Below are 57,671 nucleotides of genomic sequence, written 5' to 3' on the forward strand. Positions count from 1 at the left end.
ACTTCAAGCTTGAACTTGAATTGTATATTGAATATTACAATCACAAACGTATTAAAGGAAAATTAAAAGGATTGAGTCCGGTACAATACCGAATTCAATCCTCCGAAGCTGCTTAACTTAATAATGTCTAACTTTTTGGGGTCACTTCAATTCAAGAAAAGCGCCCGATTGTTGAACATTAATTTAACCCTGGTTCATTAAATTAATAACTTCTACATGCAAATAAGCAATTTTAAAAAAAAAAGAAGGTTCCACACATTGGAATACCTTCTGAGTATAAGTTTTATATTAAATTCTGTAACATTTTTCTTATTAAAGGAATTAATCCGAGCTCCTTCTTTAATCTAGAATTTATTATCTATTTTTAGACAATATCAATTAATGCTTTAGTATGACTTAATCCTTCACTTACCATATTTAAGAAATACTCTTTATTATCTGGATGGCAAGCAATTAGATAAGGTTCATTGCTCATACCTGTAAATTCATTTCCTTGGAAGTCAATTACAATTCCTCCAGCTTCTTTTACCATAAGTACGCCAGAATACAAGTCATCGCCTTCAGAATTATAAAGGATAATTCCGTCTATATCACCTTTAGCAAGCATACACCATTGCAGCGTTGGAGCCCAGAGCCTCATCATCCTTTTACAATTTACATCGATATATTGCCGTAATTTCACAGCTTTTTCTTCATTCTGAACTCTGTGACCCTGTATCCAAGCAATAGTAAATTTTTTAGGATTATCTCTCTTTTTAATTTTTAATTCTACATTATTACAGAATGCACCATCGTTCAAACTAGATATAAATAACCTATTTACCAAAGGTTCGTATATAACTCCAAGAACTGGCTCGTGTTTATACAAAAGCGTTATAGAAGAAGAAAAAACCGGTAATCCAATAGCAAAATTATTAGTACCGTCTAATGGGTCTACTTGCCATAACCAATCACTTTCTATGCCATTATCTCCTGCTTCTTCACTATGTATTTTATGTTGAGGGAAAACACTGGTTAATTCGTTCAATATTAACTCTTCTGCTAAAAGGTCAACTTCAGTAATTAAATCCCCATAATCATCTTTCTCTTCCAAATTAGTAAATTTATCAAAACGTTCTTTTGCTATATTCCCTGCATCAACTACTACCTTACTCGCAACTATCCTAGCTTTCTTTAATATTTCTTCCATATGGACCCCCATTAATCAATATATAAATCCCCTATATTTTTCTTTTAGGCTTCCCACCCATTTATTTTATTCTATAAAAGTAAATAATTTCCTTTAAAATTAAAAACTTGAATACAACTAATTTGTGTTAGACCTTACTCCACAATATGGCCCTGAAGAATCGCGCCCGATTGTTGCATAAGGGTGGCATCAGATTTAACCATTTACAATGTTCAGCAAAAAGATGTTACCAAACTCGGTTTGGAGACGTTCTTACTTAATATTAAATTTGGTATTATTGAAAAATAGAGGAGGGTTATCTATGAGCTCAGAAGATAAAAAAATTCAAAAAGAACTTACAACGGAAGAAAAAAGTATGATTCTTACTGAAATAAACAAAGTATTGAACAGTGGCTTCCGAATATTAGGTTTTGATGGTGGAATGGCATTTCCACATTATCCATATTACTCATATTTCAGTGATTCTGATAAAGAATTGAGACGGTATTCTATTGGTGCATTTACTATTTGGCTTGGCTATTGGAATACAGGATGCAGTTTCCCTTTTACTAAACAAAGTGAGTTATATAAGTATATTAAAGCTTTAGTTGAATACCAGGAAGAATTTGAAAAAGATTTCCCCGTATTATTTAATTATATTGTTTCCTTTCTAATAGAGCTTACCGAAAATTATGGTTATGGGGAGGAAACACGTATGAAACCATATATTATTAATATTGTTAAGGAAGATTTTCTCAGTAAAAAATCATATTATGAAGAAAAATATAGAAATAGAATAAATTTTATTGAATTCCTTAAAGAGCTTAAAGTTGAGGATTATGATAAACCATATGAATAAAATACACATCGGTTTAAATGTAAATAAATACACCTTGTAAATCCTTACTTTAAGATTAAAGGATTTATCCATTAAATTTTGCAGCATTCTGTTCCCTTATTCAACTTTACTGTTCGTAAATGAAATTACAAACCTTATCAAACCTTCTATTGGTAACATTTATAAAGAATGTTATTTATGGCCCTATAACGGAAAAACGCGATCTTCTTATTGAAGAATCGCGCCCGATAGTTGAATAGTGAAAAACTTATAAACCTAAATTCCCACTTAGCATCAAAAATCCTAATTAATCACTTTTCCATTCATTTTCACTTTAAATTTATAAGTGTCAATATTAGATACCGAATTCAATTTCTCTGAATGTAAGATTTCATTCGCCTTCTCTTCAATTTCTAGTGCAACTTTACGTGCATTTTTATCCAAATCTTTTATCGAAGTATGAACGATAATAATTTGCTGAGTATCAATACTTATATGATCCACTACTTGATAATTCCTAAGGCCTTTCATTAACATCTTAAGTATTAACTGGTGTTCTTTATTGATAATTTCATCTGTATCACCAATCCAATCCCATCTTTCAAAAACTATAATATAATCTTCTAATTCAGTATTTTTAATGACACCTTTTGCAATGAATTCAATGTCTATTTGTACTGACTTTAAATATTTTTCGTCTCCTACTACTTGTATGACCAATTCTTTGTTTGGAGTCGTTTTGACGTCAACCCCTACATATTTCTTATGGAGCTTTACCATTAACTTTTTCAATATAGAATCTTCTATAGTATTTAAAGGTTCTAGTTCTTCTATTTTTTCTTTGGAAGAATCAAATAGGAAAGGGATATTTAACAAGTTAAACGATGTTATTCCTACTATAAATATTCCAGCAGTTATCAATATCCTTTTTGACATATAACACCTCCTCTAAAGAAGGTATGTCCCTTGCTCCAAGAAAAAAACTTGGAAAATGATCAATTCATTAAGAAAAGCGCATTTCTTGTTGCAGAAAAGCGCACGATTGTTGAAGATTGTTATTTAACTAAAGCACCCGTTAGTTCAACAGGACGAAATATTCAAAGCATAATAAACGAAACTTAACCTCTGACCATTCATTTCAAATTCTTCACTACTAATACCTATTCTCTCAAATCCATTTTTCTCTAAAACTCTTTGAGATGCTATGTTATTAGTTGTTGTTTTGGCTTTAATCTGTTTTACGTCTTCGTCAGTTACTGTTTCTACCAATATTTTTAATGCTTTACTAACAATTCCTTTACCAGTATGTGCTTGCCCCACCCTGTAACCGAGGTGACCAATTTTATCATATTCATCAATGTCCACTAAATTTATTCTTCCTAGAATTGAGCTATCTTTATCTTTAATTAAATAGAAACATGAACCTCCAATAGCTTGTAATTCAAGTAAAGCTTCAAGTCTTTTTTTAAAAGTCTCAGGCTTATAGTATTCATCTCCACGCGTCGGTACCATTTCCTCGAAAAAAGTTCTGTTTTCAACTTCAAAATTAAACAAATCTTCTGCGTCTGTAACATGTAATTTTTCAATGAATACCTCCATTTGTACAAACCTCCATTCAATAGATTTATTCTTCTATCTCCCACTTGTGTTCTACCAACCCAAGTAACCTAACCATTTAAACTAACCTGCCTCGTTAGTCTAAGTACAATCCTTCACAAACTTATCTATATTATAACAAAAATATCCAATTTCTCATTAAAGGTTATTCCACAATATGGCCCTATAATTAAATAATGCACTTTTCTTATTCAAGAAAAGCGCACGATTGTTGAATAAAACTTTAAAATAATACAATAAAATGAGAAGTACATAATACAAACTAGTTTTATTGGTTGTTTAAACTTAAATTCGTTTAGATGCTTCTTCTAATTTTTGAAGTTCTTCTTCTATTTTTTTTACATCAATCCTTTCATATAGGGGTTCTACATTATTTAGTTCAGTTGGTAAGTCAGCAACTTCATCCCATCCGTTTAAAGAGGTACCTAACATTTGACGAATCTTTTTACAACCGAAAGGTAAGAAGGGATGTAATAATTGAGCTAAATTTTGAATAATGTAAACACAAGTTGCAAGCGTTTCTTCACATTTTTCAATTTGATTATTAACAGTCGTCCATGGTTGTTCTTCATCAAAGTAGCGATTTGACGTACGAATAAAGTTAAAAATAGCTTCAATTGCCTGTTTCATTTCACCTGATTCGATATGTTCCCCAACTTTTGCATATAAGTTTTCCACATCTAATTTAATACTGTTGTTTACTTTTGCTTGAGGGACTTTGTGATTAAAGGATTTTGCAATGAATTTCAATGTTCTATTCACAAAATTGGCAAATGCACCTAATAGTTCACTGTTGTGACTGTAGATAAATTCTCGCCAAGAAAAATCGGCGTCACGATTTTCTGGAGCATTGATTGTTAAAAAATAGCGAATCGAATCTGGATCATAATCTTTTAATATTTCTGGTACCCAAACTGCCCAATTTTGACTTGTTGAAAGCTTTCTTTTCTCTAATGTTAAATATTCATTTGAAACAATATGTGTTGGTAATCCCTCTTGACCAAGACCCATTAAGATTGCTGGCCAAATTACTGTATGAAATGGGATATTATCTTTGCCATGAATATAATAGGAAACGGCTTCTTCATTCCACCATTCGGAAACATCTTTCCCATTTTGTTTTGCCCATTCTAAACTTGCTGTATAATATCCTGCTACTGCTTCGATCCAAACATAGATTTTCTTTCCTTCAAAACCATCTACAGGTACTGAAATACCATTAGGTAAATCCCTTGTGACAGCCCTATCTGGTAATCCTTCAGTTAAATAACGTTTAGTTAACTGTACGGCATTCTCTCGCCATCTTCCTTCTATAGATGCTTCATTAACAAAGTTCTCTAATTGCTGTTGAAAATGACTAAACTCATAATAATAATGTTCAGTTTCTCGGATTTCTGGCTCATTTCCGCAAATTTTGCATGTTTTATCTTTCAAGTCAAGTGGATCTAGAATGGTTGAACAATTGTCACATTGATCTCCACGTGCTTTTGCCCTACAATTTGGACATGTTCCTTCCACAAATCTGTCTGGTAAGAATTGATTATCTACTGTACAGTATGCTTGCTCAATCCTTTTTTTAAATAAAAAGCCATTCTCTAAAAGCTTTAAAAATATATTTTGTACAGCTTTATGATGATGTGATGCATCAGTTCTTGTATATAGATCATAAGTAAATCCTAATTCATTGAAGCATTGTAAAAATTCAGTGTGATAACGATCCGCAATTGCTGTTACTGTAGTATTTTCTTGATTTGCCCGTATTGAAATTGGCGTACCATTACAGTCACTACCTGATACATAAAGCACCCTTTCACCTTTTAAGCGATAATATCTTGCCAAAATATCTCCTGGCAAAAGTGCTGCTACATGACCTAAATGCAAAGAACCATTTGCATAAGGCCAAGCGCCTCCGATTAATACATTCATTCTATGTTTCCCCCTTATAATAAAAAAAGCCCTAATCGCAAATTGCGATTAGGACGAATTATCTCGTGGTACCACCTAATTTTACAAATAGCTTACACTATTTGCCTCTGCAAGTACGAAGTCATACTGCCGCTGTTGTAACGAGTGCTCATCTCGTCGTAGCCTACATATCGGTACGAAGCTCAAAGGCCATGTTCAGTAAATTCGTTTTGCTTCATTTCCACCATCAGAAGCTCTCTATAAAAACTCCAATACTTACTCTTCCTTATCAACGCTAAATATTACAACTATAATTTACCACAATGGTCAAAAAAGTCAAAATATTTTATTTGAGTTTGCTCCACAATATGGCACTATAACGGAAAAACGCGATCTTCTTATTGAAGAATCGCGCCCGATAGTTGAAAAACAAATCGATTTCTAAAAAGATACATTCTACAAGAAATTGTCTAAACCTCATTAACACTATCTAGGTGTGAAATATCACCTTCAGATTTTACACGATACACTTCATTTTCTATTTCTACTATTGAAAGACTTGTGTCATGTATAAATGGGGGCGTCCATAAATCCTTAACAGACTTTCCATTTACATGCATAAGTAACGATTTTAGAATAACGGAATGAGTAATAACCAAAATATTCCCATTATTATGTTTTGAAGTTATGTAGTTTAATACCTTGATAGCCCTGTTTATAAGTTGCTCAAAGGTCTCTCCACCAACAGGCTCATAAAGTGCTGGATTTTCCCAAAAATATTTAAACTGTTCAGGATAAAAATCCTTTATCTCATCAAGAGTTTTCCCCTCCCATTCACCTAAATTTATTTCCCTAAGGTCTTCATTAGTATTAATAGCTAAATTTCTTTTCTCTATAATTAATCTTGCTGTCTCGATGGTTCTTTCACTTGTACTTGTGTAAGCAGCAGCAAATTCTACACCTTCTAACTTTTTTCTCAATGCAATTGCGTTATTTACACCTTTTTCAGTTAAAGCTGAGTCTTCCCAGCCCTGCATTTTTTTTTGTACATTCCATTCCGTTTGACCATGTCTAACCAAATATAATCTAAGCATCATATATTCCACCTTTCCTCAACTTTTCTAAATATATTGTACACCAAATTACCATCCAATTAATGTAAAATCCGAGAGGCGTTTTATTCAACAATATGGCCCTTTAACAGAAAAACGCGATCTTCTTATTGAAGAATCGCGCCCGATTGTGGAATAAGTATCAGCTTAAGTTAGCTAGTTTAATGAAATTTGAACATTTTACCAATCTGGTTCATCATCAGAATCACTCACTTTAAGAGTAAAAGCTTTGGGATTTAGATTGTTTTTTTAACTAATTCATAGAAGATTGATTTTATCTCTTCTTGCTCTAATTCTGTAGCTTCTTTGTTTAATAAGATAATTTTCATCTGAATATCTTCTTTAGATGAAGCAGCAATTAAAAGACGATATATATAACCTTTTTCCGATAATTCATTATGCACATGATTCACGATTGCATTATCTCCATATAGGAAATTCTCCATTTCCACAGAACTTACTTTAGGTGGAACTTCAGATGCTGTTCCTTTTGACGAAGAGTTATTGATAAATAAGAAGGTTCCTACAATTAAAATTACTACGGCTCCGACTAAAGCAATTCTATCCCTTTTCAGTTTATACACTTCCTTTTTTAATCTAAGGATATGACTGAATAAAAGGAAATAAACTTACTTGATCTTTACAAATGAAAATAGACGCACTCCTTGTTAAAGAAGGTACTGCACCCGTTTGTTGAATAAGGGGGATTTTATACATTTACAAAGTTAAACAAAGATGGTTTCAAATGATGGTTAGGTAACGTTATACTTTAATTAAAACCGCTTTAAGTACATTTAAAGGAATGCAAGAAATTCTCCAAGAAGTATTATGTTAGCGACAAAAACACTGTTCACTCAGTGTAAGATAGTAATTAAAGGAGGACAAATTATTGAGCAAAAATAAACAAAATAAAATTCAAATGCAAAGAAAAGTGCAAGGTTTATATAGGGAAATAAAACAACAGCGTAAGGAAGAAAAAAATAATAGCAAAATTCGTATAGTCGTTGTTGATATTTGTGTTGTATTAGGAATTTTAATTCTTTTACTGAACGCATTTATTAAAGAGTTCTAGTGTACTTAAACTAGAGCGCTTTGAAAAAGCCTTTTGGATTTGGTGCTTCCTCAAAAAATTTGTTCAATAATCTGGTCCTATAACGGAAAAACGCGATTTTCTTATTGAAGAATCGCGCGATTGTTGAAGTTCGTTATTCGGCTAAAATGGAGTTTAATGCTCTCCATTTAATTGTAATTTAAAAACAATACAGACAGTATCAATTAGGGACTGAGTCCATGTTGTTACTGCTTTTTGTCCTTTTTAAGCAATTAAGGCTATTTGTTCCCTTCTTGTAAAAAAAGACTATTGTTAGAAATTTGATTTACTCTACTATAATAGTTGAGATAATAGGGACTCCCATGGAACCTAGTCCCTCATATGTACCATAAACTGTTATCTCAGCACCATATTTTGTGTCAGCTAAAGCGTAATTATCAATTCCAAACATACCCGGTTCTTCACCTTCTACTGTAAGTACAAATTCAAATTCAAGACTTTCTTCTGTAACTATTCTAGATACAATACCTTTTGAGAAAACTTTAGTACCAACTTCAACTTTATTTTCGTTAACGTCTACAATATCTAATTCAATTGCTTCATTTTTTAATTCTGCCTGTGGTGATTCAACTTCAATTGGTTCTGTGACTGTTTTTGCTTCTTCGCAAGCTGTAAGTAGTATTACTGATAATGCCCCTAAATATAATAATTTTTTCATATGTAAACCCTACCTCTCTTGTTCTATTTTAGGATAATATTTTTAGATGTATACAAATAAACCATTTTTGTAACAAATTTACTATCTCCGACTTCACTTGCTCCTACTAAACAAGTCAATAGATATTCTCATACTTATAAACTCCTCAATAAGTAATTTCCCCAAATTTATTATTAATGTTATACAATTAAATGGCTGGCTCTGTAACGGAAAAAAACGCGATTTTCTTATTGAAGAATCGCGCCCGATTGTGGGAGTTTGTGTCCCCCAAGTAAGATTTTTTTAGTGTGAATTAACTTGACCTGCCATTAATTCTACAATATTCTTTAAATATGCAGATATAAAGAAACTATTTATAGCTAAAATGACCAATGCGATTGCAATAATGTATTTTGTTAGTTTGTCCAATTTTATATTCAACCTCTCGTACTTTTAACTTAAACATCATTATCAAGTTAGATTTTGTAGATTGTTCTAATATACGGTTATTCTTCTATAACCCCGTAAATAAATTTTCTACACCTTTGTTATTGTAGCAAAATTCTAGGTTATTGATTGTTAATAATTCTAATACTCACGTTATTCAACTATATGGCCCTTTAACAGAAAAACGCGATTTTCTTATTGAAGAATTGCGCCCGATTGTGGAATAACAGTAGTCATAAATAATTTATTCTTTTTGATTTTCTATATGCTCAATTTGTTCTAAAACCCAGGATTTATCTCCTTCTTTTGAATACAAAGAAAAATACTCTTTATCTTCCTCAATTAAGTTCCATACCATTTCTTCTTGAACTTCAATCTTAAATGCTTCTTCTTTAGTTTGATTATTCGGATCGTATGCTTTAACCCAATACTCTTTATAGTCACTTGAACGCCCCTTTTCAATAACAATCAACATCGACGTAGTTGATATGAAAGGTCCTCCACAAGATGCGAGAACTAATAAAGCGACTGTAATCATCAAAATTGTAGCTTTTTTCATGTACTCCCCCAATATTTAAATTTTCATCTTAATTCCAATATCTCTACCAGTCAATTTAAGAATACTTTTTAACAATATCTTCTAAATTGTAACCTAGATAACTAGGTTGTGTTCAATTATATGGCCCTATAACGGAAAAAACGCGATCTTCTTAGTGAAGAATCGCGCCTGATTATCAAAGAATAGTCATCAACTAAAATAATTTATAACAGCCATTCAAATATTTTAGCAATTAAAAATAAGGGTAAAGCGACTAAAGTAAAACCAGCAATGAAGTAAGAAATGTAGTATAAAGTTGACTTTAATATATCAAAGACTGCGCCTGCAAAGTCATCAACAAATTTTAACATTCAATCACTCCACCTTTAGGTATCAGGTATTTAAAATTATTATAAAGCAAACTGTATAATTTATCTATAAATAGAAAAACACACATTATTTGATGTTTGGTACATTTTACTAAAGAAGGTTATTCAACAATTTGGCCCTTTAATTGAATTAAGCACTTTTCTTACTCAAGAAAAGCGCACGATTGTGAAATATGAATCGTCCTACTCAAAAAATTCCATATGTGTTTTGTAGTGTTTATAATAATCCAATCTATCCTGTAATGTACCTGTATGAAATTCAAATTTATGCCCATCTAGGTCTGTAAAATAAATAGACTTTTTATCTCTTTCATCTCTCTGACGACCTGATAAGATATTTACATTTAATTTCTTTAGATTGTCGTAAATATTATCAAAATCTTCTTCTCTAATCGAAAAGGCAATATGTGTGTAGGATTGGTGTATCTCATTACGGGGTATGTCTTTTTCAATATTAAGAGCAAACCACATTCCATTAACATCGAAGTAAGCAGTTGTCCTACCCTTTACTAATAATTTAGCATCGAATACATTTTCATAAAACTCAATTGAACGTTCTAAATCAGAAACTGAAAATAAAAAATGATTAACTCCTTGTATCAATATTTTTTCACCTCAATAAAACTTTGCTTTTCTTTCATTATAAAAGAATACATTCTTCAAATAAATGGCCCTTTAACAGAAAAAGAGCCACTCTTTATTCAAGGAAAGCGCCCGATTGTTGAAGAATGCTAGCCTGTTCCTTGTTTCAAAATCGCACCCGATCGTTGTATATGATAAAGAAAAAAGAGTTTTAAAACATTGTTAGTTTTTTATTTTAATAAACGATTCATCTCCATTCTTTAATAGGAATTGAATGGTATATTTATCATCTTGAATTGCTTCTTTCGTTTCCGGTAAAGATAAATAATCTTGAACAGCTACTTTTATTTCTTTTACAATTTCTTCTGAAGGTGGTTTTTCAAAATCTGTTTTTATTGAAACATAGGAGTGTCCTTTCCTCACCTTATAGGATAACCCAGACACTTGGTAAGTCGACTTCCCAGCCATTGCATTATATATATCAGATGAAATACCACCCCAACGACTATCTTGAAGACGGTGATCTAAGTTAAAAGTATTTACTTCAATGTCCTTAACATCTAAATCCTGTGATTCTATTTCCTTTTTTATATCCACTACAATTTCTTTGGACTCTTTAATATGGTCAGGCATGTCCAGTGTAACAATATTGGAGAACCAAGTTTGATTCAGTCCTGCTAATTCAAAATCCGCTTCTTTGGCATACCCATATGATGCGAATACTTCCTTCACAATCTCCTGTACCTTTTCGTACGTGTTATCAGTTTTCGGACGTGGTGGTGCTTCAGTTCCTTCTGAAATCTTTAATTTATATTGGTCATAGCCATTTTCATATAGATAATTTGTTAACTTCGGCGCAAGATCATCCTTTGCCTGTTTTAAGGTAGAACCTTTCAAAATGAGTGATATTTCAATTGTATAGGGAGAAGGTGTGATTCCTACAAAACTGTAAATGTATCCTTCCTGTTCGACTAATTCTGCAAGTTGAGATGTTAAACCTGGATTATTCTGACCCTCTGAATAGCTTGGAGTAATAGAAATAGGTAATATCCTCTCCGCTATAGTTGCCATTGTCGGGGAATAGAACGGTAGAGCTACGATAAATAGTATACAGACCGCAATAGCAATCCAAACGAACTGTTTAATATTACGTTTTTTACTTTGATGTGCATTCTGTAAAATCTTACGTTTAAGTTGATATTTGGAATTCTCGGTTACCTTTAGATCTTCTCTCAGTTCACTAAATTGTTCATCTGAAAATTTCACTGGAAAACCCTCCTTTAATCAATTCATTTTTCAATTCAACTAACGCTCTTTTTAACGTCATTTTTACTTTACTTTCTGACCAGTTCAAAATTAGAGCGGTTTCTACTGTTGAAAATTCTTTTAACTTCCTTAAAATAATCACATGTCTATATGTAGGTTTTAGTTGTTGAATGGCTCTGTATAATTGTTCTGTTTGAAAATTCATTGCTACGATTTGCTCTGGTATTGGTTTATAATCTTTCTCTTCTATTGTTAAACCTAAAAAATGTTGTATCGGATGTTTTTTACGGAAATAGTCCCTTGTCACATTATGTGCGATTGTAAATAGCCATGTTTTCACAGAAGATTTATGTTCAAATTGCTGTTGATTGCTATAAGCTTTTATAAATGTTTCCTGTGTTAAATCCTCAGCTTGTTGATAGTCCCTAACCATTAAAAGTATATAAGTTAAAACAGTTTCACCGTATTCTTCAATCCATTCGGTTAATTCATCTTGTTCCAAAGCTGCTCCCTCCTTTTTCTATCTACTTAGACGTAAATAAAAATGAACTCGTCACGTTATAAATGAAAAATAATGAAAAAATTATTTTACTATCTTAAAACAATAAAAAAGCACTTCCCTTTTATTCAAGGATAGCGCCCGATTTTCGAAGATTAAAGATTTAAAGCTGAAACATATTTAAAGCTAGCGTTAAGATAGTATTCTAATGCCCTATTGCCTTTAACCAATACCCAATATTCGTAAGCTGTATAGCTATTATTACACTAGAGAACGCGATTACAATTAAACAAATTGCTTTGATTAAGTTATAAAGTTTATCACTCAATTAATAACCCTCCCTTCATATATGAGATAGACGGAATTAACTTTTAAAAGCTCCATATTTTACCCCGTTATTCAACAATATGGCCCTATAACGGAAAAACGCGATCTTCTTATTGAAGAATCGCGCCCTTTTCTAGAATAAATCAAACTTATTTTCTATGTCTTAACCTTCCTAATTTTAATGTCTGAGCAATGTATCAGTATTTTCGTTTGTGAATGTAAGATAATTTCATGTTGTAATTTTCTTTTACTTAACGGTAAAATTTCATCGTAGCCCCATTCATCAATGCCTTTTCTGCCGCCGAAAACAATTTCATTAGGTTTATTACCATAAACATTTCTTGTGATATCAAAATCCATTAAAAACTTGCGAACGTTTAACCATTGTATTTCAAACATCCCAGCACCTTCTTCATATTGCTCAATTATCATTTTAATTGTCGTAGGGTCCTTTGTTATACCGTTTTCCTGGTTTAAAACTGTAAGAGACACAACCTTTCCATCATGGAATGAATGTCTCTTTAAAAAGTTCAATGTCTCTTTATTAAACCTCGGTAGTATTTTCTTTAATTCCTCTACATAACCCAATACATCCCAGTGGTCATCATCTACAAAGTATTTCATTCAAAACTCCTCAAATTATTCAATTTACTAACCGAACAAACTTTATTATAAATTAATTTAACTTATTATAAATTATCAATCTTTATTAAAAGAAAACATCTTATTGAAGAATCGCGCCCGATCGTATTATTAGGTCAGCCAGAAAATATTTCTGGTTGACCATTTTTTATATCGATATATGATAACGGTAGCCGGGGTAGAACGTTCGCGCCCGTGGGGCTAAGACCTCGTCCGCAAAACAGTTCACCCCCTACTTGTAGAAACATGTTTGAGGCTGGTTGGGACAGTGATCTCGTATAACAAGCGAAGCTATGACACTACAAAGAGGATTTAGGGGTTACCGGCAATTATCACTTTGAAGGAGGAATTATAATGAATCCAGTCATTGGCCTGGATGTAGCTAAAGGTGAAAGTCAGGTTCAAGCTTATTTGGAAAGAAAGAAGCCCTACAAGAAAAGCTTTAAAGTAAAACATGATCTTGATGGGTTAGCTAGTTTATTAGATTTTATTAAAGAAGTAGAAGAAATTTCAGGAGAGCGCCCTCCCCTAGTTATGGAGTCTACAGGCCATTATCACACACCAGTTGTTCAATATTTTGAGGACAAAGGTTATTTAATCATTATCGTAAATCCACTCATCTCTTATAAGACGAAAAGTTCTAGTTTACGAAAGGTAAAAACAGATATCGTTGATGCCAATCATCTCTGCGAGCTGTATTATAAAGAGGATTTAGAGCCTTATAAAAAGCGTGGCATCCAACTTGCGAACTTACGTCATCTTACGAGACAACACGATAATATTACAGGCATGTTTGTACAAACTAAACTACAATTCCAGGCAGTCTTAGATCAAGTATTCCCTGAATATAGTAATGTTTTTGGCGACTTATATTCGAATGTTTCTTTAAAAATACTACAGACTTATCCTACTTCAGAAGATATATTGAGCGCCAATAACGAAGTATTAACAACTAAAATAAAAGAATTCTGTAATTCCCGTTCTCTACAATGGGCAAATCAACAGGCTGAAAAGCTAATGACTGCAGCAGCTCAAAATCCATTTCAACAGGCTTTATATTCTAGCCTTGCCCTAAGTTTAGATATGTATATTAACATGATCTTCGAATACAAAAAACACCTATCCCTACTTGAAAATGAGATAGATGCTTTGGCCAAAAGTATTGAAGAATCGAAGATTATCCAATCAATTCCTGGTATCGGAGAAAAAATCGCTACCACGATTATATCTGAAATTGGGGAAATTGAAAGGTTTAATCACCCTAAGAAACTAGTCGCATTTGCCGGTCTTGATCCTAGTATCTTTGAATCAGGTACATTCAAAGGCACTTACAACCGAATAACCAAAAGAGGCTCTAGCAGACTACGGCAAGCTTTGTATATGGCTGTTAAATGTGCAATTCGTGATTGTCGAAAACAGAAAACTACAGATGAAATCCTTCCTCGTAATAAGAAACTACGGGCGTTTTATGATAAAAAACGTGAAGAAGGAAAACCATTTAGAGTAGCTGTAATAGCTTGTGCAAACAAACTCTTACATTGGATTTATGCACTATTAAAAAACAAAACTTCTTTCCAAGACATAGCTTGATTTAACAATTTAACCAAGCAAACCTAAACTTTCCAAATCAAGAATTTGGACGGTTATTTGGCATGCACAAATTTAGTATAACATGATATTTTTATTATTTTTAATGAAAATTATTGACAACTATTAGCTGGTTTTGTTGAATATCAAAAACTCCAAACCTGCAAAGTAGTTCCTAAGTTATTTTGCTAAAGCTATCCGTTAGTTGACTTATTCTATTAGCGTATGACCGATAACTACTTTGGTGTTTGGGTCAATGAGGATTAAAGGTGTACAATTACAACATTCTCTTTGTCTTCAGGCCCTTTAATGGAAAATCACTTTCTTTTTTTAGGAAAGTGCACTTACAGAAGATTCTTAGAAGGCCATATAAAGTCACCTAAGCAACCTATTTATTATTTAAACCAGCCTTTTCTCTTAAACCAGATAAACATGGATACTCCCAGTATCCCCATAATTCCAAGCGTAAGAAAATAACCGTAACTCCACGTTAGTTCAGGCATATTTTCAAAATTCATCCCATATATCCCTGCAATAAATGTTAAAGGAGCAAAAATAGAAGTTATAATTGTCAGAACTTTCATTACATTATTTGTTTGATGTGAATTCAATGAGAGATAGCTGTCTCTTATATCAGCTGTTAATTCTCTATCAGTCATAATTGTATCTGATAGTTTTAGAAGGTGATCATAAATATCAGAAAAGTATTCCCTTCTTTGATTTACCCTGTCTAAATGATGAGAATTTAGCATACGGTAAAGTAAATCACGCATTGGATTAACTGTATGCATTAAATTTAATAACTTGTGTCTAGTATCGAATAGTTCAGCCAGTAGGAGGTTCATTGATTTATGATTTATGTTACCTTCAATTATGTCTAAATCCTCTTCAATCTTATATATTATTGGGAAATAATTATCTACTATCTTGTCCAAAGTTCGATAAAACACATAAAAAGGGTCCCATTTTTCAATATTTTTTTGCAACACCCTTTTCCAAACCTCATCTACTTCTATTGATGGTGTCAGATGAAATGTAACAATGTATTTTTCTCCAACAAAAAAATTTAATTCTTCTTTTATAATTTCTTTTCCTTCTTCCCGAACTATATGTGTAACAAAAAAATTATGATCATTGAAATAATCTAATTTAGGCCGTTGGAGTCTGTGTATACAGTCCTCAATAGCAAGGGGATGAAAATTAAAAGTATGATCTAAATGCTTAATTTCTTCTTCAGTAGGTTGATTAAAATCCACCCAAAACCATTTATAAATAGAAAAATCTATATTTCCTATAGAATTTTCTGTTTCCAAATTATTCTCACTCGTAATTCCGATGAAATTTATCATTGTATGAACACCTTCTTAATAGTTATTTTGATATTCATCATACGTTTCTTTAAAACTAACATGGATATCTAATAGCATAAATTCAATAAAATAAAGCGTTATTCCTATGTGGAGTAACGCTTTTAATAAATGGCTAGAGTTAATCCTTTATTACTCCTCCGAAATTTCAATAATAATTCCCTCCCTAACAATCCTTTTATTATTATAAGGAACATAACTTAATTCTTTATATTTTTCATTCCAAATAATATTTATGAAATGAGATGATTCTTTAAGAAAATAATCTGGAGACACATTCTCGAAACAATAACATTCGTTAGGGTAAGTTTCTCCACACTCAAATAATTCAAGAACATCTTTTTCGATTGCACATCCACCAATTATGAAATCATAAACAGAATACAATTCTATCAGGAAATTTGTAAAATCATTAATTTCATCATTTTTTATCCCAATTTGTTCCCATTCTGAAGCCTCAAAAATAGAACCATCAAACAAAAAATTAACCTTTATGGAATTTGAAGAGACCTTTTCTATTTGTAATGTTGCTTTTCGTTTCCTTCTTAAATAGACATATAACCTTAAATTTAAAGAATGTATGTAATCTGTTTGTGGGTCTTCTTCGTCATAAGGATAGCCTCTATCAAAAAAATCAATAATTTCTTCAATGTTCTTGTCAACAGTTTCAATTGTGTATCTGATCTTTGAAAGCAACTCTATAATATTCTGGATTGTTTTCCTTTTATTTTCTTTAATGTCCAATAAGAAACTAACTTCAAGGAAAGGGCCGCCTTGCAGCCATTGTGGAAATTCCATCCTAGTCCCTCCAAATACTTTTAATGCATACTTCAATAATACTATTTTTTTTTCAATATTCTCCTGTTAATTTAATTGCCTTGCTAACAATCTCTAACAATCTTACCTATATTTCATCGAAATTTTAAATACATTACTCCACAATATGGCCCTATAACGGAAAACGCGATCTTCTTATTGAAGAAGGTAGTGACCCCTTAAAGATAATTAAGTCTAGTCTTACGGAGTCATTTCTCACTATTTACAATGAATTGATGGACTTTGTCTAGGTCCACATTTCCGCCAGAGATAACAGTTGCGATGTTTTTACCTTGAATGTTTAGTTTATTGAACATAGCTGCTGCGATCGTTACGGCTGCCGATGTTTCTATTAGTTGTTTCGTACGTTCCATGACGTAACTAAAGGACTGACGAATTTCATCTTCACTTACAAGCACAATATCGTCTAGATATTTCATAAGTACAGGGAAGGTTAGGTCACCCGGCTGGTTAGTTCTTAATCCGTCCGCAATGGTCTGACTAACAGGAATTGTGGTGATTTTTTTACTTTGTAATGATAGGTATGTATCATTAGCAAGCTCAGGTTCTACCCCAATTACTTTTATTTTCGGGTTAGTTTCTTTAATGGCTGTTAGGATTCCCGATATAAGTCCACCACCACCAATCGGGACAATGATTACATCAACATTATCCACCTGTTCCAAAATTTCCAATCCAATAGTTCCTTGCCCTGCCATAATCAATGGGTCGTCATAAGGTGGAATGTATACGCCGTTTTCTTGATTTGCAATCGCCTGTGCTCTTGGTATACGTTCTCCGGAAGTAGTCCCGCACATTTCCACCTTACCACCATAAGTTTGGATTGCGTTAACCTTACACTTACTAACGTTTTCAGGCACTACAATGGTTGCCGGGACTCCGTATTTTTTTGCAACATAAGCAACGGCTTGACCGTGATTACCTGATGATGCTGCTGTTACAAACTTCGCACCATTTTCAATCGCATGAATAATTTTATTACTTGCTCCTCGTATTTTAAATGAACCTGTTTTTTGTAAATGCTCTGATTTTAAAAACATTTGATTCCCGCATATTTCAGAAAGTTGCCTTGATTGTAAAATTGGTGTTACATACGCTATATCACTAATTCGTTCTCTGCCATCTTTCACATCTTTTAAAGAAATCATGTTGTTAATCCCTCCTATTTAACTGCAATAACAAAATCAATCTCAATCGGCCTTTAATTTGGGAACGATTATTTATATTTTATTGTATGTATAAACATTTTAAGCTTTTGATATTTTAATTAATTTTATTAAGCCTACACTAAATATCAAAGTCCCTATTAGCATAAACGAATGGATGAAACCATTTAAAATTGGTACATACTCTCCTGTTAAGTTTCTCTCTGCATAAATAATTCCAACAGCACTATATGCTAACGGCGTGCTTACCAAAACTAAAATTAAACCAAAAATAAAATACCATATGGATTTTTGCATTGCTCGTACCTCCCTTCTCCATTCATAAAATAATATTTCAACAGTTTATAATGTTAACCCTTCAAAATGCCCCAAAGCTTCGTTTGGTAATTTTTCATATTAGAGTACAACAGCCTACCGTTAGTTCAATACCTTCTTTAAATCTATTCTCTGGTAAGTTTTATCATAAGAAGATCCATCACTATCATAAAAAATTGCTTTCTTTATATATGGTTCTGATATAGTTTCATAACTGTGCTTTTTAATTAACTTAACCATCTTAGGATTCTCTATCGGATCAACACTCACGTATATCTCCGTATAACCTAAATTCCTTGCGATATTTTCCCTGTATCTTATTAAATCTGAACCGATACCATTTCCCCGATAATCCTCTTTTACATAAAGGTCGCTTAATTTGGGATGTAATGTACCTTTAATCTTAAGCAATCCAAAACCTAATATAAGTGAATTTTGTTCAGCAATTAGCAAATAAATTTCTTTATTCATAAATTTCTTTAAATAATGAATAAATAAAGCTCGATTATTTCTAATACTACATAAACCAGACAAGTCGTTTTCATTTGCAAACCTTATAATGTATCGCATTATAACTCTCCTTTTTTACTGACTTGTTATATAATCCTGCGCGATAGTTTAAGTACATTACTTCACAAACCTAATTAAATTTTAACATAAATATCCAATTTATTCTTATTAAAAGTTATTCAAGAAAATGGCCCTATATCGAAAAAACGCGATCTTCTTATTGAAGAATCTCGCCCGATTGTGGAATAACACGAATAATTTCTGATGACTTGCAAATGTGATAAAATAATTGTTCACTACGAACATCCATTCCTGTATATTAAAGATAAATCAATAAATGGAGGGTGAATTATGAAATCAGTTGAACTTATTCTTTTAAATTTCAATGAAGTACGAAGAAGAAGTATTAAGCTTTGGAATTCTATTCCTCAAGAGAAATTACATTGGAAACCCGACGATGAAGCAATGACTTGTATAGAGATGATTAGGCATGTTCTAGAAAGTGAATATTATTACCACCTAGCTATTCAAAATCGTGGAAGTCTTGAAGTATTCGATTCTCCTTTCGAACAACAACCTTTTACTACTGTAAACGCTGAATTAAATTTTGCTGAACCATATAGAAATCAATTCTTAGAAACTATCAAGTCATTTTCAGAAGTAGACCTTATAAACATTAAAATTGATCGTTCCGAATCAGGTTACATAAGAAGTTTAGGCGACATGTTGTTAAGAATAGCCTATCATGAATCAGTTCATACTGGACAATTGCTGGATTACTTAAGAAAGGCAAATGTTCCAAGAATTCGAGTTTGGGATTGAGTTTATCAAAAGGTGTTATCACTTATGTGATACACCTTTTTTAGTTACAACGTTTATATGTTTCAAATACAGGAAAAGCGCCCGATTGTGATTTATAGCGTATACAAAACAAAAGTAAATAATGTTCGTGACTTTTTGTGAAGACTATTGTTCAAACAGTTTTTAATTTAAAAAGCTTGTATAGAAAAGCTCTTATCATTATTAATTAGGATATTTTCTTACTCACAATCTGGCCCTATAACGGAAAAACGCGATCTTCTTATTGAAGAATCGCGCCCTTTAATGGAATAACTAACAAAAGCATCATTTTTCTTGAATTAGCCCAACAGTTTAGTTTGCCTACCTTTCCTCAAAGTCCCATTGCTATCGATACACTATTTACTAATAACAATCGATAATTTATAGTTAGCATGCTTATTTAGTTCCTCTAGAAATTGATTCATTAACTCGTTGGAAGGAAATCTACATTCAAGAATATAACAACCATCTCCACTGATTTTATAATTATTTATTAAATATTCATCTTGCGTTTTAATGAATGACAAATAAGGTTGATGAAAAATACTTTCTGTAATAATGGTAATAAAAGCATGTATATAACAACCTAATTTAACTCGGTTTACTTTAATCGTATACCCTTCAATAACTCCGCTATCCTCTAATTTTGCCACTCTTGCCGAAGTGGCCGGTCCGGTCAAATGGACTTTTTCTCCCAATTCTTTCATTGTTATTCGACTGTTTCTTGATAATTCATCTAAGATCTTCTTGTCCGTATAATCCAACATTTATTTAATTCCTTTCATTAATAAAGTAAAAAGGTCAAAATACTTTATTTAATCTATGTATCCGCCAACGGGGCATAGTATAGACTATACATTGTTCCAAGAAATTTTCAAAAAAAAGGAGCTAATATCATGAATATACATCAAATTCGTAATGCAACAATCGTTGTTGAATACGCAGGAAAAAAATTTTTAGTCGATCCAATGTTTGCAGAAAAAGGAACTCTTCCAGCCTTTGGTTCGGATGTAGGTTTACCACCTGCACCAAGACAAGATCAAAAAAATCCTTTAGTAAGCTTGCCAACGTCCATTGAGAATATTATCTCTAATGTTAATGCTGTTATTGTTACTCACATGCATTTAGACCACTGGGATGAGGCTGCAATAGAAGCATTGCCCAAAGATATTAAAGTTTTTGCTCAAAATGCTGAAGATGCAACAGAAATTAAAAACGCCGGTTTCCGAAATGTAGAGATTTTGCAAGAGGATACTGTTTTTGAAGGAATCCACTTAATTAAAACAAAAGGAGAACACGGTAGAGGTGAAATCTTACAGCATGCGGGTCATACATGTGGTGTTATTTTTAAACATGCAGATGAGAAAACATTATATGTTGCTGGAGATACAGTTTGGTATGAAGCTGTGCAAGAAGTAATCGATATGCATAATCCAGATATTATTGTACTCAATGCAGGGGACAACCAATTCCTTGTAGGTGGTTCTCTGGTAATGGGCAAAGATGACGTCTATGAGGTAGTAAAGGCTGCTCCAAACGCAAAAATTGTTGCTGTTCATATGGAAGCTGTAAACCATTGGGGGTTATCAAGAGAAGAATTAAAAAGCTTTATTAATGAAAAAGGAATTTCTAATGTATTAGTACCAGATGATGGAGAATCTTATTCATTTTAAGATAATTGACGCATCTTAAAATTTAATTGAAAGTTCGTTTGGAAGCATGTCAGTAGAAGCTAATAAAGAATTAGTTCGCAGTTTTTTTGATACAATAGAACTAGAAAACTATGAAGCACTTAAAGATTTGCCATAAAGACTATGTATTTTACTCACAAATTGACACACCATACCCGGGTGTAGAAGGCCTTTGTCTGGCATGTATATCTACTTAAAGGCTCCAACTTAACAATACTAAATGCGTGCTTCATTAAAGTGCCCAATTGTTGAAGATCGTTATTTAACTAAAGAACTGAGCGAAAAATAACGCTCAGTTCTTTTGCAAACATCCCGTTTCATAAATATGCGATTATAATATTTTCGTACAGCCTCAAATGAAATAGCTGGTTATCTTTTAATGGTTGCTTTTTGAAAGTATAATCGGCAGAACATGTAATATCAGAAAAACCAACGCTTTCTAATATAAGTTTGAATTCTTCGATTACGTACCATCTCATTGCAAACTTCTGTAATTCTGTGTCTACCAGCTTACCTTTCTCCATTTCTCGTATTTTAAATAAGATAAGGTATATTGGTCGACCCAGTTGATTTCAATTAATTTGCTTTCTAATGAAATGCCTTCTTCGTTAGAAAGAGGAAAGGTTGCAGTAGTAATTTGTCCTGTCCGCCAATTACTTGGTAATTCCAAATCAACTATTACACGTCCTCCTGGTATTAGATTTTCGAATCCAATTTTGTGATTATTTATGCTAACCTATGCTAACCCTCTTAAATTGGTTTTTATTTATTTCTTTAAATTTTCAAGTATAAGGAAAATCTGTCCCCTATGATGAGATTCGTGTTCAATGAGATGGTAGATAACCCACTCAGGTGTTACATCGTAGTGATTAAGTAACCTTGGTTTACGCCAGTCCTTTAAGTCCATAGAACGAAAATGGAAAAGCAATTCATCACGCACAGATTTTAGTCGATGTAAGTGTTCATCTAAGTCTTGTCCCACAATATATGTCAAAGTTTTATCATCATTACGGTCTTCTTGAGGAAATAAAGAACGGATCATTGGGTTCCATTCACCGTCAAGAACTTCTTCATATAACCAGTCCGCCTCAATTAATGCGATGTGATATAACAATGATCCTATTGAATGCCCTTCATTAAGTTTTGTATCAAGAAAAGGCTGACTTTCCCCTGATATTCTTTCTAAAATAGTTCGCCGAATGTCTTCTAAACACCATATCCATCGACCAATCTCTGGTTCGAAATCTGGTAAGGGGGATATCAATAAATTTTTTCTCTTCATCTTTTTTTCTCCTCTCTTTCAGTTCATATAATTCTCTGAGAAAATTAATGTTCCTTCATTAACTAACCTGCCCGTTAGTTTAAGTACATTGCTTCACATCTAACCCAAATTTTAACATAGGCCTCCCGATTTTTTTAAAGAAGTTATTCAATTAAATGGCCCTATAACGGAAAAACGCGACCTTCTTATTGAAGAATCGCGCCAGATTGTTGAAGATAGTTATTCAGTGTCCCCGTACTTTCAAATGGGAATTATAATGACTTATATATACTATATACAATAAAAATTACAAGTATGATTATAATTAATACTCCGATTTCTTTGATACTCATTCCAGAAGTATTAGGTATACCTGCTTGTGTGCGATTTAGATTAGCTTTGAAATTTCCAGCTGGATTCCTCTTTTGTTCTTCTCGATATAAACGCACTCTTTCCTGTTCTGGTGTTTCTTTTCTAGACATTTTTAAATTTAGATAAACTTAAACCAAGGCATATTTAGGAGGATATTCATCTACGAATAAAACATATATAATAATTAAACATCATATAAAATTTAAAAAAGGGTAGATCCAAATTTTCCGTTGCTAATTTTATGCCCATTTCTATTCCCTCCTTAATCATATAAGTAAATTATAACAAGGGATCTGCGTATTCTTCATCACAATCTGGCCTGATTGTGGAATAAGAAAAATGCATTCCATACAGGTTTTTCATCAATTTTTATTAAAATACCACAATAAAAAATACATCCATTATCTCTTTAATGGATGTATTTTTATATACAAATAAATGTTTGATTATATATAATCAAACTCAAATCCTCTAAATATAAGGTCTGGTTTAATTTTATTATACTATTTAGCCTATAGTAGTATCATTACAGGCTTTGTTATTACTTTTCGAAATCCCCCAACTCTTGATAAACATCCGCCAAAATTTCTCCTGCCGATCCTTCCAAGACTAAATCAAACGAATAGTGTACACTGGTCGACGCTTGCTCCCGGTTGATGTAGACGAGCTTTCCTTTCGACATGCTCGGCAACTGGTTGACAGGGTAGACTTCCAAACTTGTGCCGATTACAATGACAAGATCTGCCAGGTGTATTTCATGTAACGTACGGTCCCATGCCTCGGATGGCAATGCTTCTCCAAAAAGCACCACATTCGGCCGTAATTTTCCCGTACAATAAGTACAAATGGTGTTATTCAGAAATTGCTCTTTTGCATGTGGCTTGCCGCATTTTTGGCAGCGGATTGTTACAATATTTCCATGCAGTTCCGCTACATTTTTACTTCCGGCCTGCTGATGAAGCTGGTCGACATTTTGGGTCGCAATAAGCGAAATAAGTCCGCGCTTTTCAAAGTCAGTTAAAATAAGATGTCCTTCATGGGGTTTGCAGTTGTCCAATGCATTCATTCGTGTCTGGTAAAACTCGCGGAACTGTTCATAGTTCTTTTGCAGACTTTCTGTCGAAGCAACAATACGCGGATTGATATTTCGCCATAAGCCTGTTGACGAGCGAAAATCCGGTATGCCCGATTCGGTCGACATTCCCGCACCAGTCAGCACTACTGTACGGTTCGATTGTTTCATCAAGTGAGCCAGTGTTTCAGCCGTCATCCCGATTTCCCTCCATCTCAATCTCATTCACAACTTCCAGCAATGTATTCGTCAAAAGCGCGAAACGTTCAATGATATGCTCTTTTACAATATGCTCATGTTCTGCGTGAATACCGTCCCCTACAAGTCCAAGGCCATCCAATGTCGGCGTGTATAACGACGTGAAATTGCCGTCACTTGCACCGCCGACTGATGCTTCTTCCACATCAAAACCAAGCTCCTCCGCTTCTTCCTGCGCAATTTCGAACAGTTCTTCACTGTCTTCATCACGTTCCATCGGCGGCCTGTTAATCCCGCCATCAATTTCAATTTTCGTACGTTGATCATATGGCTTAAGCTCTTCGAAATAATCGTCGATCCGTTCCTGCTCTGTGCGAGTAACCGATCGGACATCGACTCCTACGTGTGCTTCATCAGGTACGACATTCAGTTTACCGCCGCCCTGGATCATACCGACATTCAGCGTTGTCCCTTTTTCGTAATCGTTCAGTGCATCAATATTCAGGATTTGCCTTGCTGCTTCCGTAATTGCACTGACACCATCCCGCGGATTATTGCCAGCATGCGATGCTAGTCCTCGAATATTCAGCAAATACCTGGATGTCCCTTTCCGCGCAATTTTCAGTTCACCCGAAACAGTAACAGCAGGCTCCAATATAAAAGCCGCCACCGACTTTTTTGCTTCTTCTTCGATTAGCGCTCTGGATGTAGGGCTTCCAATTTCTTCATCGCTGTTCAGGAAAAAAACAACCCGCCGCTTCAAAGGCAGATTCATTTTTTGAACATATTTAAAAAACCAAATAGCACTGACGAGACCTGATTTCATATCCAGAATACCAGGACCAAAAATTTTATCTTCTTCTTCCCGGTATGGCAAAGCTCCCCGATCCCAAACGGTATCATAATGACCAATCATTAATATCTGTTCGGTCCCTTCGCCCATTTCAAAACGGAGATGATTGCCGTTATGCTCCATCGCGTATTCCGTAGCTTTCACATGAAAATAGTCATAAAACATCGATTGGATCACATCTTTGCACAGATCAAGCAACTCTTTATTCTGTGATGGGGAATCAGCTAATACTAAGCGTTTAATATCGTCTTTAATATCCTTTTCATGCAATGTAAAAAAATCGAATGCTTCCATAACAACGCCTCCTTCGTTTTCTATACCCAAAAATGCCTAAGTGACATTCACTTAGACATTCGAAGTTTTGCTTTTTTGCTCCCGGCAATTGATAAATAGACAACAAAAACGAGCATTAATAAAATACCGACATATTGCCAGCTATACAAAGTTGCACCGAGCCAGACAACGGAAATTACCATTGCCGTCAATGGTTCGAAACTTGATAAAATACTCGTTTCAACTGGAGATATGTATTTCAGGCTTGTTAAAAATAAAATATAGGCGAAGGATCCAAAAATACCCGTAGCAATAATTAGAAATACATTTACCGGATCCAGCAGCAACAGCCATTGCTCTGTTTTCCAAAGCTGACCCGCTACAGAGAACATAAGCCCGCCTATGATCATACCCCAGCCAATAATGATGATGACCCCTACTTCAGCCATTAGCCGAGCAGGATACAATGTATAAAATGCATACGTAAATCCTAACAGCAGTCCCCAAACAAGCGCTTCATTGCTCACAAGCAACCCTGAAACAGAGCCATTTGTCAGCAATAGAAACAACCCGAAGAGCGTACCGAAAATACCGATCAGTTGACTGCGTGGTGGAAGAACCTTCCCAATGACCGATGTATAGATGACGATGAAGATTGGCGCCAAAAACTGCAACAGTGTTGCAATAATCGCATTGCTCACTTCAATCGATTTTACAAACGTAAATTGTAAACCTACCATTCCGATCACACTGAAAATAAGCAATTGTACCGAATAGTTCCGGTTTTTCCAAATCGAGAATATCGATTTCTTCTGCATAGCTGCAATGCCAAGTATTAAGATGCCTGCAATCATTAACCTTACAGCAAGCATAAACTCAGCGGTCATGGCTGTTTTTTGCAGGAGCCATTCCATCATCGGACCGGTAGCCCCCCAAAACATCGAGCCTACTATAATCATCGCTATGCCTTTCAGACGTTCCACAAATACTACCTTCTTCCAACGTTCTATTCATAATAAAATTTTATCATGACTCCATTGTTGGGAAAATAGTACTTATTATTTGATTAGCTCAATCCAGCCACTTTCTTTAATCGTTACACGGGGTGATGCGTACTTTGGAGGTTCGTAGGAAAATACGGTTTTATCAAAATCATCCTTTACAACAAACACATTTAAAAACTGGATTTCATTAATTAATTTTCGAATATGCGCTTTATCATACAAATCGCTTTTTTCATTCATTAAAATAAGCAATTCATTCTTTATACTCAATACGTCCCGTTCATTTGCTCTGCGTATAACACTTTTCGGCATTTTAAGAAATTCGTCGATTTTCATTAAGTTCTTTTCCATCGTTGTCTTCCTTTCCCTCTTGGCAATACTTGTGTAAATCTTCTTTTATTGTTATTTACCCAATTTCACCAAATTCACCCCTAATTAATCATCAGAAAGAAATTTTAGACGGCTTATATGCTTAATATAACAAGCTTTTAAATTGTATGTTAATCCGTATTATTGAATATATATTTATCGAATAATAGGTGTATACCACATTAGATGGCTGCCCCCAGCCCTCCTATTATTGAATATAATAAAAGATTGACATCTTCAAAAAACAAGTCAGTGTTCCAAAAGATGATAAAAGGCATCGAGCAAAGGATACTCGATGCCTACATTATTTTATTACATACTTTTTAATTTCTCATACTCAAGCTGCAATTGTTCGATACGCTTACGTCCTTCTTCACGATTGCGCACTGTTTCTGCCTGAATTTGTTTTGTTTCTTCAATACCGGAAATTATCGTTTTCCACGTTGTTTCGATCGTTTCGACTTTGATGCTCGGACTGCCTGCCTGACGCGCAATGTTCACCGAATTTTGTCGCACATTTTCCGCGTTTCGTACAAGCATTTCATTTGTTCGACGGTCCAGTTCAGCCATTGAATCGGAAACAAGCTTTTGTCGCTGCATTGTTACGGCATGGATCAGACCTTGTTTGAAAATCGGAATTGTCGTCACGAATGCGGAGTTAATTTTCCCGATTAAATGGTTGTTGCCTTGCTGCATTAAACGAATTTGCGGTGCCGACTGGAATGATACTTGCTGAGCCATTTCAAGATCGTAGCCTCGTTGCTCCAGTAACTCGATTCCGCGTGTAACCGTTTCAAGCTCCATGATCGCTTCATGGTCACCGGAATCCGCTTTTGCCGATAATGCTGGCAATTGCTGACGCAAATCGTTTACTTTAATATCGATTGCCGCAATGTGTTCGCTTAACGTATGAAAATAGTTTAAGTTCTCATCATACATTTGTTCCAGCTGTACGGTATTTCGTTTCATCTCCACTTCGTACTTCTGAATTTCGTTATAAACGACATCGACTTCTTTATTCATCGTATCGTATTTGGATAAAATGCGCTCCAACTGCTCTTTGCTTTTTGAAAACAGTTTTTTCAGGAAGCCTTTTTTCTGCTCTTCCTGGAAATCTTGAGGATCAAAACGGTCCATAATTTTATTTAGATTGTTGAGTAATGTTGTCGACTTTTCCAGGTTGCTCTGTTTAATTGTTGCGAGCATACGGTCTGAAAATGTTGAAATACCCTGAGCGGTTTCTTTACCGAATTCGAGAACGGCGATTTGATTTTTTACGTCAATTTTTTCTGCAAGCTGCTGAACTTGCGGCTGTTGTTTTAACTGTTCCTGACGTTGGCGGATTTGAGAAAGCTCCTGGTGCGAAACGAGTTGTTTTTGTGGTTGTTCGATCATATCAGTTGTTGGTGCCGGCTCTTGCTCAGCACGTTTATTTAAATCTTCAAATAATGGATTTTCAGCCATGTACGATTCCCCCATTCTATGTATTACTAGTATTTACGTAAATTTTCATGAAAAGTTTCATGCTGTTGCTGCTAATTATAACGCAAAACATTATGATTATTCTAATTTGAGCCTACCGGAAAATAAATGCACCGCTTTTAGACAACAAAAAATGCCCTTTTATGCGCAAAAGGACACTTTTTGTAAGTCTACTATTGGGGGAGAGACTTCACACCCACACAAGCTTTGCATGAGTCTAATGATAAATTACCCCAAATCGTTCAACCTAAAACACTTTTTTATATTTCCAATGATTTTTTTCGAATCGGTTTTAAAATCAGTCCTACTGCAAAAATACAAATGGCAATTATGACTGCCGAGTAAAACAGTCCGCCATAGCCGTTTTGCGCTGCCATGACCGTTACTTCATTAACAGAATTCAAAATGACTTCTTTTAACGTCGGATCCTGGATATTTTGAACGACCATCATCATTTGTTCCTCGGAAAACTGACCGCCCGCAGCAAACTGACTACCCACTTGAGCAAGTTCTGCAGTTGCCTGTTCCGATAAATTTGCCTGTTGTACATTTTGCTGTAAAATTCCTTGGAAATCGTTTTTAAACAGTGATGGGATTTCGCTGAAACCGCGCGCAATAAATCCTCCATAAATCGTCGGCGCAATCGTCATCCCGATTGTACGAATTAATGAGAGTGACGCTAATGCCGTCCCTTTATTTGCTTCGAGTTTTTCGGTTGCCAAAATGTTCAGTGGTGCACCTAGAAGAACGCCCATGCCGACACCGCCAATTACGGAAGCAATGACAAACTGCCATTTTGCATCAATCCATGTCGGGAACAGGAAAAAGCCTATTGCGGCAACGAGACCGGAAAATAGAACAGCTAATACCGGGCCACGTTTATCGACTAGAATACCGCCAACCGCTGCCCCAATACCTGCAGCTAGTGCAAGTGGTGTCATCCAGTAACCCGCATGTTCGGATTTAATGCCCAATACTTGTTCTGAAAAGGCCGGAATGAAAATCATCGCAGCAAGCATTGCACCAGATAGAAGACCTAGGAGCAATGTCAGTAAATAGGTCGGCTGACGCATTAACGCTACCGGTAAAATCGGGTCTCCTCCACGACGCTCAAGACGAGTTTCATAGAAATAAAGGATAAAGAGAACGATAATTCCAGCTAGTAAATAAGGATATACAGTCGGTTCGATTAACGAGCTGAAAAAGTTGATGCCCTCAATATTAGTCAGTCCGTACATAATTCCTAAAATTGCGATGGAAAGCAGTACTGTACCAGTCATATCGAGCTTACCAGGTACTGCGTCTTTCGTTTCTTCCAGTTTGAGAAAACCCATGATCACAAGAAAAATTGCGATCGGCACATTGATTAAAAACAGCCAATGCCAGCTGCCTGTGAGATCCAAAATGACACTTCCGATATTCGGACCTAACACTGCGGCAACCCCGTTCATCCCACCAAGCAATCCTAGTGCTTTCCCTTGTTTTTCTGCTGGCAGTGTACTCACGACATATGAAGTACCGATAATAAAAATACCGCCGCCACCCATTGCCTGGATAAAGCGGGCAATCAAGTAAAACGTAAAGTTCGGGCTAAGTGCAACGAGCAGTGATCCAAGACCAAACAACGCAATTTCAACAATAAACAGTTTTTTACGTCCGTAGCGGTCCGAAAGTTTCCCGACAATCGGGACACTGATTGCCAAGCCAAGAGTGTACAACGTGACACCCCAAGCTCCCCAGTTTGCTTCAACATTGAATGAGCTGTTGATCGTAGTGAGAGCTGCACTGATAATCCCATTGTCGAGTGCCGCCATAAATACGCCCAGTGCAAATAAAGTAAGCACCCATGTTTGTGAAGTCTTTGTATTCGTCATAAAAAGACACCTTTCTTTTTAAGTTACCTATTATTATACTGCTAATGTTGAGATTGACTAAGAAAAAGTACCAAAAAAAGGAACAAAAATGTCCTGTAAAAATTTTTACAGGACATCCAATGTTAAACTAATAGCTGTTTCGCATTTTGAATTTGAAGTGCTACTTGCTCAAAACCTGTACCGCCCAATGAATTACGTCGGCTGACAGCAGCTTCCGGTGCAAGTACTGCATAAATATCTTCTTCAATTAACACAGATTCTTTCTGCATTTCTTCCAATGGCAGATCCAGTAGGTAGATTCCTTGCTGGATGCATGTAAATACAAGCTTCCCAGTTACTTCATGTGCTTCACGGAACGGCATTCCTTTTGTCGCCAAATAATCCGCAAGTTCTGTCGCATTTGAAAAGTCTGAATGTACAGCACTGTGTAGACGCGCTTTGTTGACCGACATCGTACGAACCATACCTTCGAAGATTTTCAGTGAGCCTAATACGGTTTCCATCGTATCGAACATGCCCTCTTTGTCTTCCTGCATATCTTTGTTATATGTTAATGGCGTACCTTTTAAAACCGTTAGCAGCCCCATTAAGTTCCCGTATGCACGGCCTGTTTTCCCGCGGATCAGCTCTGCCATATCCGGGTTTTTCTTTTGTGGCATAATGGATGAACCCGTTGAGAACGCATCATCCAGCTCGATAAATTTAAATTCATCTGTCGACCAAATAATGATTTCTTCCGCAAAACGTGATAAATGTGTCATTAATAGTGCTGAATTCGATAAAAATTCGACGATAAAATCACGGTCACTTACCGCATCCATTGAATTGGCATATACTTCAGCAAAGCCAAGCAGTTCAGCCGATTTCAGACGGTCGATCGGGAATGTTGTACCTGCCATCGCTCCGGCACCTAAAGGTAAAATATCAATACGTTTCATCGATTCTGTAAAACGCTCTTTATCACGTTGCAGCTGCCAGAAGTACACCATTAAATGGTGGGCAAAACTAATCGGCTGCGCACGCTGTAAATGCGTGTAGCCAGGAGCAATCGTATCCACATTCTGCTCCGCCTGCTCGATAATCGTTTTTTGGAAATGTTCGATTAAGCCGATCACTTCAGGTACGCGTTTCTTTAAGAATAAGTGCATATCTGTTGCTACTTGGTCATTACGTGAGCGTCCAGTATGCAGCTTCCCGCCAACAGGACCGATCAGATCAATCAGCATCTTCTCAAGATTTAAATGGATGTCTTCATTTGAAACTGAAAACTCCAGTTCACCTGCTTCGGCTTTTACTTTTAATTTTGCCAGACCATCCAGAATTTTCTCGACATCTTCTTTTGGTAAAATATTTTGTGCTCCAAGCATTGTGACATGCGCTACAGAACCTTCAATATCTTCCAATACTAACTGCTGATCAAAGCCAATCGATGCCCCGAACTCGTCAACCCAGCTTTCTGCAGACTTTTGGAAACGACCGCCCCATAATTTTGCCATAGTAGTTTCACTCCTCAACTTATGTTCCTCATAATAGAAGAAGCGACTCGGGTTCCGAATCGCTCACTTCATTAACCGTATATCTAATTATTTATTTACTGTTTGTTTTGTGCTTTTTGCTACTTCTGATGCTACAACTGTTGGCATACCCCATAATTCTATAAAGCCTACAGCAGAAGCGTGGTTGAATTGGTCATGTTTTGAATATGTCGCCAATTCTTCAGAGTATAGAGAATTTGGAGATTTACGTCCTTCAACAATCGCATGACCTTTGTAAAGTTTTACACGAACTGTTCCGTTTACATACTTTTGCGTTTCTTTTAAAAATGCTTCAAGAGCTGTACGGATCGGGTTGAACCAAAGACCGTTATAGATGATTTCAGATAGTTTTTGTTCAATAATTGGTTTGAAATGCGCCAATTCTTTTACTAATGTAATATCTTCTAATTCTTTATGCGCTGTTAATAACACTTTCGCACCTGGAATTTCGTATACTTCACGAGATTTAATACCAACTAGACGGTTTTCAACGTGGTCGATACGGCCAATACCGTGTTCGCCCGCAATTTTATTCAATTCTTGAATTAAGTCTGCTAGTTTCATTTGAATTCCGTTAATTGAAACAGGCTTTCCTTCAACGAATTCGATTTCCACATATTCCGGTGTATCCGGTGCTTGTTCCAATGAAACTGTTAAACCGTAAGCTTCTTCTGGTGGTGCAACCCAAGGATCTTCCATGACACCCGCTTCATTTGCACGGCCCCATAGGTTTTGGTCAATCGAGAATGGTGAATCGAGTGTTGCCGGAATTGGAACACCGTGTTTTGCTGCGTATTCGATTTCTTCGTCACGGCTCCAGCCCCACTCACGTACAGGTGCTAATACTTCAAGATCCGGATTTAATGCTTTAATTGATACTTCAAAGCGTACTTGGTCATTCCCTTTACCAGTACAACCGTGTGCTACTGCATCGGCATTTGTTTCATTTGCGATTTCTACTAATTTTTTAGAAATTAATGGACGAGATAATGCAGAAACTAATGGATATTTTTGCTCATACCAAGTGTGACCTTGTAGTGAAATTAATGCAAAGTCTTCTGCAAACTCATCTTTTGCATCGATCATATATGATTCAACAGCACCTACTTTAAGTGCTTTATTACGGATAAATTCCAAGTCTTTACCTTCACCAACATCAAGACATACTGCGATTACGTCCCAACCTTGTTCTTTTAACCACGGAATTGCTACTGATGTATCAAGACCACCTGAATATGCTAATACGACTTTCTTGTTCGCCATGTTAATTGCCCCCAAATGATGTATGTTTATACATTGAATTAATAGTTTATACACGAATAGTAACACGTTATAAAAATAAACGCAACTGCATTTATATAAATTTTTTCACTTTTTGATACAATCTAAAAACATTCATTCGTGAAGTTTTCACAAGCTCTCGCTCATGCATAAATATGCTATTAATTGCAGCAGATTACAAAAGAGAGCAATTCAATTTTTATGACTGAAAAATCGAATGCTCTCACACTTACTTCTTATTAAAGAAACCTTTGCCAACAAATTCTACAAGTGCTGGCGCTACCGCATATAATTTACTCGTTACACTCATAATACGAGGCAGATTCACTTCGCGCGGACGCTTCTCGATTGCATTGACAACTTCTTTCGCTACTTTTTCAGGCGGTAGCAGAAATTTTCCGATTGCTTCCTTATAAGCGTTCGTTGCATCGGCTTTCTGAATAAATGGTGTATCGATCGGTCCCGGATAAATCCCCGTAACATGTATATTGTATTCTGCCAACTCCAGTCGAAGGCCATTCACAAAGCCGGTAATTGCATGTTTACTCGCTGCATATACACTTGCTTTTTTCGTTGCGACCTTGCCCGCCTGTGAACCAACGAAGATAAAGTGGCCGTTCTTCTTTGCAATCATTGCCGGTGCGAGACGTTTTGCCAAGTAAATCGGCGCACGTACATTCACATCTAACATTTGATCGATTTCCCGGTCCGCTAAATCAACCGCACTTTCAAAGTAGCCTAATCCGGCATTTAAAATCGCGATATCGATTGGCGGCAATTGCGATACGACTTCATCTATCTGAGATGGAATTGTTAAATCCGCTTTGTAGGCAACCGCTCCGATCCCATTTAAATAGTTGATGGCACTGTCATTTCTTCCAGTTGCATAAACGGTGTGTCCTTTTTTTACTAACATTTCTGTTATGATGCGTCCAATACCGCTTGTCGCACCTGTAATAAAAACTGTCTTTTTCATAGCTTCCCTCTTTATTTTCTTATTTTTATGTATATAAAAACTAGTAAATATTTATTTACTAGTTTGGGTAATGCCGAATAATTCACTTAAAATGTCTTTCGATACGAGCACGTCCGCCAATGTATAGGTATCAAGCACAGCCAAATATGCTTTTAATGCTTCCTGTAAAGCAAACTTCAGCCTGCACTCGGGTGATATTTTGCAAAGGTTCCCTTCCGGATTGAAACATTCAACTAGGTGGAAGTCATCTTCCGTTTTGCGCACGACTTCACCGATATTAATTTGTTCAGGTTCCACTGCCAAACGAATACCGCCACCACGTCCGCGAATCGTTTCAATATAGCCAAGTTTTCCTAAATCATGGGTTACTTTCATTAAATGATTTTTGGAAATCTGATACGCATCTGCAATTTCCTGAATCGTAACTAAATTTTCTCTGCCCCGTACACCTAAATACATGAGCGTACGTAAAGAATAATCTGTATATACTGTTAACCGCACGCTGTTCACCATCTTTCTTCAACTTAAGTATAACATTTTAAATAAAATGTTCGAATAGAACGGCTTATGTTTATCGATGAATTCATTATAATATTTTGTGTCCAAATTGTTAAAGATGTATTTTCTATATATGTTTGTGACAGATCTGTTAAAGATGTATTTTCAATATTGCTTTAAGTTTTTTTTAGCAGTATATTGATGGTGCAAGAAATAAACTAACCAATTTTGAGGGGACGTGCAATGTATGTTAGCACAACAAACAATTGATACAATCAAATCAACAGTACCTGTATTGGAGGTACACGGATTAGCGATTACTAAAACTTTCTATTCAAACCTTTTCAGAGAAAACCCAGAATTACTGAACATTTTCAATCATACAAACCAAAAGAAAGATCGTCAGCAAACAGCCTTAGCCAACACGGTGTATGCGGCAGCAGTTCACATCGATCACTTGGAGGCAATCGTTCCGGCTGTTGTTCAAATTGCGCATAAACACGTAAGTTTAGGTATTTTACCGGAGCATTATCCGATTGTCGGCAAATATTTATTAGAAGCGATTAAAGAAGTTCTTGGAGATGCGGCAACAGATGAAATTATCGACGCTTGGGGTAAAGCATACGGCGTCATTGCAGATGTATTCATTTCAGTTGAAGAAGATCTATACAAAGCAGCAGAAAATGCTGGAGGATGGCGCGCATTCAAAGAATTTACAATTGCAGAAGTTGTCGAAGAAAGCGAAGCAGTCAAATCATTCTACTTAAAACCTGCTAACGGCGAGAAACTGCCTGCATTCAAAGCTGGTCAATTCATTACATTACGTACACAAGTACCTGGTGAACAATACTTAATGAACCGCCAATATACATTAACAGATGGTTCGGAGGACTATTTCCGCATTTCTGTAAAACGTGAAGATGATGTAACACCGAACGGAATTGTTTCCAACTTCCTTCATAACGCAGAAATCGGCACTAAAGTGGATGTAAGTGCTCCTGCAGGTGTGTTCACATTAGTGGAAAATGACAGCCCTGTTCTATTTATCAGCGGTGGTGTTGGTGTAACACCATTACAAGGCATGCTGAAAATAATTGAAGGTCGCCAAGCATCATTTATCCAATGTGCTCGCAACGAAAATGTAGCGGCATTTAAAGAAACAATCGAAGAAAACGTTGCAGCGACAGACGGTAAATATAAAGCGGTTTATTCAGATATAGACGGCTATATTACAAAAGCGCAAATCGAGGAATTCCTAGTTCCAGGTACGGAAGTGTATGTATGTGGTCCAACAGTATTTATGGAAACTGTGATCCAATACTTAGTTGAGCTAGGTGTACCGGCTGAGAAGATTCATTATGAATTCTTCGGTGCAGCGATGGCGTTGCAGATTAAGAAGACAGCTTAATATTATTAACGAACAAAACGCTCAGGATTTTGAAACTGAGCGTTTTGCTATTTTCACTACTTATAATCAATCAAAACTGACCCGTATGTAATGTTGATTTGTTATGTTCTCAAGATGATAGTATTCAATTTCTTCTAATGTAAAACGTAATTTTTTTAACTTCCAATCAGATTCGCCTACCCAAAAACGAATTAATTCTACTTCTTGTTCTTTTTTAATGGATAGTTTCAAATAATGAAGCAAATCATTTAAAAATACCGAACTCCAACTGCCCTCGTTGCAGAATACATATGGCTTTTCATTATAATCTTTCAAATCGTATGGCGGATTACCCCATTCAAATATATTGCCCAAAAGCGGATTCGTCCGGGGCGTTGCAAAGCCTTAGATTCGACTTAATAAAACCTGCTTTCACACCGATTATTTTACTTTTTTCAAAACCGGTTACCTTTTGATATGTATCATTGACTTCTAAAATAATATGGTTACTGTCTGTGATCAGTACAGCATCTCCCAATTCTAAAAAGCCTTTTAGCTGGAAAGCTAACTGCAGCGTTGTTTTCATAAATTTCCCCCTGTTCCATTTGAGTTCTTGCTTAGCATCGCGTGAACTTCTTACACTCAAACGAATATATGGAAATATTATACTGATAAAACAATAATAATGCGCCCTTCTTCTTCGTAAAAAAAGACACTTTTCCCACTCATTATTTCTTAATATCTCAATATTTTTTAACTAAATGTAAACAGTTTATGAATTTTTTACAACGCACAAGTATTAGCGAAGGACTAATTATAACAACAGTTCACATACCATAAGGGGTTCATTTCCTTAAAAAATAAAAACCCTTGAATCTCAAGGATTTTAGGTATGAAAAAATTCAGTTGATTTTAAAATGTATAAAACTTAGTACAAAAAGGAGTCCGTTAGAAATTCATTTTTCTTTCGACCTCCATCGGTGTTCTGACTCATATTGAATCTATTAATGTCTGATTCTTTAAGGTCCTTGTTTAATGCATTATGATTTGGTGTAGAGAATTTATCCCATCTATCCATGATAAATTCTTTATTTGAAGCTAAGGATAAATCAATATAAAAATTATTAAGTAAGGGATATTTAATGCTAAACTTATTTTCAAAATATTCTAGCGACAATTCTTTAAAGACTTCCGGAAAAATACTTATTATTATATCCTGTTTTTTGGTATCTATTTTTATTTTTACTAAGTCCCTATTACTGATATTATCATCAATTTTCACTATGGATCCCAATTTATGAATAATCAAAAACCGGAAATACAATGAATTACTTAAAGCTATAAATCCATCCACAGTTGAATTCTGCTTATAGGTTGAGAAGAATATATTACTTTTACTTAAATTTTCTAACTGATTCGTAAATTTCTTGAAACTAATAAATATTTGGTAGGTGTTGTTTTTCTGATTGTATTTTATATTCATATTTTTATCTATTCTCATTTTTTCACCTTTTTAAAATTCGAAGTTTTTACAGATATAATTATTCTTGGCAACCTTTATCTTGCATAGTTTTAATTATTAAAGAAGTTAAGAACGTCTTGTTTCGTTATTAGAATCTTTTCTTCTTTTATATTTAGTTTCTCAGCTAAGTTAATACTATTTTGGATAAATTCTGTTTCCACTAGGTTTGTGTTATATGCATTTCTAGTCATCAAATGTAACTCTTCATACTCGATATATATTTTATTAATGACTTCTTGGCATTCATTATCTAACGTTTGTATAGAAGAATAATAATTGTTTTTTATTTCCACAGCACTAATTTTCAAATCATATCCTAATTGATTCATCATACCTTTTAATTTGCCTAAGATTTCTGCATAATGATCTAAACCATAAACAACGGTTGCTGAAACTATCCCCGTAAGTATTCCACCTATACTCCCCCCAATTAAATGAGCAAAAGGAGCAAATGGTGTCGTTTTTAAATACGTAACAAATGCCTCTGTTAAAATAACTCCAATGGTAGTAATAACTGATGCAGAGATTATTTTAGAAGCTTCTAATAAAGCTTCTTTTTTACTAATTGCCTTAGGCGGTTTAATTAAAATTCTAACTGCTTTTATTAATGAATGAATACCTTCATTTAAAATTCGCGCAACATTTTTTGCAGTTGTCGCAAAAGTATTGATAAAGATGGTAATTAAATTACCTATAAACCCACTAATAAAACCATCTGCAAAGGATACTAAAATTTTCTTTGTTTTTGAAATCATATGTTTCTTTATATTTTTACAGGCATGTTCGAATCCATTTATTTTGTCTCCAATGGATTGAAACGTCTTATATTTTTTAAAATATGCTTTCATCTCAATCATTAATGCGTCTTGGAACTCATATATCACTAAACCAATTGCTTGTTTTTGCCCCATTGCAAGACCTTGAGCAACACCAGTATTCGTAACATTTTTAATATAATATTCAGTTTTTGCTTTTTTTATTTCACCGTCAATATATTGCTTCGCTTTTTTATGCTTTTCGTTCGCCTTATCTTTATCGATATTATAATAATCAACATTAGTCTTAGAAGAATCTTTGTTGTTATCTTTATTCATCCACTTAACTAAGTCGTTTTCCCCCTTCGACTGGTTCAAGCTACCATCTGTCCAAGCAAGGTTTTTTTCATTTGTGGCCATTTCTCCTCTAGCTTGGTCAGAAATATAGAGTCGCGCTGCATTATTTTGCTGGATTTCGCTAGCAGAAACAATATGATCTCTGTGGGTACGACCATCCATATTTAAGGGTTTACCAGTATAATCATCTATTATTACTTGATTATTTTGAAAAGCTTTTTTTCGGTTTTTTTTAAAATCTTTTTCATAAAGCTCTTTTCTCAAATCTTGTGAATAATTTTTCATGAACCTTTGCTCGTCTTCAGAACTTGCAAATACATAGTTTTCAGCGTTATGCAAAGTCGTTATATTACCGCCCCGTTTATATATATCAAATATAGGACCTAATCCAAATTGTTGAATAATATTTGTTAATACAACTTCTTTATATTGATGGAGTAATTCATTAATATGAGAAGTATTCAATTGCTCATTTTGAATGCTTTTAAAATCATTTCCATATTTCTCATCTATGAATTCTGTAAAGGATATCATAGTACCTCTCCTAGCTTTGTGCGCCAATCGGTCTATTAATTAGCCCTGCTGCTGAACTTGTATTATTAATTAATACCATTAAAATTGACATAAGCGCATTATTTTCTTGAAATTTCTTAACATCATGTTGAAAAGGCGTTGTTAAGGCATGAACCTTTACATATAACTGCTGTAATTTTAGCTTTGTTTCGGAGATTAATATTGCTGTTCTATTAATTTCTTCAGATGTGGCTTTTAATATATGGGTATGTTCTTTAATTTCTTTCGCTTTAGAAAAGGCTTCTTCTGCAACTTTCTTATTTTTACTTCTTGCAAATAAGCCTGCTCCTGCTAATGCCGTACCACCTATCGCCCAGCCTACAGGTCCTGCTAATGCTAAAAAAGCTGATCCAACACCCATGCCACCCCCTCCAGCAACTATCGCACCTCCACCGATCCATGCAAGAGCAGCATTCGTTGCAGCAGCTCCACTTAAAGCAGAAATTGCTGTACCGGTTGAAGCTGTGCCAAAAGTCATAGCAACCGCCATTGCTGCAGATGGTCCAAACGCAGCAACACCGGCACCTGCCGCCACACCTGTTGCACCTAGTCCAGCAGATGTTTTTAGTGTTTTATCAAACTCTTGCTCGATTTTTTTTATTGAGTTTTCAAATTTCTTAAACTCAATTCGTATACTTTCAACTTCCACTTTTAAATCTTCAGGCTTGTTTTTCATGCTATTTAAGTATTCCCATGTGGTATCAATTGATTGTTTTAAAAATTTTTTATTGTATTGGAGATTTTCCGACTCTTTTATTACACTCTTCATACTTTTTTCATGATTTTTATAAACTGATTCGTATTCAGCAATTGCTTCTTTTTTCAGTTTTCCATTAAACAATGACATAAATATTTCTCCTTGCAACTAAGTAGTTTTTCTTACAACCATTAGCGATATTAGTTAAATTGTCCTTAATATATACTAATTTTAAACAATATTTCAAATTTTGTATACTCATTGTTAATATCTATTCAATAAATAACTTTAAAATTATTATACTTTTCAAGATTCAAAATTCTGTTTACCCCAAAAGAAGTATCTTCGCCGTAAGCAGATTTAGACTCAGAGTATGGAGTATGATATCCATCATTAAATCAAAATAAATCGCTCTTAAAGTATATTTATTTTTAAATGCTAACTCCCAAATAACCCTCCCCTGCTTTTATGCCATCCATAAAATCAAAATTTTTTACTTTTATGGAAAGTATAAGCTAGAAAAAAATTCGAATTATTATATTTAGACTTACAAAAAATTTTTACAACAAATTTCAATAAAATTCCATTCCAAATAAGGACCACTTAAAGACATAGAAAAGCCCCCCTAAACACTGATAAATCAATATTTAGGGGGCTACTTGAAATATAGCATATTTATATGTATGGAGGCATTTTAAGTCTTGCTGGGCTTGTTAAAATACTTAACCATGATGAAGAGAAAATTGAATGACTATGTGTTCTTCTCTTTATTTACAAAAAGAAAAGTCATATTTTAAATGTTCTAATAAAAAAGTAGTTAAATTATTCTACATAGGCCCCCGCTAGACTTCTACTGACTTTCAACGTTATGAGCAAATAACGTTACCATACAATGTTTTGGAATTATCAATCTAACTGTTAACTTTGTTCTTTTAGTCGAATCAATTGAATAATAAAAACGTCAAAACCTATGAATGATGAAAGGTTTTGACGTTGATCATGATCAGGGACTAATTGAGTGGCAAACTAATTGTCTCCCAAGCTCTTCAAATCACAGCTTCCCACAATACTCTTGACTCGCAGCTACAACAGCATTTAATCCACCTTTTGCATAGGCCTTCGTTAAATCACTGCCAATGCCTACAGCAACAGCACCTGCCTCGAGCCACTCCTGCATATTGTTGGCGTTTATCCCGCCTGTCGGCATTATTTCCACATGAGGCAACGGTCCATTCACCGTTCGGATAAAGTCGGGTGAGAAATGGTTCGCCGGGAACAGTTTTACGATATCACAGCCTGCTTCCAATGCCGTTATTATTTCATTTAAAGTCATACCCCCCGGTAAATAGGGCACGCCGTAGCGGTTGCATAATTTTGCAATGTCTGCATTAAAGCTTGGGCTGACAATAAATTTCGCTCCGCATAAAATTGCATGTCGTGCCGTTTCCGAATCCAGAACGGTTCCAGCGCCTATGACCGCATCTAAAGAGCGGATCTCCTGAAATACGTCCTGAACAAACGGTGTTGTATATGTAAGTTCTATAAGGCGGATTCCTCCCTGTAAAGCGCCTAGAATTATCTCTGTCGCTTCGTTCACCGAGTTTCCGCGAATGACCGCTACAATTTTATGCTCTTTCAGTTGGTGTATCACTTCATATTTTTTCATCGGACCCCTTACCTTTCGACTAACGTTTTCTGTCCTAAAAATACTTCCACATCCGTATATTCCGGCAAGCCTTCATTATCTCCCTTTACCGTTGTTACCATCGCACCAACAGCATTCGCAAAGCGCAGACGCTCGGCCACGTCATAACCGTTCATTAGACCGAAAATATCGGCCGCATCATACCCGTCTCCGGCACCAACCGTATCGACAGGTTTGACGAGAAAAGGTTCGGCATTATGCCAGTGTCCATCTACATAAGCTTTCGAACCATTCGCGCCGTCCTTTATGACAAGTTCGGAGATATTATACTGTGCAACAAACTGTTCAAATGGCATAGTATCGATAATCATCTCGATTTCGTCCAGCCCGGTTAATAAAATGTCGACATACGGGAAAATCTCAAAATATGCAGCCCTTGCTTGCTCCAATGTCCAAAGCTTCAAGCGGATGTTCGGATCAAAAGAAACCGGAATGCCTTTTGCTTTTCCGATTCGTAAAATGGACAGGCCAATTTGCAGGTTTTGCGGTGCAATGGCCAAAAACACGCCCGTCAGATGAACATACGCAATATCATCGAACATTGATTCATCAATATCCTCTTCGGTCATCGTTAAAATCGGTGACTGATAGCGGTAGTAAAACGTCTTACCAGAGCCGTTTTCCAATATTTCTTTAAAATTAAGTGATGTCGGATAGCCGGACACATGCTCCACATAATCCATATTGATGCCCTCACCGCGCACTGTATTATAAATATATTTCGAAAATTCATCCCCGCCTAATCGGCTCATCCATTTGACGGGAAGTCCTAATCTGGCACAGCCAATGGCAAAATTCAGTTCTGCCCCGCCTAACTTGCGTTCAAATGAATCAACATAACGTAACGGACCTGTAGCCACCGGATTAAATGTGATCAATGCATCCCCTAAAGTGAAAATATAGTTTCGTTCCACGAGCTTTCCCCCTGCTTTCATACAAGTAATTGTTGAAAGAAAGGCCGTCCTAAAAGTAAATGACTTTTGGACAGCCTCATTTCTTCTATTAAATTAGAAGCTTCTCTATTGCTTCTGTTATTAACGAATACGTATTTCTGTTTCTTTATCAAAGAAGTGCATTTTATTCGTATTAACTGCAAAATTAACTTTTTGTCCTGCTTCAATTGTTTGTTGGGCATCTGTCAATGCGACAACTTCCTGGTCCCCGATTTTGAAATACAGCATAATTTCAGAGCCGGTTAACTCCGCAACTTCTATTTCGTATTGAGACACAACAGAAGGATCAAGCTCCGCCGTGTCTTCCCCTACGAAAAAGCTTTCTGGACGGATCCCTAAAATAACTTCCTTCCCGACATAGCCTTGCTGACGAAGCATCGTCATTTTATCTTCCGGAATAATTATTTTTCTGTCACCCAGCTGGTAATAGCCATCTTCTACCCGACCATCTAAAAAGTTCATGGAAGGTGAACCGATAAAGCCGCCAACAAATACATTTTCCGGATTATCATAAATATACTTCGGTGCCCCTACCTGATGAATAATCCCATCCTTCATTACGACAATACGGCTCGCCATCGTCATCGCTTCTGTCTGGTCATGTGTTACGTAAATAGTCGTTGTACCGATTCGACGGTGTAGCTTAATAATTTCTGCACGCATTTGTACACGCAACTTTGCATCGAGATTTGACAGCGGTTCGTCCATCAAGAACAGCTTCGCATCCCGCACAATGGCACGGCCCAATGCAACACGCTGTCTTTGCCCACCCGATAAAGCTTTCGGTTTACGATTTAAATAATTTTCAATACCTAAAATTTTCGCCGCATTGCGCACGCGCTCATCGATTTCCGACTTCGGCAACTTCCGTAATTTTAAACCAAACGCAATGTTATCATAAACCGTCATATGCGGGTAAAGCGCATAGTTTTGGAATACCATGGCGATATCACGGTCTTTTGGTGCGATATCATTGACACGCTTATCATCAATATAGAAATCCCCCTTTGAAATCTCCTCCAAGCCTGCCATCATCCGTAAAGTTGTCGATTTACCGCAACCCGAAGGACCTACAAACACGATGAATTCCTTATCCTCGATATGCAAGTTAAAATTATCAACAGCGGTTACTTTATTATCATAAATTTTATAAATATTATTTAATTTTAATTCTGCCATTTCCTTACCCCCTCAATCGATTCCATGTGAACATTGCTAATGTGCTTCTTAATTTAATAGTAATAGAAAACGCTTTCAGAAATAATTTAAAATTTTTAGATAATTGTATAAAATCTTATAATATATGGCGTATGATGTGCTATTTCGTTCTTTACTGCACTCTTTTAGCTTGTTCATACCGTCCTTGTATATAACGAATGCTGTCGGTAAGATGGGGGTCGCGTGTATTTTCCAAAAGAATATTGATGAACGGCTTCTCCTTCTTCAGTCGTTGCAACAAATATATATAATCCAGCTGTCCAGTCCCAACTGGTACCATTGTCATTTCTCCATTGTCTACGATGAAATCTTTTGCGTGAACAATAACCATCCGTCCACCGAATAATTGGAACGCTTCATCCATGACAAAATGCTGTTCATGGACATTATCCAAGCTCATAAAATTCGCTGGGTCATAAATGACTTGCAGGTTCGGAGACGGTACATCTTCCAGTAATCGCTTCATCCGCTTCGGTGTATGAATCGGGTGATTGATTCCGCCTTCAACCCCGACGATGACACCAAACTTTTCGGCCTCTTCTACGAGCTCACGCACGCTTTTCACCACTTCTATATAAGCTTCCTCAGTAAAATTATCTTCGCTGTAACCGAGTGATGGAATAACACTGCCCGTTTCTGTTCCGACAATAGTGCAGCCGAAATCACGTGCGAAACGGATATGCTCTTTAAAACGATCGAGCTGCCTCTGTCTTTCAGGTAAATCCGGATGAATCAAATTAATGTAACAGCCTAAAACAGCGATCCGAACATCATGCTGCTGAAAAATCGATTTTACATAATGGCCATACCCTGGTGATAATGAACCTGTACTTGTTGAAAATTCCGTAATGGATTTTGCAAGTGCAAGCTGGACTGCAGAAAATCCTCTTTGCGCTACGTTTGCCGCAAGCTCGTATAAGTTTTTTGCTTCCACATCATGTGCACGAATACCTAAATTTACTTTCATTGTCCCCACATCCTTTAGTAAAAGCCGTATCAGCATGGCGTGATACGGCTTATGATTTCGTATTAATTTTAGTCGTTATCTTGCCAGCCAGCCGCCATCAACAGCTAAAATATGACCGTTCGTATAATCCGAAGCACGGCTTGCCAAGTAAACGACCGATCCCATCAAGTCTGCAGTCGTAGCCCAACGTCCTGCAGGAATACGGGATAAAATTTCCGCACTGCGCTTTTCATCCTGGCGAATTGGTGCCGTATTATCTGTCGCCACATAGCCTGGAGCGATCGCGTTAATCTGCACATTATGCTCTGCCAGTTCATTGGCGAATGCCTTTGTCAAACCGGCAACGGCATGTTTGCTCGCTGTATATGGCGGAACAAATTTGCCGCCCTGATATGAAAGCATTGAGGCGATATTAATAATTTTCCCGCTCTTTTTTTCTACCATTACTTTCGCGACTTCCTGGCTTAACAGATAGAGGGAGTTTAAGTTAATTTCCATAACCGCATCCCAGTCTTTCTCCTCGTAATTCAATAATGGCGAACGACGGATCGTACCGGCATTATTCACTAAAATATCCACTGTGCCATACTCTCGCAGGCAAGCATCTACAGCCGGTTTGATGACCGTACGATCGCTTAAATCAGCCTGATAAAATGTTGCTTTTTGGCCTGTTTCGTTGATAAGACGTTCTGTCTCACTCCAGTCTGCGCTGCGTGCGATGACAAAAATATCTGCTCCCGCTTTTGCCAATGCGACCGCATATGCCTGACCTAACCCTTTATTGCCGCCTGTTACAATCGCAATTTTCCCTTTTAAGCTAAAGTAATCCAATGAAAAACCGGCTACATCTTGTGTCATCTATTGTTCCTCCATTCGCTTATCGTAAATCTTCCATTTTTACATGGTCCATGTCGTCATACGTAATGTTTTCGCCGCACATTCCCCAAATGAATGTATAGTTACTTGTCGCTGTGCCTGTATGAATAGACCAGCTTGGGGAAATTACCGCCTGTTCATTTTTCAAAATAAGATGACGTGTTTCGTCCGGTTGGCCCATAAAATGGAAAACGCGTGTATCCGCTTCCATATCAAAATATAAATACACTTCCATACGACGTTCATGCGTATGAGCAGGCATTGTATTCCATACACTGCCCGGTGATAGCATCGTCAAGCCCATCTGCAACTGACAGCTCTCGCAAACATTCGGATGAATATATTGATAGATTTTCCGTTCATTCAATGTACCTGGTGCACCTGCTTCTAACGGTTTGATGTTGTTAATATCAATTTTCACCGTCGGATATGTATGGTGCGCCGGTGTGCAATTGAGGTAGAATTTCGCCGGATTTGCCGCATCGTTTGATCGGAACAGCACTTGTTTCGTACCACGGCTAACATATAAACCGTCTCGGCGCTGCATGTCATATTCAATACCATCCAATACGACAACCCCATCACCGCCGATATTGATGATACCCAGTTCACGGCGTTCTAAAAAGTAACTCACGCCCAATTCTTTATCCAGTTCAATCGTCAGTTCCGTATCAGCTGGTGTCACCCCGCCAAAAATCATACGGTCGACATGTGTATATGTTAAATGTACCTTTCCAAGTTCAAAAAGTGTTTCCACTAAAAAATGCTGACGCAATTCGTCCGTATTATAGCGTTTAATCTCTTCAGGATGATTGGCATAACGTGTTTCCATTTTGACTACCTCCTCCGGTTAATAAACAGTTTTAATCATTCAGATCTGTGATCCCTAAGTTTTGCTATTGTTATCTGAATATTGTTACAACCCGATTATAAAAAACGATGTAAGGGTTTACAATGTTACGTAAGGATGTCCTTAAAATATCAAACGCTTTTCTTAAATATTTGTACACATAAGCTCGGCTTCAGCCCGGACAGTAAAAAAAGCTAGCGGCATCTTTAACCGCTAGCTGACATTCGGATTCAGTTTCTTTTTAAATTCGGCCGGTGTATGGCCCGTGTATTTTTTAAAACAAATGCTGAAATATTGTGGATTACTGTACCCTACCTGCTCGCTAATTTCATAAGTTTTCAATCTTTCTTCTCGCAGCAGTTCCATCGCTTTTTTCATGCGTAATTCCAATAAATAGTCGCCAAAATTAAACCCTTTTTCGAGTTTAAACAGATTGCTTAAATACGGTGCACTTACATGAATCATTTTAGCCAGTTTCTGCAATGTTAAGTTGCTGTCCGAATAATATTCATTCATATAGTGGATCGCCAAATCAACATGGCTTTTAAACTTACTTTCTTCTTTTTGATAAAGAATTTCCATCCACTGTTTAATAAGCTCCCGGATAATTTGCATCATGCCGTGCAGTGAATTCATTTCCATAACAGCCTGATATACATCAGCGGAATAGGTCGATGCTCCGTCTTTACTCCAGCGGTCGATTTCAAATGATAACAGCGTCGCATATTTCAGCGTCATCACTTTCAGATCTGCTAGAGACAGCGATTGATAGTCGATGATTGCGTCATGAAATTCTTCAAGCAGTTCCTCCACTTTTTCCGGAACCCCTTGCTTAATCTGCGCAATCAGTTTCGTATCAATCGCTTTTAAACTTTCCGCTGATTGCTCGCCGCTTGTCACTTTTTCATCGATTGAAAACAGTTTGCCAGTCCCCAGAATATAGCGCAAATCCAACGCCATTTTCGCCTCGACAAACGAACGGCCAATTTCAAACAAATTTGTATACGGACGCCCATACGCCAATGTCACATCCGGCAGCTGCTCAAGCAAAAAGGTTGCCAGGCCAACTGCTTCCACCGTTTCATCATGACCGATCAGCAGCACCCATTCATTGTCAGTGACAGATAATAGTTGAAATTTGTCTTGATCAAACTGCGTTAATGTATGCAGAACAATTTCTTTATCAAGCGACGATTGCAGCTTTCCTTCACATCCGTCATGCACAACAATGGCAGAATAATATGTCCCGTCCAAGTGAACATCCAATTCAGCAAGCCCTTTTTCAATATCGTTCTCCGTTTCACCAACCGTCATGAGCTGCTTGAAAAATTTCTGCTGGCGTATTGTACGCGACTCCACCAGCAACTGTTCATTCGAAAACGTTTCGGACCATTCCGCGAGTGCTTCCTTCACCTTTTCCAGCAGCAGTTCCGAATCGACCGGTTTCAATAAGTAATCGAATGCCTTTAACTGTACCGCCTGCTGCGCGTAACTAAAATCCTCATAACCCGTCAAAAATATAAATTTTGTCTGCGGACTGATTTCCTTTAATTGACGTGCCATATCGAGCCCATTTAAAAAAGGCATATTAATATCTGAAATGACGAGATGCGGTTGCTCTTGTTCAATCAGTTCAAGTGCCATTTCCCCGTCACTTGCTTCTCCTACCACTTCTATTCCATTTTCTCTCCAAGGAATCGTCTGGCAAATGCCTCGACGAATAATGCGATCATCCTCTACTACGATTATTTTATACATCCTTAGTCAAGCCCCCCTGTTGTCACCGGAATAGTAATAATCATCGATGTCCCTTCTCCATATACACTTCGGATTGTGAGTCCGTAAGCTTCCCCGTACTGCATTTTAATTCGGTCATTGACAGACTTTATGCCAATTCCGATATATTGCTTCTGTTCTTGGTAAGTCAGCTGCAGCTCCGTATGAATCGCTTCAAGCCTTTCCTCGGAAATTCCTGAGCCGTTATCTATTACTTCCATGTAAATACGATCTGCGTCCTGGTATCCTTTAATCACAATCTTTCCTTGGCCGCGCTTTTGCTTTACGCCATGATAGATTGCATTTTCAATTAACGGCTGTAACGAAAGCTTGACAATCTCATTATCCAAAATGCTTTCCTCTACATCAATTTCATACGTAAAATCATCCCCGTAGCGCATCTCCTGGATAATCAAATAATTTTCGATATGCTCAATTTCTTCTTTAACCGAGATGATTTCCTTCCCTTTACTAATCCCGATACGGAAAAAGTTCGATAATGCCGTGACCATCTGGCTCGCTTCTTTTGTCATGCCCATGTCACAGAGCCCCTTAATCGAGTAAAGCGTATTATAGAGGAAATGCGGATTAATTTGTGCATGCATAATAGCAAATTCCAGCTGGCGTTTTTCTTCCTGCTCCAAAATCACCTGGTCCATCAACACATTAATCCGGTCGATCAATTCGATAAAACCGCGGTTCAACACACGCATCTCTTTCGGTCCTGATATTTTTTCTTCCAAATAAAGATGGTTTTCATTAACGAGATCCATCTGTTTCGCCAATTTCTGAAACGGTTTCGACATATAGGAAATAAAGATATTCGTCACAAAGACGACGAGACCGATCATGATGATAATTAAAAACAATGCGAATATTTTTATATACTCCACTTTGTTCAACAGATCATCTTCAGGCACAATCGCTGCGATTTTCCAGCCGTTCGACTCTAGCGTATCGTATATGACAATCATTTCTTCATTGTCTTCATTTGTATATGTAATTTGGTCTTTTGGATTTGATAATTGATGCAATTTCTGAAAAGTCTTGTCATCAAGCGTATATTTCGACTCAAGTTCCTTCGACTGATAGATACCGTCTTCCGAGATAAGCGCCAAATAACCATTCTCCCCGATGAGTGATCGACTCAGCACCTTTCCGAAAAATTCTTCGCGAATATTAAAGAGCACTATGCCTTTTTTCTCCAGCTCCTTCAGTTCCAAAAGCTTGTACATCGACATCACCGAATTTCCGGTATGAAATGCTGCGTCTTCATGCACATTTTTCCATTTGAAATTTTCACTGTTTGGTTTGTAATTCACGAAAAAATCATCATAATCAATGACCGGTTTTTTCGTAAATTCACTTTGATAAATCAAAAACTCGCCTACGTTCAGATCAATCGTAGCCGACTCCAAAATGGTACTGTACCGCCCGTAAATGATCTGCAGGTTTTTATCTATCGGAATGTAATCTTCCGGTACAATCTGCTCCTGCTCCTTCATCAGTAAACTGACCAGCCGTGAATCATAGGAAATGGATACAAGCTGCGAAAACAGATCCGAAAGGGTGTGGTCTAAATAATTTTTCGTTTGATAAATCGTATCGTTCATGCTTTGATACGTATTTTCTTCAATTTGTGCCGTTGCGATGTAAGTCGATACACCGCCCGTCACTAAAATACATAAAATTACAATCGGCAAAAACAACATATTCATTGTTGTTTTAAAAGAATGAAAAATATATTTATACAAAAATGTCCTCAGTCGTTCCAGATGCCCCACCTACCAAACATTCCATTCTCTAGATGATATTTCATACATAAAGCGCATACAAGAAGAGTAACGCAGTTTCTACAATTATTTTCTATATTTTCTAATTATTCTAACATAAACGTGTTATTACTTTACATTTATTTTTTGGAGTCAAGAAAAAAGTACCCTTTAAACCGGGTACCTTTTCGTTTCTATTATTGTTTTGCCGTAATGTCGTGCAACGCCATGCTTGCTAGGATGAATGCGCCCATGCCATGCAAATCATTTTCGGAAGTCGGGCGGTCCACATAATAATCGTACACCCCTGCGGATGTGCCAATGCAGATACCTTTTAGATTGGCTACATCCTCCTGCACATCGACCATATGCTCGATCAGTCCGTCATACGCTTTATTTACTACTTGTTGATAGGAATCATCAACCAAGCCAAGTTTAATCGCTTTTGCGATGAAGTAAATAAACAGGGACGAGCAGGAAGATTCCAGCCAGTTATCATCAAGGGCTCCTTTATCAACAATTTGATACCATAAGCCTGTTTCTCCGTCCTGGAACTTCGTAATAGCAGGCACTAAATCTTTGAGCGATTGTTCCATCTCTTCCTGCCCTCTTGAACCGTTGATCAATTCCAAAATATCGACAAGTGCAGTACCATACCAGCCGACAGAACGTCCCCAAAATTCCGGTGAGCACCCTGTTTCTTTGTTCGCCCATGGTTGCGCCTTTTTCTCATCCCACGCATGGAACAGTAAGCCTGTATTCTCATCCTTCATATGTGAGCGCATCAGTTTTTCCTGGCGAACGACATTCAGCACTAACTCTTCCTCGATAAAATGCTCATTGTACATGAGCATAAACGGTGCCGCCATGAACAAACCGTCCAGCCACATTTGATAAGGATATTTATCTTTATGCCAGAAGCCGCCCTCTGTTGTCTGATTAATCGAATACAGCAAATGACGAAGTTTTTTCGCAACAACTAAATAACGACGGTCTTTTGTCTGTTCATACAAAGGGAACAGTAAAATGCCTGCCTGAACAGAATCAAGCTCATCCCGTGCAAAGTATAAGTTACCTTCTTCGTCGATCAGGCTGTCGATATAGCCTTTAATATAGTCAAAATACTGCTGATCACCTGTCGCTTCCCATACACGAAGCATACCGTATAAAAATACCCCCTGATGATAGTGGAAGGATTTCGCCGGTGGCAGCTGATCCGGTGTATACGTATCCATAATCGCCTTACATGCTTTTTCCGCCAGTGCAAGCGGTGTATTAACCGTAATATTTTCGGATGTCGTTCTCATTTGTGCCCTCTCCTTTAGCTTTAGCGTCGTTTGTATTTTTCAAAAAACAAAGGGTGTGGCTAAAGCACCGCACCCTTTTTTTGTATTATTTGCCGAAGTGCTCTGAGTATTTAGCTTGCGCAGCTTCCATCGCACCCGCCCACTCATCTAAAAATTCCTGCGGTGACGCTTTACCACTCATAACCGATTGGATTCCCGCATCGACCGTACCATCCAGGATTGAACGGTATTCAGGTAAATAGAATGGCGGCTTATAAAGAACTGTGTTCGGATCATCATACACTTCAAATGCTGTTTGAATATGAGGCGAATTTTGAATCCAGTCTTCTTTTAACACGTCACTGTTCGTCGGAATCTGACCGACTTGCTCATTCCAGAAACTTTGACTAGCTGCCGAGTTCAGGTATTCTGCAAATTTCCATGCTTCATCGGGATTGTCTGTCCCGTTGAAAATTGAAATACCGATCGTATTTCCGCCTTCCGCCACGTAGTTGCCGTCTTCCGATTTAGGCAGTGGAATCGCCTGGAACTGTCCTTCTTCCAATGCTTCCTTGTGCTCGCCAAATGAACCGATGTTGTGCTGTACCATTGCCACTACACCTGTATCAAAGCCGGCGATCATTTCTTTATAACCGTTTGTAATATCGCTTTTCGGTGTGTAGTCTTCATATAACGATAAATACTTTTCGATAAACTCGACGTTTTTCGAATCATTGATCGTTGCTTTGCCGTCTTCCGTCAAATAATCTTCAAACCCGTTGTACGCATACATCATACGCTGAATTTGGAATGATCCGCCTGCACCGCCACGGATTGTGTAGCCGTAGCGATTATTCGCTTTATCCGTCATTGCTTCTGCAGCCGCATAAAATTCATCCCAAGTCTCAGGAATCTTTACTCCTTTTTCTTCAAACCAGTCTTTACGTACCCAAAGGATATCTAGGTTTTGTGTATAAGGAATTCCGTATAGCTTTTTATCCGCTACGATATCCTTATTGAAATTCAGTGCCCCTTCATTGATTATACCGTTCAGCTTTGAATCAGCAAAATAATCATCTAATGGCAGTAATGCTTCACGAATCGAGAATTCAGGTAACCAGCTCGTTTGGACAGATGCCAAATCCGGCGTATCGTCCGCTGCGATGGCCGCATCCATTTTTGATTTTGCCGAGTCTTTCGGTAATCCGACATACTCCACATCAATCATCGGGTTTTCCTCTTCAAAACGGGAAATTAATTCCTCCCAAATCGGTGTACGCTGCGGTCCGGCATTTTCATCCCAGAACGTAATTTTTACCGGCTTTCCGTTTTCTGCTGATACCTCTTTTTTACCCGCCGACTCATCATCCCCGCAAGCGGCCAATAATAACGCTGTTGCAATCGTACCTACTGCTATCGATTTTCTGAACTTGCTTTTGAACATCAACCTTCACCCCTTATAAATTCATGTACAATTAACCTTTTACTGCTCCACCCATACCATTGACTAAATGCTTTTGTGCATATGCGAATAAAATTACTGCCGGAATTAAGGCAATGACACTGCCTGCTGCCAACGCACCGTAGTTGACATTGAATTCGCCCATCATCGTACTCAGACCGACCGGCAAGGTGAACCGGTCCTGACGATTTGTGAGCATTAAGGCAATTAAAAATTCATTCCAGGTGTAAATGAATGTAAACACCCCTGTTGCGACAATACCTGGAAGAAGCAGCGGGAACACGACATGACGGATGGACTGAAGCTTCGTACACCCATCAATCATCGCCGCTTCCTCCAATTCTTTCGGAACGTTTGAGATGAACCCGCTCATTAATATGGTCGTAAAAGGAATCTCAATCGCCGTATACGTAATAATTAGAGCGAGTGGACTGCTGATCAGCCCTAAATTTTTGAAAATGATAAATAACGGAATAATCATCATTGATCTCGGGATAAATTGCGTACATAACAGCATCAGCATAAAAGCGCGTTTTCCCTTGAACTGATAACGGGCCAATGCATAGCCGGATAATGTTGAACAGATTAATACGACAATTACTGTACTGACGCCGACGATCAAACTGTTTTTCATGAATGTGGCAAACCCGACATTATTCCACGCCATCACAAAGTTTTCCACTGTCGGATTAAGCGGCGCATATTCCAGCGGACGCTTCATAATATCTCCCTCAGGCTTGAACGCCGTATTGATCGTCCAATAGAGTGGGAAAAGGGTAAAACTTAACAACATACCGAGCGGCACATAAAGTGTCAATAACTTATCTATTTTTTTATTTTTAGAAAACATAGACTATCACTCCTTTTCATAGCGCGATAATTTCAGATAAAGCGCCGCGAAAACTAATAGAATACCAAACGAAATGACTGTAAGCGCTGAGCCATATCCAAAGTTACTGCCATGAACAGCTAATTCTGCAATATACATCGTCAATGTCGTTGTTGAATGTGCAGGTCCCCCGCCTGTTAAGTTGAAGATCAGGTCAACGTTATTAAACTCCCAAACCACTCGCAGCAGTGTCGTTAAAATAATCGTATTTTTCAGCTGCGGCAATGTTACGAACAGGAATGATTTCCAACGGCTCGCACCATCTACGCGCGCTGCTTCGTACAATTCTTGCGGAATACTTTGCAGACCGGCCAAAAGGGTAATCGCAAAGAATGGAATCCCCCTCCACAGTTCGGCAATAACTACTGCACCAAATGCGGTAGATGTACTTGCCAAAAAAGCTTGCGGTGAATCAATAATGCCGAAACGCATCAGGATATCATTCAGTACACCCATATGCTCGTTGTACATCAGTGACCAGATAACAGATGCCAGTACACCTGAAATCGCCCAAGGAATAAAAGCAACCGCACGTATAATCCCTCTAAATTTAAATGTCTGGTTCAGCAACAGAGCCAAAATCAGACCAAATACCAATTGAAGGCCCACTTCTGTAACAACCCACTTCAAACTGTTGAGTAAGCTCGGGAAGAACAGCTTATCACTGGTAAAAATATTCACGAAGTTATCGAGCCCTGCAAAACTATTATAGTAAGGTGCCGAAATATCGTAGTTTTGGAAGCTATAATAAAATACCATTCCAATCGGGTAGAAAAGGAAACTTACAACCATTAGTACGGCCGGCGTAATGAATAGATAAGGGACCAGCTTCGCCTTATTAAATTTACGGACTTTTTCGCTTTTCTTTTTTTCCAATACTGGTTCATTTACTTCTGGGGAATAACTCATTAAATTTCCTCCCTTCTTACAAATCATTCTAATTGAAAACGCTTTCCCGAAATATTCAAAATATTAAGATGTTAGATAAAAATTTTAAGAATCTTCACATTTTGATGGCATAAAAAAAACGCTGAGCAGTTTTTTCACCTACTCAGCGCTTCCCGTTTGGGCATGATATATTTCATATAGTGCATATTCATTTTCAATGGCCTCGCTCCACTCTTTCAAGAACTGCTCGATTGTTTTCGTACCGCTCAGTACTTCCTGAAGCCCAGGTTCGACAATCGTAAAACGGATGGAATTATACGCAATTAAATAGAACGGCGGCTCGTACATTTTCGTGTTCGGATCTTGATAGACAGAAAGCGCTGTTTGCAGATGCGGCGAATTTTGCACCCAATCCTCCTCCAGCACATCCTGATGTGTCGGCAATTGACCGACTCGTTTGTTCCAATGGCTTTGTCCCTTTTGCGACGCGATAAAGGAAATAAATGTCCATGCCTCTTCCGGATGATCGGTGCCCTCGAACATTACCATATCCATCGTATTGCCTGCCTCGACAGTGTAATGCCCATTGACTGATTTCGGCAATGGCAATGCCTGAAACTGATCCGGCGACAGCACTTTTTGATGCTCTGCATAAGAGCCGATATTATGCTGGATTAAACCGACAGCGCCATGCTCAAAATCGTCAAGCATGCCTTTATAATCTTTCACAATATCATTTCTCGATGTATGCACGTCATAGAGCGACAAATATTTTTCCAGAAACTCCACATGGAGCGGGTCATCAATCGTACTCTCTCCATTTTTGATATACGTCGAAATACCCGAATAGGCATACATCATCCGTTGCAGCTGAAGTGACGACCCTTCCCCGCCGCGGATGCTGTAGCCATACTGTTGCTGCTCCTTATCCGTAAAGGTTTTCACCGTATGAAAAAAGTCATCCCATGTATCTATCGTATCCAGCTCATAGTTGGAGAGCCAATCCTTTCGTACCCAGAGGATATCCATATTTCGAGTGTAAGGCAATCCGTACAATTGATGATCCTGTGATATATTTCGATTGTAACTGATGAGAGACGCCGCAATCTTGTCTCCTTCTTCCCACTTTTCAAAATAGGAATCCAGTGGCACCAATGCTTCACGATATGTATATTCTGGTAACCAGCTCGTATAAATGCTGCCAACATCCGGCAATGCCTGCATTGCGAGTGCCGAATTGAATTTCGGTTTCGCGATATCCTTCACGAAGCCTTCATATTCAATATGAATATGGGGATACTCCTCTTCAAAGGTCGCGATCAGTTCTTTCCAAATGGCCGTTCGTAACGGACCGGCATCATCAAACCAAAACGTTAAGGTCACGTCTTTTTTTGGCGAGCCATCCACCTTTTCTGCTTCCTCACTTGAACAACCCGCCAACACTAACAGTAAACAAATGGGGAAGACATATAACATATAGGTTTTTCGTAAGCTGCTCAATGAGATTCCCCCTTAACTTCAGCTAGTTTCTCACATTCGACATTTGGACAAGCATTTCATCCTTTGCCGTATCTTTGGAACGACAGTGTTCCATCACGACATTTTTACTATTCGTTATTTCAAATGCCGGCCCTTCATGCTGTTGGACTGTCACATGCTCAAACAACACATCTTCCGCATTGGAACAGAAAAAACCACGTTGTTTCATCGGTTCCAGATCCACCATCATTGCCGGTAAATCCGGCTCTGCATCCGGTTTCATCGCAATACGAATATGGCTGAATGTAATATCCTCAACCGGCATCTCCGGTAAGCCATATATAAAGCCGGCAGCCGCCGTTACGTCCGTCGCGGTTATATTCGAAAAATGAATATGTCTGAACTTCGGTGTCAGCGCTGTAACAGGCTGCACCTCTTTATCCGAAACATACGGCTCCATACCTCGTGGACCGTGATAATAGTATAAGTTTAGTATAAACGGACAAATGACATTATTCATCACAATATTGTTTACACGGATATTTTCAATCGTACCGCCTCTTCCTCGCCGTGACTTAAAGCGAATGCCGCGGTCTGTGCTTTCAAAAATACAGTTCGATACAACGACATTGCGAATATCTCCGCTCATCTCACTGCCGAAAACGACCCCGCCATGACCGTGGAGCATCGTACAGTTCGTAATTGTTATATTCTCACAAGGAATCACACGCTCCGCATCCTCAGTACCCGATTTTATCGCAATACAGTCATCCCCGACGTCAATCGAACAATCGGAAATTCTCACGTTGCGGCACGATTCCGGATTAATGCCGTCCGTATTCGGGGAATTCGCCGGATTAACAATCGACACAGCCGAAATCGTCACATTGTCACAATCGTTCGGATGTACCGTCCAGCTCGGTGAATCAATCATTTTCACCTGCTCAACATGCACCCGCTCACAATGGTCAAAGCTCACTAAATTAGGGCGAGGATATGCGAGGGCATCCTCTTTAAAAAGTTTCCACCAGTAAGCACCCTGGCCATTCAGTGTGCCAAAACCTGTAATCGCAATGTTTTTTGCATGACAGGCATAAATACAGGACATATATACATCACGACTCGCCCCTTCCCAGCGAGAGGAAATGACCGGATAATCCGCCCGATCATTTGAAAACAAAAGCTCGGAACCCGCCTCCAAATGCAAATGCATATTACTTTTCAATTCAATCGCACCCGTCACAAATACACCGGCAGGCACATAAATCGTCCCGCCCCCTCCCTGTGAACAAGCCTCTACCGCACGCTTAATCGCAGAGGTGTTATTGGCCCAGCCATCACCTACCGCACCAAACTGTTCAATATTATAAACCGCCGAACTATGCTGCTGCATTGTATCCCATCCTTTGCAAACAAATCTTGTTGAGATTAGCATATAAAACCTTGCTAATTGAAGTCTAGCTGTAGATAGGAAATGCTAAAAATAGTACGGGAAACATAGTAAAATATTGTAGGTTCCGGGGGAGTGGTCGAAACGAACCAATGACAGTTGTTTCGTACTTGCAGTAGCTACTACCATTCCATTTTTTCGATTAAAATGTTTTTTAATGTAAACGAGCGATGGATACGCTACACTAAGTTAGACAGAATAATCGAAGCTGTTAGATTGTTCATTAATTATATAAAAGGAGATACATAGGATGGGAATTTCACAAGATTGGAAAACCGGTGCAGATGGTCAAATGTTTGTTGTTTCCTTTAGTGGAGGGAAAGATAGTACACTCGCTTTATACGAGTCCATGAAGACCGGGAAAGCTGTA

58 protein-coding genes, 2 pseudogenes and 1 other annotated feature (1 of these 61 running past the window's edge) are annotated in these 57,671 nt (G+C 37.0%); of the genes and pseudogenes, 8 read left to right on the forward strand and 52 right to left on the reverse strand.

Annotated elements, in window-relative coordinates:
- Positions 1-116 (forward strand): IS3 family transposase (locus tag CBM15_RS10945; protein WP_140405563.1); only part of this gene is annotated, 116 nt, incomplete at its 5' end.
- 248 nt (positions 117-364) lie between these two features.
- On the opposite strand, the gene CBM15_RS10950 is transcribed toward CBM15_RS10945, so the two are convergent.
- Positions 365-1,189: an inositol monophosphatase family protein gene (locus tag CBM15_RS10950; protein ID WP_087617533.1), complete on the reverse strand. Its 825-nt coding sequence runs from the start codon at positions 1,187-1,189 to the stop codon at positions 365-367.
- Between the two features lie 301 nt (positions 1,190-1,490).
- Here CBM15_RS10950 and CBM15_RS10955 point away from each other — a divergent pair, with 301 nt between their 5' ends.
- Positions 1,491-2,027 (forward strand): carbamoyl-phosphate synthase small subunit, encoded by a 537-nt coding sequence (locus CBM15_RS10955; RefSeq protein ID WP_087617534.1) that lies wholly within the window; start codon positions 1,491-1,493, stop codon positions 2,025-2,027.
- Positions 2,028-2,309: 282 nt separating this feature from the next.
- Here CBM15_RS10955 and CBM15_RS10960 read toward each other — a convergent pair whose 3' ends face one another.
- The 5 genes from CBM15_RS10960 to CBM15_RS19285 all read right to left on the reverse strand — a co-directional run bounded on the left by CBM15_RS10960 (position 2,310) and on the right by CBM15_RS19285 (position 7,053).
- On the reverse strand, positions 2,310-2,942 hold the full coding sequence (locus tag CBM15_RS10960) for a hypothetical protein (protein WP_087617535.1): 633 nt from the start codon (positions 2,940-2,942) through the stop codon (positions 2,310-2,312).
- Between the two features lie 144 nt (positions 2,943-3,086).
- Positions 3,087-3,605: a GNAT family N-acetyltransferase gene (locus CBM15_RS10965; protein WP_087617536.1), complete on the reverse strand. Its 519-nt coding sequence runs from the start codon at positions 3,603-3,605 to the stop codon at positions 3,087-3,089.
- 303 nt (positions 3,606-3,908) lie between these two features.
- Positions 3,909-5,549: a methionine--tRNA ligase gene (gene metG, locus CBM15_RS10970; RefSeq protein WP_087617537.1), complete on the reverse strand. Its 1,641-nt coding sequence runs from the start codon at positions 5,547-5,549 to the stop codon at positions 3,909-3,911.
- Between the two features lie 46 nt (positions 5,550-5,595).
- Positions 5,596-5,830, reverse strand: a binding site (T-box leader).
- A 168-nt stretch (positions 5,831-5,998) separates the two neighbouring features.
- Positions 5,999-6,625, reverse strand: coding sequence for a histidine phosphatase family protein (locus CBM15_RS10975; protein ID WP_239534811.1), 627 nt, complete (start codon positions 6,623-6,625; stop codon positions 5,999-6,001).
- A gap of 251 nt (positions 6,626-6,876) precedes the next feature.
- Entirely contained in the window at positions 6,877-7,053 is a 177-nt protein-coding gene (locus CBM15_RS19285; protein ID WP_158100207.1) for a hypothetical protein, read from the reverse strand.
- Positions 7,054-7,529: 476 nt separating this feature from the next.
- On the opposite strand from CBM15_RS19285, the gene CBM15_RS10985 reads away from it, so the two are divergent.
- Complete coding sequence (locus CBM15_RS10985; protein ID WP_087617540.1) at positions 7,530-7,712, forward strand: hypothetical protein; 183 nt, start codon at positions 7,530-7,532, stop codon at positions 7,710-7,712.
- Between the two features lie 304 nt (positions 7,713-8,016).
- On the opposite strand, the gene CBM15_RS10990 is transcribed toward CBM15_RS10985, so the two are convergent.
- The 7 genes from CBM15_RS10990 to CBM15_RS11015 form a co-directional block, all read right to left on the reverse strand.
- A complete protein-coding gene (locus CBM15_RS10990) occupies positions 8,017-8,409 on the reverse strand; it encodes a hypothetical protein (protein WP_087617541.1) in 393 nt (130 codons plus the stop codon).
- A 670-nt stretch (positions 8,410-9,079) separates the two neighbouring features.
- A complete protein-coding gene (locus tag CBM15_RS10995; RefSeq protein ID WP_087617542.1) occupies positions 9,080-9,394 on the reverse strand; it encodes a hypothetical protein in 315 nt (104 codons plus the stop codon).
- 203 nt (positions 9,395-9,597) lie between these two features.
- Positions 9,598-9,744, reverse strand: coding sequence for a hypothetical protein (locus CBM15_RS19375; RefSeq protein ID WP_193433789.1), 147 nt, complete (start codon positions 9,742-9,744; stop codon positions 9,598-9,600).
- A gap of 201 nt (positions 9,745-9,945) precedes the next feature.
- Positions 9,946-10,365 carry a FosM family fosfomycin resistance protein gene (fosM, locus tag CBM15_RS11000; RefSeq protein ID WP_239534810.1) on the reverse strand — a complete coding sequence of 140 codons (420 nt, stop codon included), beginning with the start codon at positions 10,363-10,365 and terminating at the stop codon, positions 9,946-9,948.
- Between the two features lie 201 nt (positions 10,366-10,566).
- Positions 10,567-11,610 (reverse strand): DUF4030 domain-containing protein, encoded by a 1,044-nt coding sequence (locus CBM15_RS11005; RefSeq protein ID WP_087617544.1) that lies wholly within the window; start codon positions 11,608-11,610, stop codon positions 10,567-10,569.
- Positions 11,594-12,112 carry an RNA polymerase sigma factor gene (locus CBM15_RS11010; RefSeq protein WP_087617545.1) on the reverse strand — a complete coding sequence of 173 codons (519 nt, stop codon included), beginning with the start codon at positions 12,110-12,112 and terminating at the stop codon, positions 11,594-11,596. The genes CBM15_RS11005 and CBM15_RS11010 overlap by 17 nt, the downstream gene beginning before the upstream one ends.
- Before the next feature lie 480 nt (positions 12,113-12,592).
- Positions 12,593-13,060 (reverse strand): hypothetical protein, encoded by a 468-nt coding sequence (locus CBM15_RS11015; RefSeq protein WP_087617546.1) that lies wholly within the window; start codon positions 13,058-13,060, stop codon positions 12,593-12,595.
- A gap of 372 nt (positions 13,061-13,432) precedes the next feature.
- On the opposite strand from CBM15_RS11015, the gene CBM15_RS11020 reads away from it, so the two are divergent.
- Positions 13,433-14,668, forward strand: a complete 1,236-nt coding sequence (locus tag CBM15_RS11020) for an IS110 family RNA-guided transposase (protein WP_087617547.1) — start codon at positions 13,433-13,435, stop codon at positions 14,666-14,668.
- 392 nt (positions 14,669-15,060) lie between these two features.
- On the opposite strand, the gene corA is transcribed toward CBM15_RS11020, so the two are convergent.
- The 5 genes from corA to CBM15_RS11045 form a co-directional block, all read right to left on the reverse strand.
- Complete coding sequence (corA, locus tag CBM15_RS11025) at positions 15,061-16,014, reverse strand: magnesium/cobalt transporter CorA (RefSeq protein WP_087617548.1); 954 nt, start codon at positions 16,012-16,014, stop codon at positions 15,061-15,063.
- 150 nt (positions 16,015-16,164) lie between these two features.
- Positions 16,165-16,830 (reverse strand): hypothetical protein, encoded by a 666-nt coding sequence (locus CBM15_RS11030; RefSeq protein WP_087617549.1) that lies wholly within the window; start codon positions 16,828-16,830, stop codon positions 16,165-16,167.
- Between the two features lie 227 nt (positions 16,831-17,057).
- Positions 17,058-18,017 (reverse strand): threonine ammonia-lyase, encoded by a 960-nt coding sequence (locus CBM15_RS11035; protein WP_087617550.1) that lies wholly within the window; start codon positions 18,015-18,017, stop codon positions 17,058-17,060.
- Between the two features lie 99 nt (positions 18,018-18,116).
- Positions 18,117-18,332 carry a hypothetical protein gene (locus CBM15_RS11040; protein WP_008408990.1) on the reverse strand — a complete coding sequence of 72 codons (216 nt, stop codon included), beginning with the start codon at positions 18,330-18,332 and terminating at the stop codon, positions 18,117-18,119.
- 120 nt (positions 18,333-18,452) lie between these two features.
- Positions 18,453-18,920 (reverse strand): GNAT family N-acetyltransferase, encoded by a 468-nt coding sequence (locus tag CBM15_RS11045; protein ID WP_087617551.1) that lies wholly within the window; start codon positions 18,918-18,920, stop codon positions 18,453-18,455.
- 291 nt (positions 18,921-19,211) lie between these two features.
- On the opposite strand from CBM15_RS11045, the gene CBM15_RS11050 reads away from it, so the two are divergent.
- On the forward strand, positions 19,212-19,682 hold the full coding sequence (locus CBM15_RS11050) for a DinB family protein (protein WP_087617552.1): 471 nt from the start codon (positions 19,212-19,214) through the stop codon (positions 19,680-19,682).
- 374 nt (positions 19,683-20,056) lie between these two features.
- On the opposite strand, the gene CBM15_RS11055 is transcribed toward CBM15_RS11050, so the two are convergent.
- Positions 20,057-20,467, reverse strand: coding sequence for an Lrp/AsnC family transcriptional regulator (locus tag CBM15_RS11055; protein WP_087617553.1), 411 nt, complete (start codon positions 20,465-20,467; stop codon positions 20,057-20,059).
- Between the two features lie 129 nt (positions 20,468-20,596).
- Here CBM15_RS11055 and CBM15_RS11060 point away from each other — a divergent pair, with 129 nt between their 5' ends.
- Positions 20,597-21,373 (forward strand): MBL fold metallo-hydrolase, encoded by a 777-nt coding sequence (locus CBM15_RS11060; protein WP_087617554.1) that lies wholly within the window; start codon positions 20,597-20,599, stop codon positions 21,371-21,373.
- A gap of 357 nt (positions 21,374-21,730) precedes the next feature.
- Here CBM15_RS11060 and CBM15_RS19545 read toward each other — a convergent pair.
- The 14 genes and pseudogenes from CBM15_RS19545 to CBM15_RS11130 form a co-directional block, all read right to left on the reverse strand.
- A pseudogene (locus CBM15_RS19545) lies at positions 21,731-22,124 on the reverse strand (class I SAM-dependent methyltransferase); the annotation flags it as partial.
- A gap of 33 nt (positions 22,125-22,157) precedes the next feature.
- Positions 22,158-22,673 (reverse strand): DinB family protein, encoded by a 516-nt coding sequence (locus CBM15_RS11075; protein WP_087617555.1) that lies wholly within the window; start codon positions 22,671-22,673, stop codon positions 22,158-22,160.
- Positions 22,674-22,924: 251 nt separating this feature from the next.
- Positions 22,925-23,134 carry a DUF6366 family protein gene (locus CBM15_RS19550; protein ID WP_087617556.1) on the reverse strand — a complete coding sequence of 70 codons (210 nt, stop codon included), beginning with the start codon at positions 23,132-23,134 and terminating at the stop codon, positions 22,925-22,927.
- A 431-nt stretch (positions 23,135-23,565) separates the two neighbouring features.
- Entirely contained in the window at positions 23,566-24,294 is a 729-nt protein-coding gene (locus CBM15_RS11085; RefSeq protein WP_087617557.1) for an NAD-dependent deacylase, read from the reverse strand.
- On the reverse strand, positions 24,284-25,441 hold the full coding sequence (locus CBM15_RS11090; protein ID WP_087617558.1) for a M20 family metallopeptidase: 1,158 nt from the start codon (positions 25,439-25,441) through the stop codon (positions 24,284-24,286). Before CBM15_RS11090 ends, CBM15_RS11085 begins: the two co-directional genes overlap by 11 nt.
- A 47-nt stretch (positions 25,442-25,488) precedes the next feature.
- Positions 25,489-26,403, reverse strand: coding sequence for a DMT family transporter (locus tag CBM15_RS11095; protein ID WP_087617559.1), 915 nt, complete (start codon positions 26,401-26,403; stop codon positions 25,489-25,491).
- Between the two features lie 23 nt (positions 26,404-26,426).
- Positions 26,427-26,471 (reverse strand): annotated as a pseudogene (locus CBM15_RS19700) (hypothetical protein); the annotation flags it as partial.
- A 7-nt stretch (positions 26,472-26,478) separates the two neighbouring features.
- Positions 26,479-26,775 carry a hypothetical protein gene (locus tag CBM15_RS11100; RefSeq protein WP_008407820.1) on the reverse strand — a complete coding sequence of 99 codons (297 nt, stop codon included), beginning with the start codon at positions 26,773-26,775 and terminating at the stop codon, positions 26,479-26,481.
- Between the two features lie 330 nt (positions 26,776-27,105).
- A complete protein-coding gene (locus CBM15_RS11105) occupies positions 27,106-28,257 on the reverse strand; it encodes a toxic anion resistance protein (RefSeq protein WP_087617560.1) in 1,152 nt (383 codons plus the stop codon).
- A gap of 278 nt (positions 28,258-28,535) precedes the next feature.
- Positions 28,536-30,149 (reverse strand): MFS transporter, encoded by a 1,614-nt coding sequence (locus CBM15_RS11110; RefSeq protein ID WP_087617561.1) that lies wholly within the window; start codon positions 30,147-30,149, stop codon positions 28,536-28,538.
- 122 nt (positions 30,150-30,271) lie between these two features.
- On the reverse strand, positions 30,272-31,645 hold the full coding sequence (gene argH / locus CBM15_RS11115) for an argininosuccinate lyase (RefSeq protein ID WP_087617562.1): 1,374 nt from the start codon (positions 31,643-31,645) through the stop codon (positions 30,272-30,274).
- 87 nt (positions 31,646-31,732) lie between these two features.
- On the reverse strand, positions 31,733-32,947 hold the full coding sequence (locus CBM15_RS11120; RefSeq protein WP_087617563.1) for an argininosuccinate synthase: 1,215 nt from the start codon (positions 32,945-32,947) through the stop codon (positions 31,733-31,735).
- A 247-nt stretch (positions 32,948-33,194) separates the two neighbouring features.
- A complete protein-coding gene (locus CBM15_RS11125; protein WP_087617564.1) occupies positions 33,195-33,941 on the reverse strand; it encodes an SDR family NAD(P)-dependent oxidoreductase in 747 nt (248 codons plus the stop codon).
- Positions 33,942-33,992: 51 nt separating this feature from the next.
- Entirely contained in the window at positions 33,993-34,442 is a 450-nt protein-coding gene (locus tag CBM15_RS11130) for an RrF2 family transcriptional regulator (RefSeq protein ID WP_179946239.1), read from the reverse strand.
- A gap of 244 nt (positions 34,443-34,686) precedes the next feature.
- Between CBM15_RS11130 and hmpA the strand changes: the two genes are divergently transcribed.
- Positions 34,687-35,847: an NO-inducible flavohemoprotein gene (gene hmpA / locus CBM15_RS11135; protein WP_087617565.1), complete on the forward strand. Its 1,161-nt coding sequence runs from the start codon at positions 34,687-34,689 to the stop codon at positions 35,845-35,847.
- 66 nt (positions 35,848-35,913) lie between these two features.
- Here hmpA and CBM15_RS11140 read toward each other — a convergent pair whose 3' ends face one another.
- From CBM15_RS11140 to CBM15_RS11230, 19 genes are all read right to left on the reverse strand, one after another.
- Positions 35,914-36,201, reverse strand: coding sequence for a hypothetical protein (locus CBM15_RS11140; protein WP_087617566.1), 288 nt, complete (start codon positions 36,199-36,201; stop codon positions 35,914-35,916).
- Entirely contained in the window at positions 36,185-36,412 is a 228-nt protein-coding gene (locus tag CBM15_RS11145) for a PAS domain-containing protein (protein WP_193433790.1), read from the reverse strand. Before CBM15_RS11145 ends, CBM15_RS11140 begins: the two co-directional genes overlap by 17 nt.
- A gap of 342 nt (positions 36,413-36,754) precedes the next feature.
- A complete protein-coding gene (locus CBM15_RS11150; protein ID WP_087617567.1) occupies positions 36,755-37,327 on the reverse strand; it encodes a hypothetical protein in 573 nt (190 codons plus the stop codon).
- 71 nt (positions 37,328-37,398) lie between these two features.
- Positions 37,399-38,994 (reverse strand): ECF transporter S component, encoded by a 1,596-nt coding sequence (locus tag CBM15_RS11155; protein ID WP_087617568.1) that lies wholly within the window; start codon positions 38,992-38,994, stop codon positions 37,399-37,401.
- A 10-nt stretch (positions 38,995-39,004) separates the two neighbouring features.
- Positions 39,005-39,880: a DNA polymerase III subunit gamma/tau gene (locus CBM15_RS11160; RefSeq protein ID WP_239534809.1), complete on the reverse strand. Its 876-nt coding sequence runs from the start codon at positions 39,878-39,880 to the stop codon at positions 39,005-39,007.
- Positions 39,881-40,781: 901 nt separating this feature from the next.
- A complete protein-coding gene (locus CBM15_RS11165; protein ID WP_087617569.1) occupies positions 40,782-41,396 on the reverse strand; it encodes a bifunctional 2-keto-4-hydroxyglutarate aldolase/2-keto-3-deoxy-6-phosphogluconate aldolase in 615 nt (204 codons plus the stop codon).
- 8 nt (positions 41,397-41,404) lie between these two features.
- Positions 41,405-42,370: a sugar kinase gene (locus CBM15_RS11170; RefSeq protein WP_239534808.1), complete on the reverse strand. Its 966-nt coding sequence runs from the start codon at positions 42,368-42,370 to the stop codon at positions 41,405-41,407.
- A gap of 99 nt (positions 42,371-42,469) precedes the next feature.
- Positions 42,470-43,567, reverse strand: a complete 1,098-nt coding sequence (locus CBM15_RS11175; RefSeq protein ID WP_008407833.1) for an ABC transporter ATP-binding protein — start codon at positions 43,565-43,567, stop codon at positions 42,470-42,472.
- 151 nt (positions 43,568-43,718) lie between these two features.
- The gene (locus CBM15_RS11180; RefSeq protein ID WP_087617571.1) at positions 43,719-44,573 is read right to left on the reverse strand and encodes a sugar phosphate isomerase/epimerase family protein; all 855 of its coding nucleotides are present in this window, start codon (positions 44,571-44,573) and stop codon (positions 43,719-43,721) included.
- A 75-nt stretch (positions 44,574-44,648) separates the two neighbouring features.
- A complete protein-coding gene (kduD, locus tag CBM15_RS11185; protein ID WP_087617572.1) occupies positions 44,649-45,431 on the reverse strand; it encodes a 2-dehydro-3-deoxy-D-gluconate 5-dehydrogenase KduD in 783 nt (260 codons plus the stop codon).
- 19 nt (positions 45,432-45,450) lie between these two features.
- A complete protein-coding gene (gene kduI, locus CBM15_RS11190; protein ID WP_087617573.1) occupies positions 45,451-46,281 on the reverse strand; it encodes a 5-dehydro-4-deoxy-D-glucuronate isomerase in 831 nt (276 codons plus the stop codon).
- Positions 46,282-46,512: 231 nt separating this feature from the next.
- Positions 46,513-48,057 (reverse strand): response regulator, encoded by a 1,545-nt coding sequence (locus CBM15_RS11195; protein WP_087617574.1) that lies wholly within the window; start codon positions 48,055-48,057, stop codon positions 46,513-46,515.
- Positions 48,058-48,059: 2 nt separating this feature from the next.
- A complete protein-coding gene (locus CBM15_RS11200) occupies positions 48,060-49,829 on the reverse strand; it encodes a sensor histidine kinase (RefSeq protein ID WP_087617575.1) in 1,770 nt (589 codons plus the stop codon).
- Positions 49,830-50,044: 215 nt separating this feature from the next.
- Positions 50,045-51,154 (reverse strand): glycoside hydrolase family 88/105 protein, encoded by a 1,110-nt coding sequence (locus tag CBM15_RS11205; protein WP_087617576.1) that lies wholly within the window; start codon positions 51,152-51,154, stop codon positions 50,045-50,047.
- Positions 51,155-51,239: 85 nt separating this feature from the next.
- Positions 51,240-52,577: an ABC transporter substrate-binding protein gene (locus tag CBM15_RS11210; RefSeq protein ID WP_087617577.1), complete on the reverse strand. Its 1,338-nt coding sequence runs from the start codon at positions 52,575-52,577 to the stop codon at positions 51,240-51,242.
- A gap of 31 nt (positions 52,578-52,608) precedes the next feature.
- Complete coding sequence (locus CBM15_RS11215) at positions 52,609-53,445, reverse strand: carbohydrate ABC transporter permease (RefSeq protein WP_087617578.1); 837 nt, start codon at positions 53,443-53,445, stop codon at positions 52,609-52,611.
- A 6-nt stretch (positions 53,446-53,451) separates the two neighbouring features.
- The gene (locus CBM15_RS11220) at positions 53,452-54,393 is read right to left on the reverse strand and encodes a carbohydrate ABC transporter permease (RefSeq protein WP_008407851.1); all 942 of its coding nucleotides are present in this window, start codon (positions 54,391-54,393) and stop codon (positions 53,452-53,454) included.
- A 138-nt stretch (positions 54,394-54,531) separates the two neighbouring features.
- Positions 54,532-55,872 carry an ABC transporter substrate-binding protein gene (locus CBM15_RS11225; protein WP_087617579.1) on the reverse strand — a complete coding sequence of 447 codons (1,341 nt, stop codon included), beginning with the start codon at positions 55,870-55,872 and terminating at the stop codon, positions 54,532-54,534.
- Between the two features lie 22 nt (positions 55,873-55,894).
- Positions 55,895-57,244: a glycoside hydrolase family 28 protein gene (locus tag CBM15_RS11230; protein WP_087617580.1), complete on the reverse strand. Its 1,350-nt coding sequence runs from the start codon at positions 57,242-57,244 to the stop codon at positions 55,895-55,897.
- Between the two features lie 307 nt (positions 57,245-57,551).
- Here CBM15_RS11230 and CBM15_RS11235 point away from each other — a divergent pair, with 307 nt between their 5' ends.
- On the forward strand, positions 57,552-57,671 hold the beginning of the coding sequence (locus CBM15_RS11235) for a Dph6-related ATP pyrophosphatase (RefSeq protein WP_087617581.1). It continues 579 nt past the right edge of the window; only the first 120 of its 699 coding nucleotides appear in the window; the start codon lies at positions 57,552-57,554; the stop codon falls past the right edge of the window.

Source organism: Solibacillus kalamii (assembly GCF_002174535.1).
GTDB classification, from domain to species: domain Bacteria; phylum Bacillota; class Bacilli; order Bacillales_A; family Planococcaceae; genus Solibacillus; species Solibacillus silvestris.

Excerpts from the sequence above, each read along its gene's own strand:
- CBM15_RS10950 (WP_087617533.1), bottom strand. The coding sequence starts at position 1,189 with ATGGAAGAAATATTAAAGAAAGCTAGGATAGTTGCGAGTAAGGTAGTA.
- CBM15_RS10955 (WP_087617534.1), top strand. The coding sequence starts at position 1,491 with ATGAGCTCAGAAGATAAAAAAATTCAAAAAGAACTTACAACGGAAGAA.
- CBM15_RS10960 (WP_087617535.1), bottom strand. The coding sequence starts at position 2,942 with ATGTCAAAAAGGATATTGATAACTGCTGGAATATTTATAGTAGGAATA.
- CBM15_RS10965 (WP_087617536.1), bottom strand. The coding sequence starts at position 3,605 with ATGGAGGTATTCATTGAAAAATTACATGTTACAGACGCAGAAGATTTG.
- metG (WP_087617537.1), bottom strand. The coding sequence starts at position 5,549 with ATGAATGTATTAATCGGAGGCGCTTGGCCTTATGCAAATGGTTCTTTG.
- CBM15_RS10975 (WP_239534811.1), bottom strand. The coding sequence starts at position 6,625 with ATGATGCTTAGATTATATTTGGTTAGACATGGTCAAACGGAATGGAAT.
- CBM15_RS10990 (WP_087617541.1), bottom strand. The coding sequence starts at position 8,409 with ATGAAAAAATTATTATATTTAGGGGCATTATCAGTAATACTACTTACA.
- CBM15_RS10995 (WP_087617542.1), bottom strand. The coding sequence starts at position 9,394 with ATGAAAAAAGCTACAATTTTGATGATTACAGTCGCTTTATTAGTTCTC.
- CBM15_RS19375 (WP_193433789.1), bottom strand. The coding sequence starts at position 9,744 with ATGTTAAAATTTGTTGATGACTTTGCAGGCGCAGTCTTTGATATATTA.
- CBM15_RS11015 (WP_087617546.1), bottom strand. The coding sequence starts at position 13,060 with ATGAAATACTTTGTAGATGATGACCACTGGGATGTATTGGGTTATGTA.
- CBM15_RS11020 (WP_087617547.1), top strand. The coding sequence starts at position 13,433 with ATGAATCCAGTCATTGGCCTGGATGTAGCTAAAGGTGAAAGTCAGGTT.
- corA (WP_087617548.1), bottom strand. The coding sequence starts at position 16,014 with ATGATAAATTTCATCGGAATTACGAGTGAGAATAATTTGGAAACAGAA.
- CBM15_RS11030 (WP_087617549.1), bottom strand. The coding sequence starts at position 16,830 with ATGGAATTTCCACAATGGCTGCAAGGCGGCCCTTTCCTTGAAGTTAGT.
- CBM15_RS11035 (WP_087617550.1), bottom strand. The coding sequence starts at position 18,017 with ATGATTTCTTTAAAAGATGTGAAAGATGGCAGAGAACGAATTAGTGAT.
- CBM15_RS11040 (WP_008408990.1), bottom strand. The coding sequence starts at position 18,332 with ATGCAAAAATCCATATGGTATTTTATTTTTGGTTTAATTTTAGTTTTG.
- CBM15_RS11045 (WP_087617551.1), bottom strand. The coding sequence starts at position 18,920 with ATGCGATACATTATAAGGTTTGCAAATGAAAACGACTTGTCTGGTTTA.
- CBM15_RS11050 (WP_087617552.1), top strand. The coding sequence starts at position 19,212 with ATGAAATCAGTTGAACTTATTCTTTTAAATTTCAATGAAGTACGAAGA.
- CBM15_RS11055 (WP_087617553.1), bottom strand. The coding sequence starts at position 20,467 with ATGTTGGATTATACGGACAAGAAGATCTTAGATGAATTATCAAGAAAC.
- CBM15_RS11060 (WP_087617554.1), top strand. The coding sequence starts at position 20,597 with ATGAATATACATCAAATTCGTAATGCAACAATCGTTGTTGAATACGCA.
- CBM15_RS11075 (WP_087617555.1), bottom strand. The coding sequence starts at position 22,673 with ATGAAGAGAAAAAATTTATTGATATCCCCCTTACCAGATTTCGAACCA.
- CBM15_RS19550 (WP_087617556.1), bottom strand. The coding sequence starts at position 23,134 with ATGTCTAGAAAAGAAACACCAGAACAGGAAAGAGTGCGTTTATATCGA.
- CBM15_RS11085 (WP_087617557.1), bottom strand. The coding sequence starts at position 24,294 with ATGACGGCTGAAACACTGGCTCACTTGATGAAACAATCGAACCGTACA.
- CBM15_RS11090 (WP_087617558.1), bottom strand. The coding sequence starts at position 25,441 with ATGGAAGCATTCGATTTTTTTACATTGCATGAAAAGGATATTAAAGAC.
- CBM15_RS11100 (WP_008407820.1), bottom strand. The coding sequence starts at position 26,775 with ATGGAAAAGAACTTAATGAAAATCGACGAATTTCTTAAAATGCCGAAA.
- CBM15_RS11105 (WP_087617560.1), bottom strand. The coding sequence starts at position 28,257 with ATGGCTGAAAATCCATTATTTGAAGATTTAAATAAACGTGCTGAGCAA.
- CBM15_RS11110 (WP_087617561.1), bottom strand. The coding sequence starts at position 30,149 with ATGACGAATACAAAGACTTCACAAACATGGGTGCTTACTTTATTTGCA.
- argH (WP_087617562.1), bottom strand. The coding sequence starts at position 31,645 with ATGGCAAAATTATGGGGCGGTCGTTTCCAAAAGTCTGCAGAAAGCTGG.
- CBM15_RS11120 (WP_087617563.1), bottom strand. The coding sequence starts at position 32,947 with ATGGCGAACAAGAAAGTCGTATTAGCATATTCAGGTGGTCTTGATACA.
- CBM15_RS11125 (WP_087617564.1), bottom strand. The coding sequence starts at position 33,941 with ATGAAAAAGACAGTTTTTATTACAGGTGCGACAAGCGGTATTGGACGC.
- hmpA (WP_087617565.1), top strand. The coding sequence starts at position 34,687 with ATGTTAGCACAACAAACAATTGATACAATCAAATCAACAGTACCTGTA.
- CBM15_RS11145 (WP_193433790.1), bottom strand. The coding sequence starts at position 36,412 with ATGAAAACAACGCTGCAGTTAGCTTTCCAGCTAAAAGGCTTTTTAGAA.
- CBM15_RS11150 (WP_087617567.1), bottom strand. The coding sequence starts at position 37,327 with ATGAGAATAGATAAAAATATGAATATAAAATACAATCAGAAAAACAAC.
- CBM15_RS11155 (WP_087617568.1), bottom strand. The coding sequence starts at position 38,994 with ATGATATCCTTTACAGAATTCATAGATGAGAAATATGGAAATGATTTT.
- CBM15_RS11160 (WP_239534809.1), bottom strand. The coding sequence starts at position 39,880 with ATGTCATTGTTTAATGGAAAACTGAAAAAAGAAGCAATTGCTGAATAC.
- CBM15_RS11165 (WP_087617569.1), bottom strand. The coding sequence starts at position 41,396 with ATGAAAAAATATGAAGTGATACACCAACTGAAAGAGCATAAAATTGTA.
- CBM15_RS11170 (WP_239534808.1), bottom strand. The coding sequence starts at position 42,370 with ATGAAAGCAGGGGGAAAGCTCGTGGAACGAAACTATATTTTCACTTTA.
- CBM15_RS11175 (WP_008407833.1), bottom strand. The coding sequence starts at position 43,567 with ATGGCAGAATTAAAATTAAATAATATTTATAAAATTTATGATAATAAA.
- CBM15_RS11180 (WP_087617571.1), bottom strand. The coding sequence starts at position 44,573 with ATGAAAGTAAATTTAGGTATTCGTGCACATGATGTGGAAGCAAAAAAC.
- kduD (WP_087617572.1), bottom strand. The coding sequence starts at position 45,431 with ATGACACAAGATGTAGCCGGTTTTTCATTGGATTACTTTAGCTTAAAA.
- kduI (WP_087617573.1), bottom strand. The coding sequence starts at position 46,281 with ATGGAAACACGTTATGCCAATCATCCTGAAGAGATTAAACGCTATAAT.
- CBM15_RS11195 (WP_087617574.1), bottom strand. The coding sequence starts at position 48,057 with ATGTATAAAATAATCGTAGTAGAGGATGATCGCATTATTCGTCGAGGC.
- CBM15_RS11205 (WP_087617576.1), bottom strand. The coding sequence starts at position 51,154 with ATGAGAACGACATCCGAAAATATTACGGTTAATACACCGCTTGCACTG.
- CBM15_RS11210 (WP_087617577.1), bottom strand. The coding sequence starts at position 52,577 with ATGTTCAAAAGCAAGTTCAGAAAATCGATAGCAGTAGGTACGATTGCA.
- CBM15_RS11215 (WP_087617578.1), bottom strand. The coding sequence starts at position 53,445 with ATGTTTTCTAAAAATAAAAAAATAGATAAGTTATTGACACTTTATGTG.
- CBM15_RS11220 (WP_008407851.1), bottom strand. The coding sequence starts at position 54,393 with ATGAGTTATTCCCCAGAAGTAAATGAACCAGTATTGGAAAAAAAGAAA.
- CBM15_RS11230 (WP_087617580.1), bottom strand. The coding sequence starts at position 57,244 with ATGCAGCAGCATAGTTCGGCGGTTTATAATATTGAACAGTTTGGTGCG.